Source organism: Iodobacter arcticus (assembly GCF_042664895.1).
Taxonomy (GTDB): Bacteria; Pseudomonadota; Gammaproteobacteria; order Burkholderiales; family Chitinibacteraceae; genus Iodobacter; species Iodobacter arcticus.
Map to the genome: position 1 here is coordinate 57,672 of NZ_JBHTBQ010000002.1, position 57,671 is coordinate 115,342.

The 57,671-nt window shown below is 49.1% G+C and carries 55 protein-coding genes (2 of these 55 cut by a window edge); 35 read left to right on the forward strand and 20 right to left on the reverse strand.

The genetic code is table 11. The annotated features are described in order from the left end of the window. The 13 genes from cysE to ACFQNF_RS01115 all read left to right on the forward strand — a co-directional run. A protein-coding gene (gene cysE / locus ACFQNF_RS01055) for a serine O-acetyltransferase (RefSeq protein ID WP_380185476.1) crosses the window boundary here: on the forward strand, positions 1-204 show its final stretch. Its footprint begins 747 nt before the window's first position; 204 of the gene's 951 nt are visible here — the last part of the coding sequence; its start codon lies beyond the left edge, outside the window; the stop codon is at positions 202-204. Positions 205-347: 143 nt separating this feature from the next. Next, a complete protein-coding gene (gene iscR / locus ACFQNF_RS01060) occupies positions 348-833 on the forward strand; it encodes a Fe-S cluster assembly transcriptional regulator IscR (RefSeq protein ID WP_046350773.1) in 486 nt (161 codons plus the stop codon). After that, on the forward strand, positions 830-2,044 hold the full coding sequence (locus tag ACFQNF_RS01065; protein ID WP_380185478.1) for an IscS subfamily cysteine desulfurase: 1,215 nt from the start codon (positions 830-832) through the stop codon (positions 2,042-2,044). The genes iscR and ACFQNF_RS01065 overlap by 4 nt, the downstream gene beginning before the upstream one ends. 161 nt (positions 2,045-2,205) lie before the next feature. After that, positions 2,206-2,586: a Fe-S cluster assembly scaffold IscU gene (gene iscU, locus ACFQNF_RS01070; protein WP_380185480.1), complete on the forward strand. Its 381-nt coding sequence runs from the start codon at positions 2,206-2,208 to the stop codon at positions 2,584-2,586. An 86-nt stretch (positions 2,587-2,672) separates the two neighbouring features. Further along, positions 2,673-2,996, forward strand: coding sequence for an iron-sulfur cluster assembly protein IscA (iscA, locus tag ACFQNF_RS01075; protein WP_380185481.1), 324 nt, complete (start codon positions 2,673-2,675; stop codon positions 2,994-2,996). Between the two features lie 200 nt (positions 2,997-3,196). Further along, on the forward strand, positions 3,197-3,730 hold the full coding sequence (hscB, locus tag ACFQNF_RS01080) for a Fe-S protein assembly co-chaperone HscB (protein WP_380185483.1): 534 nt from the start codon (positions 3,197-3,199) through the stop codon (positions 3,728-3,730). 246 nt (positions 3,731-3,976) lie between these two features. Beyond that, complete coding sequence (gene hscA / locus ACFQNF_RS01085; RefSeq protein WP_380185485.1) at positions 3,977-5,833, forward strand: Fe-S protein assembly chaperone HscA; 1,857 nt, start codon at positions 3,977-3,979, stop codon at positions 5,831-5,833. Between the two features lie 133 nt (positions 5,834-5,966). Beyond that, entirely contained in the window at positions 5,967-6,305 is a 339-nt protein-coding gene (fdx, locus tag ACFQNF_RS01090) for an ISC system 2Fe-2S type ferredoxin (RefSeq protein ID WP_046350767.1), read from the forward strand. A gap of 79 nt (positions 6,306-6,384) precedes the next feature. Continuing rightward, the gene (gene iscX / locus ACFQNF_RS01095) at positions 6,385-6,579 is read left to right on the forward strand and encodes a Fe-S cluster assembly protein IscX (RefSeq protein ID WP_380185488.1); all 195 of its coding nucleotides are present in this window, start codon (positions 6,385-6,387) and stop codon (positions 6,577-6,579) included. Positions 6,580-6,829: 250 nt separating this feature from the next. Then, entirely contained in the window at positions 6,830-7,801 is a 972-nt protein-coding gene (locus ACFQNF_RS01100) for an HD-GYP domain-containing protein (protein WP_380185490.1), read from the forward strand. 195 nt (positions 7,802-7,996) lie between these two features. Then, positions 7,997-9,259, forward strand: a complete 1,263-nt coding sequence (locus tag ACFQNF_RS01105; protein WP_380185492.1) for an aspartate carbamoyltransferase — start codon at positions 7,997-7,999, stop codon at positions 9,257-9,259. Between the two features lie 222 nt (positions 9,260-9,481). Further along, the gene (locus tag ACFQNF_RS01110) at positions 9,482-9,796 is read left to right on the forward strand and encodes a DUF2322 family protein (protein ID WP_380185494.1); all 315 of its coding nucleotides are present in this window, start codon (positions 9,482-9,484) and stop codon (positions 9,794-9,796) included. 52 nt (positions 9,797-9,848) lie between these two features. Continuing rightward, a complete protein-coding gene (locus ACFQNF_RS01115; protein ID WP_380185496.1) occupies positions 9,849-10,460 on the forward strand; it encodes a lytic transglycosylase domain-containing protein in 612 nt (203 codons plus the stop codon). Between the two features lie 34 nt (positions 10,461-10,494). Here ACFQNF_RS01115 and ACFQNF_RS01120 read toward each other — a convergent pair whose 3' ends face one another. The 3 genes from ACFQNF_RS01120 to ACFQNF_RS01130 form a co-directional block, all read right to left on the reverse strand. Next, positions 10,495-11,181: a Crp/Fnr family transcriptional regulator gene (locus tag ACFQNF_RS01120; protein WP_380185498.1), complete on the reverse strand. Its 687-nt coding sequence runs from the start codon at positions 11,179-11,181 to the stop codon at positions 10,495-10,497. 36 nt (positions 11,182-11,217) lie between these two features. Next, positions 11,218-11,988, reverse strand: coding sequence for an exodeoxyribonuclease III (gene xth / locus ACFQNF_RS01125; RefSeq protein ID WP_380185500.1), 771 nt, complete (start codon positions 11,986-11,988; stop codon positions 11,218-11,220). Between the two features lie 305 nt (positions 11,989-12,293). After that, entirely contained in the window at positions 12,294-12,485 is a 192-nt protein-coding gene (locus ACFQNF_RS01130; RefSeq protein WP_046350761.1) for a hypothetical protein, read from the reverse strand. Between the two features lie 191 nt (positions 12,486-12,676). Between ACFQNF_RS01130 and ACFQNF_RS01135 the strand changes: the two genes are divergently transcribed. From ACFQNF_RS01135 to ACFQNF_RS01150, 4 genes are all read left to right on the forward strand, one after another. Then, the gene (locus ACFQNF_RS01135; protein ID WP_380185502.1) at positions 12,677-13,153 is read left to right on the forward strand and encodes a hypothetical protein; all 477 of its coding nucleotides are present in this window, start codon (positions 12,677-12,679) and stop codon (positions 13,151-13,153) included. Between the two features lie 215 nt (positions 13,154-13,368). Then, positions 13,369-16,497 carry a caspase family protein gene (locus ACFQNF_RS01140; protein ID WP_380185504.1) on the forward strand — a complete coding sequence of 1,043 codons (3,129 nt, stop codon included), beginning with the start codon at positions 13,369-13,371 and terminating at the stop codon, positions 16,495-16,497. After that, a complete protein-coding gene (locus tag ACFQNF_RS01145) occupies positions 16,494-17,984 on the forward strand; it encodes a caspase family protein (RefSeq protein ID WP_380185506.1) in 1,491 nt (496 codons plus the stop codon). Before ACFQNF_RS01140 ends, ACFQNF_RS01145 begins: the two co-directional genes overlap by 4 nt. A 4-nt stretch (positions 17,985-17,988) precedes the next feature. Continuing rightward, positions 17,989-18,531, forward strand: coding sequence for an OmpA family protein (locus tag ACFQNF_RS01150; protein WP_380185508.1), 543 nt, complete (start codon positions 17,989-17,991; stop codon positions 18,529-18,531). A 443-nt stretch (positions 18,532-18,974) separates the two neighbouring features. On the opposite strand, the gene gltS is transcribed toward ACFQNF_RS01150, so the two are convergent. Together gltS and ACFQNF_RS01160 are read right to left on the reverse strand one after the other, a co-directional pair. After that, on the reverse strand, positions 18,975-20,177 hold the full coding sequence (gltS, locus tag ACFQNF_RS01155; protein WP_380185510.1) for a sodium/glutamate symporter: 1,203 nt from the start codon (positions 20,175-20,177) through the stop codon (positions 18,975-18,977). 282 nt (positions 20,178-20,459) lie between these two features. Then, on the reverse strand, positions 20,460-20,828 hold the full coding sequence (locus ACFQNF_RS01160; protein ID WP_380185512.1) for an Mth938-like domain-containing protein: 369 nt from the start codon (positions 20,826-20,828) through the stop codon (positions 20,460-20,462). 150 nt (positions 20,829-20,978) lie between these two features. On the opposite strand from ACFQNF_RS01160, the gene ACFQNF_RS01165 reads away from it, so the two are divergent. The 3 genes from ACFQNF_RS01165 to thrC all read left to right on the forward strand — a co-directional run bounded on the left by ACFQNF_RS01165 (position 20,979) and on the right by thrC (position 25,412). Then, positions 20,979-22,217: a pyridoxal phosphate-dependent aminotransferase gene (locus ACFQNF_RS01165; RefSeq protein ID WP_380185514.1), complete on the forward strand. Its 1,239-nt coding sequence runs from the start codon at positions 20,979-20,981 to the stop codon at positions 22,215-22,217. Between the two features lie 14 nt (positions 22,218-22,231). Then, positions 22,232-23,542: a homoserine dehydrogenase gene (locus ACFQNF_RS01170; protein ID WP_380185516.1), complete on the forward strand. Its 1,311-nt coding sequence runs from the start codon at positions 22,232-22,234 to the stop codon at positions 23,540-23,542. A gap of 457 nt (positions 23,543-23,999) precedes the next feature. After that, positions 24,000-25,412 carry a threonine synthase gene (gene thrC, locus ACFQNF_RS01175; RefSeq protein WP_380185518.1) on the forward strand — a complete coding sequence of 471 codons (1,413 nt, stop codon included), beginning with the start codon at positions 24,000-24,002 and terminating at the stop codon, positions 25,410-25,412. Between the two features lie 459 nt (positions 25,413-25,871). On the opposite strand, the gene ACFQNF_RS01180 is transcribed toward thrC, so the two are convergent. From ACFQNF_RS01180 to ACFQNF_RS01240, 13 genes are all read right to left on the reverse strand, one after another. After that, positions 25,872-26,108 carry a hypothetical protein gene (locus ACFQNF_RS01180; protein WP_380185519.1) on the reverse strand — a complete coding sequence of 79 codons (237 nt, stop codon included), beginning with the start codon at positions 26,106-26,108 and terminating at the stop codon, positions 25,872-25,874. A 217-nt stretch (positions 26,109-26,325) separates the two neighbouring features. Beyond that, positions 26,326-26,835, reverse strand: coding sequence for a hypothetical protein (locus ACFQNF_RS01185; RefSeq protein ID WP_380185521.1), 510 nt, complete (start codon positions 26,833-26,835; stop codon positions 26,326-26,328). Positions 26,836-26,907: 72 nt separating this feature from the next. Next, entirely contained in the window at positions 26,908-27,309 is a 402-nt protein-coding gene (locus ACFQNF_RS01190; RefSeq protein WP_380185523.1) for a hypothetical protein, read from the reverse strand. A gap of 302 nt (positions 27,310-27,611) precedes the next feature. Further along, complete coding sequence (locus ACFQNF_RS01195) at positions 27,612-27,848, reverse strand: hypothetical protein (protein WP_380185525.1); 237 nt, start codon at positions 27,846-27,848, stop codon at positions 27,612-27,614. A 263-nt stretch (positions 27,849-28,111) separates the two neighbouring features. Continuing rightward, entirely contained in the window at positions 28,112-29,212 is a 1,101-nt protein-coding gene (locus tag ACFQNF_RS01200; RefSeq protein ID WP_380185527.1) for an ABC transporter ATP-binding protein, read from the reverse strand. An 81-nt stretch (positions 29,213-29,293) separates the two neighbouring features. After that, positions 29,294-30,133, reverse strand: coding sequence for a carbohydrate ABC transporter permease (locus ACFQNF_RS01205; RefSeq protein ID WP_380185528.1), 840 nt, complete (start codon positions 30,131-30,133; stop codon positions 29,294-29,296). An 18-nt stretch (positions 30,134-30,151) separates the two neighbouring features. After that, entirely contained in the window at positions 30,152-31,027 is an 876-nt protein-coding gene (locus tag ACFQNF_RS01210; protein WP_380185529.1) for a carbohydrate ABC transporter permease, read from the reverse strand. Positions 31,028-31,121: 94 nt separating this feature from the next. Continuing rightward, a complete protein-coding gene (locus tag ACFQNF_RS01215) occupies positions 31,122-32,363 on the reverse strand; it encodes an ABC transporter substrate-binding protein (protein WP_380185531.1) in 1,242 nt (413 codons plus the stop codon). A 178-nt stretch (positions 32,364-32,541) separates the two neighbouring features. Then, positions 32,542-33,804: an ABC transporter substrate-binding protein gene (locus ACFQNF_RS01220; protein ID WP_380185533.1), complete on the reverse strand. Its 1,263-nt coding sequence runs from the start codon at positions 33,802-33,804 to the stop codon at positions 32,542-32,544. A gap of 489 nt (positions 33,805-34,293) precedes the next feature. Beyond that, the gene (locus tag ACFQNF_RS01225; protein ID WP_046350745.1) at positions 34,294-35,034 is read right to left on the reverse strand and encodes a GntR family transcriptional regulator; all 741 of its coding nucleotides are present in this window, start codon (positions 35,032-35,034) and stop codon (positions 34,294-34,296) included. A gap of 21 nt (positions 35,035-35,055) precedes the next feature. Then, the gene (locus ACFQNF_RS01230; protein WP_380185536.1) at positions 35,056-35,934 is read right to left on the reverse strand and encodes a glucosamine kinase nucleotide-binding domain-containing protein; all 879 of its coding nucleotides are present in this window, start codon (positions 35,932-35,934) and stop codon (positions 35,056-35,058) included. 350 nt (positions 35,935-36,284) lie between these two features. Beyond that, positions 36,285-36,968 carry a phosphoadenylyl-sulfate reductase gene (locus tag ACFQNF_RS01235; RefSeq protein WP_380185538.1) on the reverse strand — a complete coding sequence of 228 codons (684 nt, stop codon included), beginning with the start codon at positions 36,966-36,968 and terminating at the stop codon, positions 36,285-36,287. A gap of 15 nt (positions 36,969-36,983) precedes the next feature. Next, positions 36,984-37,760, reverse strand: coding sequence for a sulfite exporter TauE/SafE family protein (locus ACFQNF_RS01240; RefSeq protein ID WP_380185539.1), 777 nt, complete (start codon positions 37,758-37,760; stop codon positions 36,984-36,986). 120 nt (positions 37,761-37,880) lie between these two features. On the opposite strand from ACFQNF_RS01240, the gene cysB reads away from it, so the two are divergent. The 9 genes from cysB (at position 37,881) to ACFQNF_RS01285 (ending at position 47,759) form a co-directional block, all read left to right on the forward strand. Next, positions 37,881-38,816, forward strand: a complete 936-nt coding sequence (gene cysB / locus ACFQNF_RS01245; protein WP_046350741.1) for an HTH-type transcriptional regulator CysB — start codon at positions 37,881-37,883, stop codon at positions 38,814-38,816. A gap of 85 nt (positions 38,817-38,901) precedes the next feature. Then, positions 38,902-39,720: a hypothetical protein gene (locus ACFQNF_RS01250; RefSeq protein WP_380185541.1), complete on the forward strand. Its 819-nt coding sequence runs from the start codon at positions 38,902-38,904 to the stop codon at positions 39,718-39,720. An 89-nt stretch (positions 39,721-39,809) separates the two neighbouring features. After that, complete coding sequence (locus tag ACFQNF_RS01255; RefSeq protein WP_046350739.1) at positions 39,810-40,355, forward strand: GbsR/MarR family transcriptional regulator; 546 nt, start codon at positions 39,810-39,812, stop codon at positions 40,353-40,355. 159 nt (positions 40,356-40,514) lie between these two features. Beyond that, positions 40,515-40,904 (forward strand): thiol-disulfide oxidoreductase DCC family protein, encoded by a 390-nt coding sequence (locus tag ACFQNF_RS01260; protein WP_380185543.1) that lies wholly within the window; start codon positions 40,515-40,517, stop codon positions 40,902-40,904. Positions 40,905-40,950: 46 nt separating this feature from the next. Further along, on the forward strand, positions 40,951-42,210 hold the full coding sequence (locus ACFQNF_RS01265) for an SDR family oxidoreductase (RefSeq protein WP_380185545.1): 1,260 nt from the start codon (positions 40,951-40,953) through the stop codon (positions 42,208-42,210). Between the two features lie 390 nt (positions 42,211-42,600). Further along, entirely contained in the window at positions 42,601-43,068 is a 468-nt protein-coding gene (locus tag ACFQNF_RS01270) for a DUF2269 family protein (protein ID WP_380185547.1), read from the forward strand. 22 nt (positions 43,069-43,090) lie between these two features. Further along, complete coding sequence (locus ACFQNF_RS01275; protein ID WP_380185548.1) at positions 43,091-44,533, forward strand: TIGR01777 family oxidoreductase; 1,443 nt, start codon at positions 43,091-43,093, stop codon at positions 44,531-44,533. Beyond that, positions 44,533-45,060: a DUF4166 domain-containing protein gene (locus ACFQNF_RS01280; RefSeq protein WP_380185550.1), complete on the forward strand. Its 528-nt coding sequence runs from the start codon at positions 44,533-44,535 to the stop codon at positions 45,058-45,060. The genes ACFQNF_RS01275 and ACFQNF_RS01280 overlap by 1 nt, the downstream gene beginning before the upstream one ends. Before the next feature lie 251 nt (positions 45,061-45,311). Further along, on the forward strand, positions 45,312-47,759 hold the full coding sequence (locus tag ACFQNF_RS01285; RefSeq protein ID WP_380185552.1) for a PEP-utilizing enzyme: 2,448 nt from the start codon (positions 45,312-45,314) through the stop codon (positions 47,757-47,759). 93 nt (positions 47,760-47,852) lie between these two features. On the opposite strand, the gene ACFQNF_RS01290 is transcribed toward ACFQNF_RS01285, so the two are convergent. Next, complete coding sequence (locus tag ACFQNF_RS01290; RefSeq protein WP_380185554.1) at positions 47,853-48,704, reverse strand: penicillin-binding transpeptidase domain-containing protein; 852 nt, start codon at positions 48,702-48,704, stop codon at positions 47,853-47,855. 389 nt (positions 48,705-49,093) lie between these two features. On the opposite strand from ACFQNF_RS01290, the gene ACFQNF_RS01295 reads away from it, so the two are divergent. The 6 genes from ACFQNF_RS01295 (at position 49,094) to ACFQNF_RS01320 (ending at position 57,195) form a co-directional block, all read left to right on the forward strand. Next, positions 49,094-50,668, forward strand: coding sequence for a hypothetical protein (locus ACFQNF_RS01295; RefSeq protein ID WP_380185556.1), 1,575 nt, complete (start codon positions 49,094-49,096; stop codon positions 50,666-50,668). Positions 50,669-50,983: 315 nt separating this feature from the next. After that, a complete protein-coding gene (locus tag ACFQNF_RS01300; protein WP_380185557.1) occupies positions 50,984-53,152 on the forward strand; it encodes a glycoside hydrolase in 2,169 nt (722 codons plus the stop codon). Between the two features lie 200 nt (positions 53,153-53,352). Next, the gene (locus ACFQNF_RS01305) at positions 53,353-53,904 is read left to right on the forward strand and encodes a cysteine hydrolase family protein (protein ID WP_380185559.1); all 552 of its coding nucleotides are present in this window, start codon (positions 53,353-53,355) and stop codon (positions 53,902-53,904) included. 146 nt (positions 53,905-54,050) lie between these two features. Then, the gene (locus ACFQNF_RS01310) at positions 54,051-54,947 is read left to right on the forward strand and encodes an EamA family transporter (protein WP_046350729.1); all 897 of its coding nucleotides are present in this window, start codon (positions 54,051-54,053) and stop codon (positions 54,945-54,947) included. A gap of 108 nt (positions 54,948-55,055) precedes the next feature. After that, positions 55,056-56,000 (forward strand): GlxA family transcriptional regulator, encoded by a 945-nt coding sequence (locus ACFQNF_RS01315; protein WP_380185560.1) that lies wholly within the window; start codon positions 55,056-55,058, stop codon positions 55,998-56,000. Between the two features lie 436 nt (positions 56,001-56,436). Beyond that, the gene (locus ACFQNF_RS01320; RefSeq protein ID WP_380185562.1) at positions 56,437-57,195 is read left to right on the forward strand and encodes a hypothetical protein; all 759 of its coding nucleotides are present in this window, start codon (positions 56,437-56,439) and stop codon (positions 57,193-57,195) included. On the opposite strand, the gene ACFQNF_RS01325 is transcribed toward ACFQNF_RS01320, so the two are convergent. Continuing rightward, a protein-coding gene (locus ACFQNF_RS01325; RefSeq protein ID WP_380185563.1) for a hypothetical protein crosses the window boundary here: on the reverse strand, positions 57,192-57,671 show its 3' portion. It continues 471 nt past the right edge of the window; only the last 480 of its 951 coding nucleotides appear in the window; the start codon falls outside the window, past its right edge — the gene reads right to left on this strand; the stop codon is at positions 57,192-57,194. The two genes, ACFQNF_RS01320 and ACFQNF_RS01325, sit on opposite strands and share 4 nt — an antisense overlap.

Here is a 57,671-nt window from a genome sequence, read left to right on the forward strand (position 1 = left end):
GGCTTTTCGGCTTATGGTATTTCTGCCGACATGAATGATCCCATCGTAAAAGCCATCCACGGCATGCTCGATCATTCGGTTTGCACCGATAAGCGCATCGAAGCCATTCTGGCCAAGCTTGAACAGCTTGGCCTCAATTGCGAGGCAGAACGCGCAGAGGGCGATCAGTTTGATCCAAGCTATCTCAACCGAATTGTGGATTAAATGTTTGAGAGAGGGGATTCGAAACAGATCACCACTCACCTCTTCCACATATAAGCCACCTTCTCCCAACTTACGCCCCCCTCATTAATACTTGACTAAATCACTCTGGTATTTTACGATTGGCGTGTAATGAGAGGAAAATCATGCGACTGACGACCAAAGGCCGTTTTGCTGTAACGGCAATGCTAGACCTTGCACTGCGAGAATCCGCAGGGCCGGTGACGCTATCCGGCATTAGTGAGCGCCAACATATTTCGCTCTCCTATCTAGAGCAACTGTTTGGCAAGCTGCGCCGCCGTGAGCTTGTAGACAGTGTACGTGGCCCCGGTGGCGGCTATTGCTTAGCTAAAGACGCCAGCCTGATTACGGTTGCCGATATTATTTTAGCCGTGGACGAACCACTGGACGCCACCCAATGTGGCGGCAAAGAAAACTGCCATGACGAAGGACGATGTATGACGCACGACCTTTGGGCAAGCCTGAACAGCACGATCTTTGATTATCTTGCCTCGATCAGTCTGGCGCAGTTGATAGACAAACATCAGGCCAAGCAAAAACGCTGCAATGACAGCATTTTACTCGGCAGTATCAAGCCTTCTCGTATTGAATCTGGAGCATCCGCAAAATGAGCGCGACCAAACCTATCTATCTTGACTACTCAGCCACCACACCGGTTGATCCGCGTGTAGCAGCCAAGATGATTCCCTGTTTAACCGAACACTTCGGCAACCCCGCTTCGCGCTCGCACGCCTTTGGCTGGGAAGCAGAAGCTGCGGTAGAAGAAGCACGTGAACAGGTTGCCGCGCTGGTTAATTGCGATCCAAAAGAAATCGTTTGGACATCCGGTGCCACCGAATCCAACAACTTGGCCTTAAAAGGTGCAGCGCACTTTTACCAAGCCAAGGGCAAGCATTTAATTACCGTTAAAACAGAACACAAAGCCATTCTGGACACCATGCGCGAGCTGGAACGCGAAGGCTTTGAAGTCACTTATTTAGATGTAAAAGACAACGGCCTGCTTGATTTGGATGTACTGAAAGCCGCCATTCGCCCAGACACCATCGTCATCTCGGTGATGTCGGTGAATAACGAAATTGGTGTGATTCAGGATATCGCCACCATTGGTGAAATCTGCCGCGAAAAAGGCATTATTTTCCATGTGGACAGCGCACAAGCCACTGGCAAAATCGCCATCGACTTAAGCGTATTAAAAGTTGATTTAATGAGCTTTTCGGCGCACAAGACTTACGGGCCTAAGGGCATCGGTGCGCTGTATATCCGCCGTAAACCCCGTATTCGCTTAGAAGCACAAATGCACGGCGGTGGCCATGAGCGTGGTTTCCGCTCTGGCACACTGGCAACGCACCAAATCGTGGGCATGGGCGAAGCATTCCGTATCGCCAAAGAAGATATGGGCACCGAGCTGGAACGCATGCGCATGCTGCGTGACCGCCTGTGGGCCGGATTATCCGACATCGAAGAAGTCCACCTGAATGGTGATATGGAACAACGTGTTCCACATAATCTGAATGTGAGCTTTAACTATGTAGAAGGCGAATCGCTGGTGATGGCGCTGAAAGAGCTGGCCGTATCAAGCGGCTCTGCGTGTACATCGGCATCTTTAGAGCCTTCCTATGTATTGCGCGCCCTTGGCCGCTCGGATGAGCTGGCGCATTCATCGATTCGCTTCACTATCGGCCGCTTTAATACCGTAGAAGAAATCGACTTTGCGATTACCCTGATCCGCAGCAAAATCGGCAAACTGCGCGAGCTGTCGCCGCTTTGGGATATGTATAAAGAAGGCATAGACATATCCACAATCGAATGGGCTGCTCACTAATCTGGCGCGCCTCGCCGTCCTGAGCTGCGTTGCAAAGTAGCTCGTTTACAATTGTAAACGTCGCCACTTTGCGCCTTGCTCAGAACAGCGATCCATCGCCAGAACAAAGTTGACTTAATAGCAAACCAGTACCGTAATAACCGAATCAAGAGGCACACAAAATGGCATACAGCGAACAAGTTCTGGATCACTATGAAAACCCACGTAATGTTGGCGCATTTGAAAAAGGCGACGATAGCGTAGGTACTGGCATGGTGGGCGCTCCGGCCTGTGGCGACGTGATGAAGCTGCAAATCAAGGTAGGCGCAGACGGCATTATTGAAGATGCTAAGTTTAAAACCTATGGTTGTGGCTCGGCGATTGCATCGTCGTCCCTCGTTACCGAATGGGTAAAGGGCAAGACACTCGATCAAGCTTTGAGCATTAAAAACACACATATTGCCGAGGAATTAGCGCTGCCACCGGTTAAGATCCACTGCTCTATCTTGGCAGAAGACGCCATTAAAGCAGCGGTAGCGGATTACAAAACTAAGCACGGTTAATACTGATGTGGTTCACCTTAAGGTGTAATACGCCTGAAAATCAACTCAGGTTCATTACACCTTAGGATATTATTGCGAGGCAAAAAATGGCTCTTACATTAAGCGAAAGTGCAGCAACCCATATTTCCAACTTTCTAGCAAAGCGTGGCAAAGGTCTTGGCGTGCGTTTGGCCGTTAAAACCTCGGGCTGTTCTGGCATGGCGTATAAGCTCGAATTTGTCGATGTGGCCAAAGAAGAAGATCTGGCTTTTGAAAGCTTCGGCGTAAAAATCTTCACCGACAGCAAATCACTCGCTTATCTAGACGGCACCGAGCTGGACTTCACCAAAGAAGGCCTGAACGAAGGGTTTAAATTTAATAATCCCAACGTAAAAAACGAGTGCGGCTGCGGCGAAAGCTTTAACGTTTAGCCACGACTTAAGTGATGCAAAACCCAAATCTTGAACCACGGAGCGCACAGAGAACACGGAGTTACACGGAGAACAGCACAGCCCCATAGACAACAAATCTAAAGTTCGGCTTTCTCCGTGAAACTCTTTTTCCTCCTTTTCCTCCGTGGTTTAAGATTTGGGTTTTAAAACAGCTCCCCTCCTTCCCCGCCAGAAACGCCATGAACTTCGACTTTACGCAAAACCACTTCGCCCTTTTCAGCCTTCCTGCCCAGTTTGCACTCGATCAGCGTAGCATCGACAGCAATTACCGCGCCTTACTTGCAACTTATCATCCCGATCGCTTTGCCAGCGAAAGCGATGCCGTGCGCCGTATGAGCTTGCAGATTGCCACTCAAGTCAATGAAGCCTATCAAACGCTCAAATCGCCGATCAACCGTGGCCGCTACCTATTAAAGCTGGCCGGTGTCGACACGCAGGAAGAAAGCAATACCGCCATGCCCATTGACTTTTTAATGAATCAAATGGAATGGCGTGAGGCGATTGGCGATGCAAAAGCCACGCAAAATATTGAAAGTCTGGAAAATATTGGTAGAGAGCTGGCCGCTGAAACCAGCGCGCTAGAGCAACACCTTGCCAGCCTACTGGACGAAACGCATGATTTAAGCGCGGCCACGGTTGCCGTGCGTAAACTTCGCTTTATGGAAAAACTAGAGCAGGAAATTGGCGACGCCATCGAAACCCTGCTGTTTTAATTGCACACTATGAGAGCGCTAAAACCCAAATCTTGAACCACGGAGAACACAGAGGACACGGAGTTTCACGGAGAAAATCCTAGGTACATACCCATGATTAATTCCCCACTTGCGAAGAAAAATCCTAAATGATGCTTTGCTCCGTGACCCTCTGTGTTCTCCTTTACTCCGTGGTTTAAGATTTGGGTTTTACCATGGGGCATTGACCTCTACCGACATGCACTCGCTCTACCTTACGGATGAAACATGGCCTTATTACAAATTTCTGAGCCTGGAATGTTTGCCGAGCCACATCAACATCGCCTTGCAGTGGGCATTGATCTTGGCACGACCAACTCCTTAGTTGCCTCGGTAAAAAGTGGCAGCGCCGTCTGTTTGCCGGATGAGCAAGGCCGCACGCTGCTCGCCTCCGTGGTGAATTACGGCAAAGATGGTGAAACCCGCGTGGGCTGTGGTGCACTGGCGCGCCAGAACGATGATCCCAGCAATACCATCAGCTCAGTCAAACGTTTTATGGGCCGTGGTATCAATGATATTGCCGATTTAGCCACGCCTTACCGTTTTGTGGACGAGCCGGGCATGCTTAAAATTGCCACCCGCGCTGGGATTAAAAGCCCTGTCGAAGTCTCGGCCGATATTTTACGTGCGCTCAAAACCCGCGCCGAGCAAAGCTTAGGCGGCGAGCTGGTTGGCGCAGTCATTACCGTACCGGCCTATTTCGACGATGCCCAGCGCCAAGCCACCAAAGATGCCGCACGCATCGCTGGCCTGAATGTATTGCGTTTACTCAATGAGCCCACCGCCGCCGCCATTGCCTATGGCTTAGATAATGGTAGCGAAGGCACCTATGTGATTTACGATTTAGGTGGCGGCACCTTTGATGTGTCCATCCTAGAGCTGACCCGTGGCTTATTTGAAGTACGTGCTACATCAGGAGACTCAAGGCTTGGCGGCGATGATTTTGATCACCGTATTTATTGCTGGATCTTGCAAGAAGCAGGCTTATCCGCACTGAACGCCCATGATGCCCGTGTACTACTGACTCGTGCCCGCGAAGCCAAGGAAGTGCTTTCAGATCACCCCACTACACGCATCACGGCAGTGCTAAGCGAGGGCGTAGTGGTTGATGTGGCTCTAAGCACAGAAACACTGCATAAAATTACCCATACCCTCGTCAGTAATACCATCACACCCGTGCGCAAAGCCTTACGTGATGCCAAACTGCAAGTTAGCGATATCAAAGGTGTTGTGATGGTGGGTGGAGCCACTCGCATGCCGCAAATCCGCCATGCCGTAGCTGATTTCTTTAAGCAAGAGCCGCTCACCAATTTAGACCCCGATAAAGTCGTTGCGATTGGTGCGGCGATTCAGGCCAATGTGCTGGCAGGTAATAAAGGGGAAGATGAATGGCTGCTGCTGGATGTGATTCCGCTTTCCCTTGGGCTGGAAACCATGGGCAATCTGGTCGAAAAAATCATCCCTAGAAACAGCACCATTCCTACCGCCAGAGCGCAAGAATTCACCACCTTTAAAGATGGCCAAACCGCCATGGCGATCCATGTATTGCAAGGCGAGCGCGAGCTGGTGAGCGATTGCCGCAGCTTGGCACGCTTTGAGCTGCGCGGCATTCCGCCCATGGTGGCAGGCGCTGCGCGAATTCGCGTTACCTTTCAGGTTGATGCCGATGGATTATTATCCGTTGCGGCAAAAGAACTTTCATCACAGGTTGAAGCCAGCATTATGGTGAAGCCTTCTTACGGCCTGTCTGACGATGAAATCGCCACCATGCTGACCGACTCCATGCAATATGCCAGTGCCGATGTACAAGCACGTAAGCTGGCCGAAGCACTGGTTGATGCCGAATCCATCCTCAATGCCAGCACAGCCGCGCTGGAGCAAGATGGTGATTTACTCAATCCAGAGGAGCGCACAGCCATTGAAGCCAGCCTGCAGCAGCTCGTTGCCAGCATGCAGGCAACAGACGCCAACGCCATCCATACCGCCACGGAAAAACTGAACGAAGTAACAGGCGACTTCGCAGCCAAACGCATGGATGCAGCCGTAAAACGTGGCTTAGCTGGCCAGAATATTGCTGAGATGTAACCCTAAAAACCAAAAATCTGTAGACACAGAGATCAGTGAGAACACAGAGCACACCGAGAAATTCATTAAGTGTTTTCTAGAAGGGTTCAAGATTGGGTTTTTGTGTAATAAGCCGCTATACCAAGGATGAATCATGATTCAAATTGTAGTTCTGCCCCACCCCCAGCTTTGCCCTGAAGGCGCAGTGCTGGAAGCCGAAGCAGGCACATCGATTTGCGATGTGCTGCTTGCCAACGATATTGAAATCGAACACGCTTGCGAAAAATCCTGTGCCTGCACCACCTGCCACGTGATTATTCGTGAAGGCTTTAAATCGCTTGCGCCATCCGATGAGCTGGAAGACGATATGCTGGATAAAGCTTGGGGCTTAGAATCCGAATCTCGTCTTTCCTGCCAATCGATTGTTGAAGATACAGATTTAGTGGTCGAGATTCCTAAATACACGGTCAACCACGCCCGCGAGCACCATTAATTCAACGACATGCCCGTGCAGCTTGATGAAATGACGCGTAAACCGCCATCTGATCGTAGTGACAAAAAAGGATTCAATCATGAAATGGACAGATTCCCGCGAAATTGCCATTCAACTGGCCGATAAATTTCCTGATCTAGACCCTAAAACCGTGCGTTTTACTGATTTAATGCAATGGGTTATGCAATTAGAAGGTTTTGATGACGATGCCAAGCACTGTGGCGAAAAAATATTAGAAGCCATCCAACTGATGTGGATGGATGAAGCAGACTAATAAAAATATAAAATGGCTGCAGCGGACCGCGCAGCCATTTTTGTATGCAGAAAAAGCAAAGTATATTGCGCTATGCTCATTGGCAGGCTAGCCATTAAAAGTGTGGAGCTTCAAGTCGTATTCAATTTCAGCCCATACTTGCAAAAATGCTTGAATATTAATTTTTAATAAACATGATTCAATTATCATGGCACTCCTTCTCCTTGCTATTTATTCAGCTAAAATGCCAAGGATATATACGGAGCTTTGCATGGCCACATCCCCCCGCCCAAGCGGACAGAAAGTATCGCGTCCCGCATCGGCACCCCGATTCGTATTTGAATCACGCGCCGCACTTGATCGAATCTTAAGTAAGTCAGAAACTTACTCAGGGGTATTCCCTAGCCATATCGGCACCATTGTGGATCACCTCGGCCGTGCTTGCGATCTGAATCGCAATGTAGTGATCGGCATGATTATGCTGCGCCAGGATGGCACATACGCAATCCGGCATGCCATCAATGTGGCTTGCGTGGTTGAGCTGGCGCTACGCGACTTGGGCCGCTCACCCACACAGCGGCGCTCTGTGGTCGCCGCAGCTCTGACCATGAATATCGGCATGTATGCTATTCAGGAAAAGCTATCCACCCAATCCGGCCCGCTCAGCGATGAACAAAGGCTGATGATGCAAGTGCACCCATTAGAAGGCCGCGATGTGCTGCGTAAATTAGGCGTAACCGACACGCTCTGGCTGGATTATGTATTGCAGCACCACGAAATTCCCGATGGCAGTGGCTACCCTCAGCAGCTCTCTGGCGACGCGATTCATTTTGAAGCCCGGCTGATAGGCATTGCCGACCGCTACTGCGCCATGCTCACCCGCAATGCTTGGCGACGCGGGCAGCTTTCCGATCTTGCCCTGCTGACCTCGCTTACCGGATCTGCCAATAGCATCGATGTAAAACTTGGCCGGCTGTTTACCCAGACCATGGGGCTTTATCCACCGGGTGCTGTAGTGCAATTACTCAATGGCGAAGTCGGCATTGTTAAACGCCCAGGCCGTAGCGAGCAAACACCCATTGTGGCCGCCATTTTTAATAAGCAATGGCACCCCCTGCTTGATATTGTTGAAAGAGACAGCGAAGACATTGACTACAGCATTATTGGCGTCATTGAAAGCCAGCGCGTAGCAGGCTTAATCCCAATGGAAGACGTCTGGGGTAGCGATGCAGCGGGTGCGTAAAGCACCTATCTTGCAAATAGATCAGTGCAGCTTAAAAGCCCGCTAATTTAATCAACTAAAATAAAAAACCCACTCCGCACAGCGCCGAAAAATCACTACTTTTTCTGTTTTCACTCACATCAACCAACACAAAGCGTATTGCACACATCCTAAAAAAAGCACACAATCCACACAATGTGTAGATAAGGTGCCACCATGCAATCCGCTCAACAAAGCATTCTTCGCGACGCCATGCGTCTGCTCAACCTCACCCGTGATGCGCTCACTGCGCGTTTAGGCGTGAGCCGCCGTGCTTTAGATAGCTGGTTACTTCCCGATCATTCCAACGAACACCGTAGTATGCCCGCCATTGTTGAGCGTTTCCTTGCGGAAATCCTCAGCCAGCACACTCCAGCCACACAAAGTGTAGATACGCCCCAAGCACACTGGGCCCCTCACCTCCTCTCTGTAGAACAATTTTCGCGCGAATCGGTGGAAGAGCTATTTCGTATCGCGGACATTATGCAGCCGATTGCCCGTCGGCAAAAAACCTGCCGCGTGCTTGAAGGAGCCGTGCTCGCCAATTTATTTTTTGAAGCCAGTACCCGCACCCGCATCAGCTTTGGCGCGGCTTTCTGCCGACTTGGTGGCTCGGTTTGCGATACCACCGGTTTTACTTTTTCATCAATGGCTAAGGGCGAATCAATCTACGACACCAGCCGTGTCGTCAGCGGCTACGCCGATGTGATTGTGGTGCGCCACCCTGAGCAAGGTGCAGTGGCCGAATTCGCACAGGCCAGTAATATCCCCATCATTAACGGCGGCGATGGCCCTGGCGAGCACCCCACTCAAGCACTGCTTGATCTTTACACGATGGAGCGCGAGTTTTCACGCCTCAATAAGCTGATTGATGGCAGCCATATTGCGCTGGTTGGCGATTTAAAACATGGCCGCGCAGCGCATTCATTAGCCAAATTACTAGGCCTCTACCAGGGGCTAAAAATCACCCTACTTGCCCCTGCTGGCCTCGAAATGCCCGGCAGCATTTTGGATGCAGCCAGCCGCAATGGAAATGTGATTGAATGCACCGATAATCTGGCAGCAGGCCTAGCAGGCGCAGACGTGATCTACGCAACCCGCGTGCAAAAAGAGCGTATGCAGGGTGAAGTGATGGAGGGCTACGGCGAAAACTTCCAGATTAATTTGCGTGCAGTTGATACTTTCTGCAAGCCCGATGTGATTGTGATGCACCCGCTACCCAGAGACAGCCGCTCCGGTGCCAATGATCTCTCCACCGATTTAAACCAAGACCCAAGGCTGGCGATTTTCCGCCAGACCGACAACGGCGTGCCCATCCGCATGGCCATTTTCGCCAAGCTATTAGGCGTAGACCAACTGGTGCAACACAGCTTGCGGGATATCAGCTGGCTACACCCGCAAAAGCTAGGGCCAAATGATGCCTCGTTTGATGAGCTATAGGCCTACTCAAAAAGCGTCATTCCCGAGTGCTTCTTTCAAGAATCCAATGCCTCTGCTGGATCCCCGATAAAACCATTCGGGGATGACGGATAGATTATTTTGAGAAATAAACATCGACCAAGTCATTTAGAGTGTGTAAGTCGTTTTTCTTGCGCACCGAGCCCCTCCGTGTTGTGTTTTTCCGTAACGTCATTTCATTCAGTCATAAACATAGGATTTCCCATGCTTTTTGCCGATGTACTTGCCAGCTTGCCTACTATTGATCATTTATCCGCGCTTGAATTACTCGATGGCGAAACAGTGGTTGCGCTCATTGAAAATAAACCCGGCCAAGCGGGTAGCGTGCGCGTTTATCATGCCCTGTACCAAGAATTTGGCGCCATCAACGCCATTGCAGCAGCAAAGGGCATCCGCCTTTACGCAGAGCATAGCCAAGATGCGCTGACCTTCCCCGGAAAGCACCCAAATATCGACCGTTTAATGGCATTAGCGAACGATGGCCAGCCCTTAGCCGTGCGATTAATTGCTGCTTGTTGACCAATTCAAGCGATAAAGCTACATTCCAAGCTGATTAATCAGAAAAAATCCCATGTTTAAGCGCTACTATTTTTTAATTAGCTTGGTTTTTTGCAGCTTTGCCTACGCGGGCGCGCAAAAAGAAGAGCAACTCTCCTCGAATGTGCAAACCTCGATGCAAAGATCGATTAATGACGGGCAATCGCCCAGATTAGTCTTTGCTACACCCGCCGAGGGGGAAGTCTGGCTTGCGGCCATGTCGGCCCGCTTAGCCAAGCGCATTCCCGATGAATTTATCCGTCGCACCCTGCTCACTGCCATTCATTACGAGGCCAGCCGCGCGGGTTTAGATCCGCAGCTCGTTTTAGGGCTTATTCATGTTGAAAGCGGCTTTAACCGCTATGCATTATCGGTAGTAGGCGCGAGGGGCTTAATGCAGGTCATGCCTTTCTGGCAAAGATCGATTGGCAGCGGCACGCATAATTTATTCGACATGAATACGAATTTGCGCTACGGCTGCACTATTTTGCGGCATTACCTTGATATGGAAAACGGCGATTACTTCCGTGCATTAGGCCGCTATAACGGCAGCCTTGGCCGTGCCGAATATCCTAATTTAGTCTATGGTGCGTGGAAGAATTACTACGCTTATGCGGATTCGGGCACTAAGCTGGCTGAGAAATAAAACAATGCCGAGCATAGGCTCGGCATTGTTTTATTTAAGCAGAATGAGGATGCCCCGGCAATTGATCCATCTTCACCAGGCGAATAAAACCCACATCCATCTGAACCCAACCGTATTCCATCCATACGCTCAGCTGTTTATTTACACTTTCACGGCTAGAGCCCACCATATTGGCCAGCTCTTGCTGTGTGAGTTTTAAATCAATCAGCACGCCATTTTCATCTTTAATACCGTGCTGCTTAGCCAACTGCTTGAGCGTTTTACCAAGGCGCTGAGGCAAATTCAAAAACAGCGTATCTTGCAAAAAATCATCTACATAACGCAGGCGCTGACAAAGCGCAGAAATCATCTGATGCATGACCTTAGGGTGCTGCTCCAGATGCTGCATTACACTATCGCGGCGTAAAACCAGCAGCTCACAAGGCTCTAACGTTTCTACCGTGGCCGTGCGCAGGCCGCCATCCAGCATGGCGATTTCGCCAAACATTTCTCCGGCTTCCAGAATGCAAATGGTTGCTTCTTTGCCTTCATCGCTGCTGCGTACCACTTTTAAACGACCATGCAAAACCGCAAACATCTCATCCCCCACCGAGCCCTGCACCACCACCATTTGCTTAGCGCGCAAGCTGCGTAACTCAGTCTGAGTGGCCAGCTCAGTTAATTCTGCGTAACTTAAATCGCAAAATAAACTGCTACCCGATAATAATTTAGCCTTATCCATACAGATTCTCTTTGGGGTTTATTTACTACATATAGCTTAAATCGACAGGCTGGCAATCACCGGCGTGTGATCAGACGGCCGCTCATTTTTTCTAGGCTCACGATCAATCACGCAAGCACTGCATAAAGGCACTAATTCTTTCGATAATAAAATATGATCTATTCGCATACCGGCGTTCTTTCTAAACCCAAAACCACGATAATCCCACCAAGAAAACGACTTCTCCGGCTGATCAAATAAGCGATATGAATCCGTTAAGCCTAAATCTAGCAAAGCCTGAAATGCATCGCGCTCTGGCTCTGAAACTAAAACCTGCCCTACCCATTTTGCCGGATCATGCACATCGATATCATGGGGAGCAATATTATAATCACCCAGCAAGGCTAATTTAGAATGTGCGGCCATTTCTGTTTTTAACCAAGCAGTAAGTGCTTCCAACCATGATAGTTTATAGGGGTATTTATCTGAATCTAATGACTGACCATTGGGAATATAAGCACAAACAAGCCGCACCCCTTTTACCGTAGCGACAATCAGGCGAACCTGATGATCGACAAAACCGGGGATATTCACCACTACATCGCTGATTGCTTCCCGTGCAATAATCGCCACGCCGTTATACGTTTTTTGTCCGGCAAACACCACATGAAAACCCGCAGCCTCTATCTCTGCCTGCGGGAAATTAACGTCTTCCATTTTTGTTTCTTGCAGGCAAAGCGCGGTGACTTCCGGATTAGCCGCCAACCACTCCAGCACCTGCGGCAGCCGCACTTTAAGACTATTCACGTTCCATGTAACAATTTGCATAATGCGCTGTATTCCTTTGATTCAATCAACTTATGCGGCCATTCTAGCTAAACAAGCCCAGCTATTTAACTTTATTCTTGCACAGAATCAAAATAGCCTCATTAAGCACATATTGTACTGAAGGTTTGCATCGGATAAATAGGGGCTCTAATGCCAACTATTACGCATTCATCATTAATGCCGCAGCCTCATCAAGACTAGCCAGTGTACGGGTCAAAAACGAAAAATAAATTAAAGCACCCAATACCATGGCGCTATTTAGCAAAAAACCACCGTTTAAGGTGGTTTTTAATACTGAGCAATCACTATCGATGAGATAAATCCAGCGCCTGAAAAATGGCTAGAAATTGATGCTGCCCCACATGAAACTTGCAAAGAACCGGGTTTTCCAGCTCGTCCGAGCTGCCTGGAAAGCCCTCAATCGTATAAGCGGTCTTGATGGTTCTGCCCTTGTCAGCGGCGTGGAATACTCTTTCCCCAATATTAAATGACTCCATCTCACACATTCCTTTCATTACAGTTTCAGGAGTAATCAGCTTATCCTTAATATATCTTTCTAGATAGCCTTATCCCCTTGACTGGAAACAAAGAAAGCGCAAACAGGCTCTGGCAAGATAAACCGTTACGCCACCAGCAAGACGTGATTTCACTGCTAAGATAACTTATCCTATTTTATGCTGGGGCTGTTATGTTGCGTAGCATCTTAAGTGGAGCACTCATGCTGCTGCTAGCCGCCTGTGCCTCTGGCCCCAACGAAGCGATTTCTAAACCACAGGCAGAAATTAAATTTGTGGATTACAAAGGTTTCGATCGGGATTTAATCAACTCACTGAATGCCCCCTTGCCTAAAATTCAGGTCGCATTTTATGAGCAAATCACCCCTAATGCCCTACCCGAACGCGTCCAGAAATGGATGGCCGCAGTAGAAGCCAACGGAGGTAAAGTAGATATCACCTTACCAAAATCTAATTCAACGATTTCTGCCAAAAGCCCTCTGCTTATTATTAGCTTGATTACCTCGCTTTGGTCTGCCAATAAAATGGTGCAAGAAATCAGTGGCGAGGCACAATTTAATGCCGCCAGCCTCTACAACGCGGAAGTCATTTTAAAATACGATGAAAGCAATAAAATGGTGATTGATAAAATCATTTTCCATAAAAAATAAACGACCCCGACAATTCAATCAGAGCCATGCCCACATCTGCATGGCCCGCAAAATAGCGCTGCCTGCCGTATATCAACGAAATCCCCGTCTGCTTTTAACAATATGATCCAGCCCGCCTTTTCATCGCCAAGCACTGCATAAATTACCCGCCAAATTTTGAGCACTTCTATAGTGAGGGGAGTCGTTTTTAACGGCATCAAAGGCAGAAGTGCAGTATGAAACGCTTTATTCTTCTCGCTCTTCTCTCCACATTCTCCGCATGGGCATGGGGTGAAAGTGTGCCGGTGCTGCGTTTAGATACGCCCCAGCACCACGCCCCTATACGCCGCATTGCCGTTGATGCCACAGAACAATGGCTGCTGACTGCGGGAGACGATAAAACAGCCCGCATCTGGCAGCTGCCTGCAGGGAACCCCGTTGGGGTATTGCGAGTGCCTGTTGGTACAGGCTTTGAAGGTCGGCTATATGCCTTAACAATCAGCCCGGATGGTAAAACAATCGCCATCGCCGGGGATACCGGCGCAGCCAATGGCCCGATGCGCGTGTGGTTTTTTGATCGCGCCAGCACCCGCCTGATCCGCACCACGCTACTGGGCCCCGGTGAAATCAAGCAATTGCGCTACTCACCTGACGGGCAAACGCTGGCCGCCTGCTCGGCGAGCACCCCCACTTTGTGGCTGATCTCTGCTCAAGGCAAAGTGCTGACTAATCAGCTACTGCAAGGCAATTGCTATGGAATGGATTTTTCGCCGCAAGGATGGCTGGCGATCAGCGAATTCAATCGCAAACTATCGATCTGGCACTGGCGCAATGGCGAGCTTAAGCCATTAGCCGAAACACGCGATTTAGCAGGCGATTTACCCGTGAGTGTGGCTTTCTCTCCCGACGGGCAAAAGCTAGCCTTAGGCTATGTGGATATCCAAGCCCCCGTGGACATCTGGGATAGCAGCCAGCTCAGCAATGGCCAACTCAAGCTGTTGCAACGCTTTAAAAATAACGATCTACCCTTTGGTGCACTCAGTAATGTTGCTTGGTCATCCAACGGGCAAAACCTTGCAGCAGCGGGCAGCGCTTATCGAAAAGAGCCTAATTACGTACTGCGCCGCTGGGATATCGCCAATGGCCGCGCCACCGACGTAGTCATCAATAGCAATACCGTGACGGCATTGCGTGCCTTGCCCGATGGCAGCCTGCTGTTTGCAGGATTTAATGGCCGCTGGGGCAGAGCTTTTAGCGATGAGCGCATAGAAACACAGCCATTGGCTATCGCTGATTTACGCGGCGCAGACAATCTACAAATAGCGAATGACGGCTTGGCGGTGCAATGGACTTACCAATACGGCGAGCAAACAGCTTGGTTTAATTTGCATGAGCGGATTATCCGCATGGGCCGCGCGCCCAAAAGCCTGCAAAGCGCCTCCACACGCGGCTTTAGCCAGTGGGAGAATCACCGCCAGCCCGAGTTTGCGGGTAAACCGATCGCACTGGCTCCTGGTGAATCTTCCCGCAGCGCAGCGCGGCTAGGGGAAGATGGCCTGCTTGGCGCTGATTTTTTTATTCGCAGGCTAGATACCAGCGGCAAAGTGAGCTGGCAGATTCCCAGCGGTGGCGAAGCAAGGGCGATTGTGCCCACTGCCGATAATAAACGTTTTGTCTCTGCGCATAGCGATGGCACATTGCGCTGGTATCAAGCTTCGAACGGCCAGCTTTTACTCTCGCTCTTTCTGCACCCCGACGGCATACGCTGGGTGATGTGGACACCCCAAGGCTATTACGATGCCAGCCCCGGCAGCGATCAACTATTGGGTTGGCAAATTAACCGGGGGCCAGACCGCCAGCCCGACTTCTTCCCGGTAGGGAAATTTCGTAAAACTTATCACCGCCCCGATGTGATTGATGAATATCTCAATGGCTGGGATATTGATCTAGCCATAAAGGCCGCCAACAGCGCCATTCTTGCCGAGCAGCTCAGCCCGCCCAAGCCTGCCCCTCTATCGATCAGCCAGATTTTACCGCCAGTGGTGGAGCTCATGTCCCCCGGAGAAATCACCACCGCCGCCGACCAGCTCGCCATTGAGGTGGTAGTACGCAGCCCGGCGGACGCTAAAGCACAGGTTTTAAAAGTGCGGGTAAATGGGGTTGAATCAGATATCAAAAATCAGATTGATGCCAGCAAGCTTGCCAACGGCCAGCCCATGCGAATTAGCTTTCCGCTACCTGCACAAGCCGCCAGCGTGACCATTGTATCTGGCAGCCCCAATGGCTTTTCGCCCGTAGCCTTGCTGAGGGTTAACCGGCCTCCGCTTCCGCAGCCAGCGCCCACGGTTAGCCTTACACCCGCCCCCGCAGCCACACCCATCCCAATGCCCAGCAAACTGCCTGTACCGCTAGCCGCAACGCCGGCCCCCACACCAAGCAAAATAATAAACCCGCCCACCATTACACCCGTCCCCAGCAAGGTGATCGCCCCTGCGCCCGCTATCCCTACTCCAACTAAAGTAGCGATCGCTATGCCAGCCCCTGTGCCAAGCAAGATCAGCACAGCAAGCCCTGCTCCCGTGGTATTGAAACCACCCCCACCCGGCAAACCCAAGCTTTTTGTACTGGCCGTGGGGGTCAGCAAATATGCAAATCCAGACTACGATTTAGGCTTGGCAGAAAAAGATGCCCGCGACTTTAGCCGCAGCATGGAAGCACAGCGTAAAGGATCGCTCTATGGTGAGGTGTCTACTTTATTACTCACCGATAGTAAGGCCACCCGTAGCCAAATACTGGAAGGGCTGAAATGGCTGCAAAGCAATGTCAGCAATAAAGATACTGCCGTGCTGTTTTTAGCCGGGCATGGCGTTACCCGCAAAGACCGGCGCTATTTCTTTTTACCGCACGATGTAGACACCAAGCGCCTTGATGAAACCGCCGTCGCCAACGAGCAATTTACCGAATTTATTGCCCAGACCAAGGGGCAGCGCATTTTCTTTATCGATACCTGCCATGCGGGGAACGCCTTGGGCGGGCGACGTTTTAGCCATGATATTGGCCAGATCGTGAATGACTTATCGTCAGATGAAAATGGCGTGGTGGTGTTTTCATCCAGCACCGGCAAGCAGCTTTCGCAAGAGAACCGGGACTGGGGCAATGGCGCTTTTACCAAAATTTTGGTGCAAGGCATCAATGGAGCGGCCGATTTTCGTAAAACCGGCTGGGTAACACAAAAAGGGCTGGATTTTTACTTATCGTCCGAAGTGCCCCAGCTCACCAAGGGCGAGCAAACGCCCTTTACCATTATTCCGTTTGGCATCCCGGATTTTCCGATTACGGAACGCATTAAAGGAGTATCAAAATGAATAAATGGCTCCCGCTACTGGGCCTGCTGCTGCTCGGCTTACAGCAAAATGCATGGGCTGAGAAAAAAGCACTGATTTTTACCGTTTCAGAATATCCCAAGCATATTGGCACACTGCGCGGCGTGCGCTACGACGCCGAAAATGCCCGTCAGCTCGCCAATGCCATGGGCATAAATGATAGCAATATCGTGCTTTATAAAGACGCCCAACTCGATTTAAAAGGCATGCGCAATGCGTTGGAGCAATTTGCCAATGGCGTAAACGAAGGCGATCAAGTGTTTTTTTATTACTCCGGCCACGGCGGGCAGCAAGTAGTGCAAGGCGGTACACGCTGTGCCGTAGGCTTAATCAGCGTAGATGGCAAGATTTTGCTAGATAGTGAGCTGCAACAGTTTTATCAAAAAATAGAAAATAAAACCTCACAACTACTCACCTTTGTGGACGCTTGTTTTTCCGGAGGTATTTTGAATAATGTGGTTACCCGCTCGCTGGATCAACCCAAAATCAGCCCCAAATTCTGGGGCGGCAGAGAAATCAGTAGCAAAAGCCAAGCGGTATGCGCCAAACCCATCAATGTATTAACCCGCGCCATTGACGAACACCAAGCCGACTCAGGCAGCATCAATCATGTGTATATCACCGCATCGCGCGAGAATGAGATTTCATTTGATGAAGAAAACAGCGGTGGCATGGTCACCGTGGCTTGGCGGCAATGCCTGAAATCAGCGCCTGATCTGGATCGCAGCGGCGCGCTATCTGTGGCCGAAATACAGCAATGCGCGCAAAAAAAACTAGAAGACCGGCTTGCTGGCACCAGTGATTTTAAAGCCAGCAATATCACAGTACGGGGCAAGCGCGAATCGGTCTTCCAACTGCTTGCAAGCCCCAATGCCCCAAAGCCGCAAACCCCAACCACGCTCAGCCCGCCGGTAGAAAAACCAATCGTTGTTGCCTCGCTGGCCCCTCAAGTACCGAGCACCATCAACCTGCAAGCCACGCTAAATGACCTTTACCAAAGCCGGGATGAACGGCGCACTGTAAAACTAAAAACCAGCAAGGAAGGAAACTACCACATTGGTGATGCGCTCAGCTTTGAAATACAAAGCAGCCATTCAGGCTATGTGTATGTGCTAATGGTGGGATCAGACAACAAAACCTTTGACATGCTCTACCCCAATCAACTGGCCATTAATAATTTCCTGACCAGATCCTTGCCGCTGCCTTTACCTGGCAAAGGCTGGAAAATGAGATTAGCCGAGCCTGCGGGCAGCAACCGCCTGTTAGTCATAGTCAGCGATGCACCCCGCGATTTTTCCCAATTAAGCTATCAAAAAATTGGGCCATTCTCTATTTTTAATGGCACAGCAAGCAGCCAATACGATTTACAAAGTGCCATGCAAGCGCTATCTCCCAAGCAAAAATGCGATAGCAGAGTCACGTGCACTTCATCCTACGGTGCAGCCTTGCTTGATATCACTGCGGAGTAACATCATGAACACCAGAATTTTGCTAGCCCCCCTCATCCTTATCCCGCTTTTATTCAACAGCTATGCCGCCGAGCCGAATAATAGCGAACAGATGATTGAATCGCTGCTACCTAAAACAATGACACGTAATATTGTGATCGAAGAAGACGGCGAAGTCGCCCCACCCAGCCAGCAAGCTGGCAACCCCAGTATTTCGATTCCCATCGTGTTTGAATATGGCTCCAGCCGCCTCACCCCCGGCAGCCGCAGCACACTAGACACCATCGCCCGAGCGCTGAATCACCCCAAACTGCAAGCCTATCAATTTTTAATTGAAGGCCACACCGACGGTAAAGGCAGCAGCGAAACCAATCAAACCCTATCAGAAAAACGCGCCGCCGCCGTGCGAGCCTACCTCAGCGGCCCCCGCCATGTAGAGCAAGTACGTTTACTTGTGATCGGCAAGGGAGCAAGCGAACTCCTCCTCCCCGACGAGCCCTATGCCGCCGCCAACCGCCGGGTGAAATTTGTAAATGTGGGGAAAATACAGGGGGGTAAAGTGGAGTAAATATCAAGATGGATGAATGATTAAAGCGCATAGGTACAAACCACGAAGTGTTTCGTACCTATCGCCATTCAAAGCGCATCACTATTCCAATTTAAGTGCATAGGGTAAATAGGGTTGGTTAATTATTCATTTCACCATGCAATTCAAATGCACTACTTATCATCTTCCCCCTCCTTTTAAGGCATAAAAAACCATCTACTAAGCAAAAACAGCCTCACCCAAAAGTGTAATGCCGTTCACTTAAGGTATTGGTTTTGCTTCCCCCTTAGAAAAAGGGGGATTGAGGGGGATTTGCCTTGAGTTTTTTGCTTATTATTAAGCCCAACATCAACTACAAATCCCCCCTAGCCCCCTTTACAAAGGGGGAACTCAAACAAAACCGCTTAAGTGAACGGCATTACACCCAAAGGCAAGACTTTAACGTTCATCCGCTTAACTATTAATCACCCATAAATCGGCAACAATAAAAACAGCTTAATCAAAATCGCATTGGCAATATCAATAAAGAAAGCGCCAACCATAGGGACGACCAAGAAAGCGATATGCGAAGGGCCGAAGCGCTCGGTAACGGCTTGCATATTGGCAATCGCGGTAGGCGTAGCGCCTAGGCCAAAGCCGCAGTTACCGGCAGCTAAAACCACGGCATCGTAATTCTTACCCATCACGCGGAAGGTGACAAAGATGGCGAAGAGCGCCATTACTGTGGCTTGCAACGCCAAAATGCCCAGCATAGGCAGAGCTAATGAGCCTAATTCCCATAAGCGTAGTGTCATCAAGGCCATGGCTAAAAACAGCGATAAGCTTACATTACCTAATACCGATACGCCACGATCAAAGACTTGGTAAATACCCAGAGCAGATAAGCCGTTTCTCAGCACCACACCAATAAATAACACGCACACAAAACCCGGCAATTCAAAGGCAGTGCCTTTTAATAGCGTGGCTAGCGCCGATCCCGCCATCAGGCTTACGGCAATCAGGGCCAGTGTTTCGATAAAGACTTGGGGAGTAATCAGACGCACAGCATGTGGCTGCTCAAAGGACGTGGGGCTATCGTCGCTATTACGTTCAGAGCCGGGGATTTGTACTTTTTTAACCAGATAACGCGCAACCGGCCCGCCAATTAAGCCGCCCATCACCAGACCAAATGTGGCACAAGCCATGGCGACTTCGGTGGCGGATGCTAAGCCGTATTTCTCGCCAAACACGGCACTCCACGCAGCGCCCGTACCGTGACCGCCCGACATAGTGATCGATCCGCCCAATAGGCCAAGCAGAGGGCTGATGCCCATGGCGCTGGCAGCGGCAATCCCGACGATGTTTTGCATCATCAGCATGGAAACCACCACACCAGTAAAGATAACGAGAGTACGGCCGCCCTTTTTCAGGCTGGCAAGATCTGCATTCAAGCCGATACTGGCAAAGAATGCGAGCATCAACGGCGTTTGCATACCGGTATCAAACTTTACTTCAGCCCCAAAACTCAGCCGTCCAAGCAGCAGTAAAACAGCGACCAATAAGCCTCCGACCACAGGCTCGGGGATGCTGTAATTACGCAGCGGCGGTGACCACTCAACAATTTTTCGCCCTAATAATAAAACCAGCGATGCTGCGACTAAAGTACCGTAAAAATCGAGTTGAAGCATATTCACCCTTATTGTCTTTATATAACCAATAACATTGAAATATTACATAAGAATATTTAGCTGCTTTATTCAGGCCGTGATTAAACAAGTCATTTATATTTAATACAAGCGAGGAAAACCCGACTCAAATCCCGTAATTCGTCATAAAGGTAAAAATAACCAAGGATAAATGACTATATCAATTTACTTTATGCCATGACCATCTACAGCGTAGGCTGTATTATTCCAAATAAATAATTATATGGTATTAAATATAACGATTCACCGCATTTACGCTGCAAATTAATTATGCACAATCAACGCCACTACCTTGCGATCTTCCGAAGTCAAAATATTAAAGGTGCGGCACAGTGCGCCGGTGTCCATCACATCCAGACCAATATGCGCGGCTGCTAGTGCACTATAGAGCCGCGGATGTGGAAAGCGAATGGTTTTTCCTGTGCCCAATAAAACCACTTCAGGCTTATACGCCAGCACCGCAGTAAAATCGACCTCAGTTAAATCATCAAAGCCCAAAGGCCGCCAAACATGGACCTCGCTAGCGGTAACCAGCACATTACCCTGATATTGCTCGGTATTCACCCGCACAAAATCGTCACCATAGCCTGAGAACTGATTCAGATTTTCGATGGCGGTATGTTGTAATTTCATGATGATTTCCCAATTAAAGACTCTGTATTTTAACTTAATCGCTGACGGATACGTTTTTGTATTCATTTTTTTGTTTTCGTCATCACGAATAAGTGCAGTGCAGCACAATCTTTCGTTAGAATATGAGGTCCTAGCCTATAAGCCGCTGCCATGACTACCATTCTTAAATCAAACAAATTACAAAATGTCTGTTACGAGATTCGTGGGCCAGTTCCTGAGCGAGCGCGTCAGATGGAAGAAGAAGGCCAGCGCATTATCAAGCTGAATATCGGCAATCTGGCGCCGTTTGGCTTTGATGCCCCCGAAGAAGTGGTGCAAGACATGATTCGCAACCTGCCCAATTCCGCAGGCTATGTCGACTCCAAAGGCCTGTTTCAGGCGCGTAAAGCCATTATGCATTACACGCAATCCAAAAATATTAGCGATGTGACGGTAGACGATATTTATATTGGCAATGGCGCATCCGAGCTAATCGTGATGGCTATGCAAGGCCTGCTTAACGATGGCGATGAAGTCTTGGTGCCGATGCCGGATTATCCGCTCTGGACGGCCGCAGTCAGCTTAGCAGGCGGCACGCCGCGCCACTACTTATGTGATGAAGCCAATGAATGGTATCCATCGCTGGATGATATTCGCAGCAAAATCAGCGCCAAAACCAAAGCCATTGTAATTATCAACCCGAATAATCCAACGGGCGCTTTATATCCTGATTCGCTGCTCAAAGACATTATTCAAATTGCGCGTGAACATAGCCTGATTATTTACGCCGATGAAATCTACGACAAAGTGCTTTACGACGGCGCAACGCATACCTCGATTGCTTCTTTAGAATCAAAAGAGAAGGATATTTTGTTTGTCACCTTTAACGGCTTATCCAAAAATTATCGCGCTTGTGGCTTTAGAGCGGGTTGGATGTTTGTCTCTGGCAATAAGAAAATAGCAAAAGATTATATCGAGGGACTGAATATCCTCGCTACCATGCGACTCTGCGCCAATGTGCCCGCCCAATACGCAATTCAAACCGCGCTGGGCGGATATCAGAGCATTAATGATTTAGTCAAACCCACAGGCAGACTCGCTAAGCAACGCGATCTGGCCTACAAGCTGCTCACGGAGATCCCGGGAGTAAGCTGTGTAAAACCAAGAGCAGCGCTCTATATGTTCCCCAAGCTTGACCCGGCCATTTACCCGATTGCCGACGATCAGCAATTTATTTTAGAGCTATTACAAGAAGAGAAAGTGCTGTTGGTACAAGGCACTGGCTTTAACTGGCAACAGCCTGATCATTTCCGCGTGGTGTTCTTACCCAATCTAGATGATCTAACTGACGCCATTGCCCGCATTGCCCGCTTCTTAGAAAACTATCGAAAACGTCACGGCACAGCTTAATTCAAGGAAAATAAATGAAACCCATCAATGTAGGTTTATGCGGTGTAGGCACCGTAGGCGGCGGAACGGTTACGGTTCTAAAACGCAATGCCATCGAAATCAGCCGCCGCGCAGGCAGGCCGATTGTGATTACCATGGCAGCCAACCGTGATCTGGTCCGTGCTCGTGAGCTATGTGGTGATGACATCACCCTGACTACCGACGCTATGGATGTAGTCAACAACCCAGAAATCGACATTGTGGTGGAACTCATTGGCGGCACCACCATCGCCAAAGACTTAGTCCTGGCTGCCATTGCCAATGGCAAGCATGTGGTGACCGCAAATAAAAAACTGATCGCCGAATACGGCAATGAGATTTTCGCCCGCGCCACAGAAAAAGGCGTGATGGTTTCATTTGAAGCCGCCGTAGCAGGCGGTATTCCGATTATTAAAGCGCTGCGTGAAGGCCTGACCGCCAATAAAATTGAATGGGTGGCCGGCATTATCAATGGCACATCTAACTTTATCCTGACAGAAATGCGCGATAAAGGCTTGGCCTTTGCCGATGTTTTAAAAGAAGCACAACGCCTTGGCTACGCCGAAGCGGATCCTACTTTTGATATCGAAGGCCACGATGCTGCACATAAGCTCACCATCATGAGCGCGATTGCCTTTGGTATTCCGGTGCAATTTGATAAGGCTTACCTGGAAGGCATTAGCAAGCTGGCCGCCATTGATATCCAGTACGCACAAGAGCTGGGCTATCGTATCAAGCTACTCGGCATGACTCGCCGCCGCGAGCAAGGCATTGAGCTGCGCGTTGCCCCTACGCTAATCCCTGCCAGCCGCCTAATCGCCAATGTAGATGGCGTGATGAATGCGATTTTAGTGAAGGGCGATGCCGTCGGTGCCACTATGTATTACGGCCCCGGTGCAGGTGCCGAGCCAACGGCGTCTTCCGTGATTGCCGATCTGGTGGATATCACCCGCCTGCATACCGCAGACCCAGAGCAACGCGTGCCGCATCTGGCTTTTCAGCCTTCGCAAATTGCAGATCTGCCGATTCTGCCGATCGAAGAAATCGAAACCTGCTACTACCTGCGTATCAATACCGAAGACAAGCCTGGCGTGCTGGCCGATATCACTCGCTTACTTGCCGACAACGATATTTCGGTAGATGCCATGTTGCAGCGCCCGATTGCAGGGGACGCGCGTGCCGATATCATCATCATCACGCATCTGGCCGTAGAAAAACACGTCAACACCGCCATCAAAGGCATCGAAGCCCTGCCAAGCATCACCGGCGCAATCGTGCGCTTACGCCTTGAGCATTTGAACGGCTAATACATATTAAAATCTAAAAGTTCTGTAGACACAGAGGACACGGAGAAAAGCAAAGGCGAGAAAAAGCTGAGAAAACTGTCGTTGATGAGGCTAGGTAGGGCGGGTGCAACCCGCCGCTTTTGCAATATATTTGTTGTATAGCGGCGGGTTGCACCCCAATCCTATTAACTCAATGTCAAAAACAGGACAAAGCTTGGTTTTGCGTAGGGTGTGCAAGTCGTTTTTCTTGCGCGCCGCTCTCGGTGCGCAACGACTGCGTCGTTGTACACCCTACGAAATGCCAATTCATCTAAAGACAAAAGCTTAAGTTGATAGGATTGGGTTGCACCCCAATTTAAGCCATGCAAGCGAGTATGCTGCCCTTGTCGCTTGAGTTTCCTTTGACTTTCCTCGCCCTTGCCTTGCTCCGTGTCCTCCGTGTCTACAGACTTTAGGGTTTATTAAAGGTCTAAAAATCATGCGCTATATCTCTACTCGCGGCGGTATGCCACCCCAGTCTTTTTCAGCCATTTTGCTCGGCGGTCTAGCGCCTGACGGCGGCTTGGTGATGCCAGAAGTTTGCCCGCGCCTCACGCAAGCCGATTTAGAACGTCTCGCCCCCCTGCCCTATGCCGAGCTGGCTTTTGAAGTGATTCGTCTGTTTGTCGACGATATTCCCGAAGCAGATTTAAAAGCGCTAGTCGCAAAAACTTACACCGCCGAAGTGTTTGGTTCCGCCGACATTACGCCGATCAAAACACTGGCTCCTAATCTGCATCTGCAACAGCTCTCTAATGGCCCAACGCTGGCTTTTAAAGATATGGCGATGCAGCTGCTCGGCAATCTATTTGAATATGTGCTGGCGCGTGACGATAAAGAAATCAATATCGTCGGCGCAACCTCAGGGGATACCGGCTCGGCGGCGGAATACGCCATGCGCGGCAAAAAGGGCGTGAATGTATTTATGCTCAGCCCAGCTGGCAAAATGAGCCCCTTCCAACGCGCGCAGATGTTTAGCCTGCAAGACGCCAACATCCACAATATCGCGGTCAAGAGCATGTTTGATGCCTGCCAAGATATGGTGAAAGCCATCAATAACGATGCCGCGTTTAAGCAGGATTACAAAATTGGCGCGGTGAATTCGATCAACTGGGGCCGCGTAGTGGCGCAGATTTGCTACTACTTCAAAGGCTATTTTGCCGTGGCAAAAACCGTCGGCGAGCCAGTCGATTTCTGCGTGCCTTCGGGCAACTTTGGCAATATCTGTGCGGGCCATATGGCACGCCAGATGGGCCTGCCGATTCGCCGTCTGATTGTAGCCACCAATGAAAACGATGTACTGGACGAGTTTTTCAGCAGCGGCGGCTATCACCCGCGCGGCCTTGATCGCACTTTCGAAACATCCAGCCCATCGATGGATATCACCAAAGCCTCTAATTTAGAGCGCTTTGTATTCGATCTGCTAGGCCGCGATGCAGGCAAATTATCGCTTCTATGGAAAGGCATCGATGCAGGCATCGGCTTTGATTTAAGCGCGGACGATTTTGCCAAAATGCGCGAGGTGTATGGCTTTAGATCCAGCCGCAGCACCCATCAGGATCGCCTCGATAATATCCGCAGCGTGTTTGAAACCTATGGCGTAGAAATCGACCCTCACACCGCCGACGGCTACAAAGCAGCCATTGAGCACAGAGATGCCAACGTCGCCATGGTCATCCTTGAAACCGCCCTGCCCGCCAAGTTTGAAGACACCATGCTGGAAGCCATCGGCCAAAAACCACAACGCCCGGCATCCTTGCAAAACTTAGAGGATTTACCGCAGCGTTTTGATGTACTGGAAGCAGACGTGGCGGCGCTTAAGGCTTATTTGGTGGAGCGGATTAAAGCCTAGAGCGCTGATGCCACGCACTTAAGCAATTTTGCTTGAGTTCCCCCTTTGTAAAAGGGGGGCTAGGGGGGATTTGCAGTTGATATTGGGCTTAAATATGCAAAAAACCAAAGGCAAATCCCCCTCAATCCCCCTTTTTCTAAGGGGGAAGCACAACCAACACCGTAAGTGAACGGCATTACCCCTAGTCCCCCTTTTTTACCAACTGCATTGCCATTAAGCAAAAAGACCTATAGCCCTGTAGGGCGGGTTGGCCGGAGGTGTAACCCGCGATTGGCTGAGTATTCAGCTGGGCAATATAGTAAATAAGCAAAGGGATCTGTACTTCTCAACCATCGTTCAGCGCGGGTGAATGAAGCCAACCCGCCCTACATGGCTTTTCGATTTAACTCATGCTGCGTAATGCGTCTGGAAAAACCACCAGACTTATTACGCCCTACAAATTCATTGCGACTTACGGCCTTAATCTTCGATAACCTTGTTACCACATTTTTCACAGATACGATGACGAGAAAATTCGTCCATTGAAGCGATAAACGCACCAAGAAACCAACTCTTTATTGCGCCATGTAAAAATTCTTTAAACTTACTGTTTTGCTCACCTTTGAATGGATTAGTTTTTCTAACCAAAACAACGATATGGTTCGTATCAACACCACAAATAGAACAATGATGGATTTCAGACGTATGTTGCGTCATTTTTTCTCCATTGAATGCTAACAAAATGTAAACACCATAAAATTGCAAAAAACAAAAGAGTAGCGAGAGTAGCGGGTCAGGTCTTGCGTTCTACATAAGAAAAAATTTACAGTGGCTTGAAAAACATCTTTAATTGATTAATTGATTAATTGATTAATTAATGTCAAATGTAAGAGCTGACCATATAGGTTCTATAGGTTCGTAGGTTCGTATAAACTCATAGGTTTTCTCGTGTAACCAAGCCATGCTCGTAGATGAGGTCGGTAGTAAGGATGACCAGTGCCTCCCGCAGCGGCGATACCACGCGACCCACAGTGATAGTGACCTTGGTGTACGTCTTGAGTGCGGGTTTGCCTTGGTAGTCTGTCAGGCGAATGCTGCGACTCGGATCAGGGACGAAGAGCACTGTTTCCTCGCCATCCTCGCGAGGAGTTACGTCTACGAGCTTGCCAGTCTCGGTTACCCAGATAGTGTGGAAGTGGGATTCAACCGTTCTCGTCGATTCGTGATGCCAAATCAGCCACCCAGAAATGGTGAAGCCTGACCGCTCGTATTTACATTGCAGCCAAGCATTGATATGACACTCGCGAGCCTCAGGTGGAAACTTGGTCGGTTCGGTGAAAGGCAGCCAAACGGCGGCTCCTCGATCAACCCCTAGAACAGCAAGCAGACTAACGATGTCTTCGTCCATTGCGAGCGGGGTACTGAGACGGTCTTCGGAGGGCATTTTCTTCGACCTAACGTTTGAATTAAGGGGCTGGCTTTAGCCAGCCCCGCTTGAATGATGGGGTGGGCAAGCTCACTTAATAGCTTGCCATTCTTTTAGAACTCTATTGCTAACGCCATTTGAGAAGCTATCGAGTTCGTCTCTGTACGTTTTTGTAACTCTACCTTCAGCTGCTTTCCGAAGGTTTTCTGAATTGGTTTTAAATATCTTCTTTTCTTCGTTGTCATGAGCGAATAATAATAAAAGTTTTTGTTCTTTAGCAATAAAACTGGCTTGTGCAGTTGAAAGCGATTTGTCATCTGCGGCAATTCCATAAATCAACTCGGCTGCACCAATTAGCTCAGCTCCAGCATCTCTTAGGCTGTTCATCCATTTTTCTCGAATAGTTTTTTTCCAAGAACGAACTGCCCAAGTTAAACCGATTATGTTTACGATTAAAATATACAAAACGGGGTTAGAAAAGATGGCGCACATTTTTAGTTCCTTATAATTACCCAACAAGATATAGACACCCTAAAATGGCAGAAAAACCACCACCTACAGTGCATAAAAATACCAAGCTCCTTGAAACACTTTACCGAGCTTAGCCTGAATTATTTTATGCCGTCATACTACACCAAATTGAACGAAGACTTACACCATGTCCGTACTGTCAATAACTAGAAAAACAACTGGGGTCAGGCCTTACATTTTACATAGGATAAAATTTAAAGTTGTTTCAAAGCAGCTTAAATTAATTCATTCATATCAAATGTAAAATCTGACCCTCTGAGTTTTTAATCTTCGATAACCTTGTTACCACATTTTTCACAGATACGATGACGAGAAAATTCATCCATTGATGCGATAAATGCACCCAGAAACCAACTCTTTATGGCGCCATGTAAAAACTCTTTAAATTTACTGTGTTGCTCACCTTTAAATGGATTCGTTTTCCTAACCAAAACAACGACATGGTTCGTATCAACACCACAAACAGAACAATGACGGATTTCGGAGATATGTTGCATCATTTTTTCTCAATTGAATGTTAACAAAATATAAACGCCCTGAAATGGCAAAAAAATCACCACCTTTGGCGTATAAAAATGCACTCTTTGAAACGCCTTAGCTGGCTTAGCATGAATTATTCCATAACGTAATACTACTCCAAATTGAACAAAGACTTACACCATATCTCTACTGCAAATAAGAAAAATAAAGTTAAATCCAATTACTTCAGCGCAAAAAGCCCGGCAATTACTTGCCGGGCTTTTTGCGTATCCAATTTAAAGGATTAAACGCGCTTTAATGCAAGACCTTGAGCATCAAACAACAGGCAATTCTTTTCCGGGAATACCACATGAATTGAATCACCAAATTTAATCACATCGGTTTCTGCTGCAATTTTCATACACAGAATTTCACTGATGCCTTTCACCTGGATATACGCCAATACGATATCCCCCAAGTGCTCAACTAGATCAACACGGGCAGGTACAGAGTTCACTGCATCGGCGCTCGCCAATTGCATATGTTCTGGGCGAATGCCAATAGTGACTTTGTCCCCTACTTTGCAAGAAGAAGCATCTACTGCAGCACGGATCTGAATGCCATCTGGCAAGCGAACGTGGGCAGAGCCGTTTTCAATGGCTACCAAGTCGGCTTCCAGCAAGTTCATTTTAGGCGAGCCTAAGAAGCCTGCTACAAAGAGGTTCGATGGGTTTTCGTACATTTCTAGCGGCGAGCCAACCTGCTGAATCACACCCGCGTTAAACACCACGATACGATCAGCCAGTGTCATCGCTTCTACCTGATCGTGTGTTACATAGATCATGGTGGTTTTAAGCTCTTGGTGCAGCTTGGATAGCTCAACGCGCATTTGCAGGCGCAGGGAAGCATCTAGGTTAGACAAAGGCTCGTCAAACAAGAAAACCTTTGGATTACGCACAATCGAGCGGCCAATGGCCACACGCTGACGCTGGCCGCCAGACAAGGCTTTTGGCTTGCGATCTAATAAATGGGTCATTTGCAAGACTTCGGCAGCGCCTTTTACACGCTGATCGATTTCTGCTTTAGATGTACCGGCCAGCTTCAGTGCAAATGCCATATTGTCGTACACGCTCATATGCGGGTAGAGGGCGTAAGACTGAAACACCATGGCAATACCGCGTTTAGATGCGTGCAAATCATTGGCAACCACATTGCCAATTCTGAGCTCACCTTCGGTGATGTCTTCCAGGCCTGCAATCATGCGTAGCAAGGTAGATTTACCACAGCCTGAAGGGCCAACGAAAACTACAAACTCGCCATCTTTGATTTCTAGATCCACACCCTTAATCACACAAACATCTTTGGTGTAGTTTTTCTTAATTTTACTTAGCGTAACCGAAGCCATATCTCGATTCCTTGCAAACTTATCTAAATGGGGTAGCAAATACCCGCCGAAAATACCCCAAGGGGGCAACAGGCCTATCGATTACTTCACCGCGCCATCCATGCCGCCGATAAAGAAACGCTGGGTAAAGGCAAAGAAGATCAATACGGGAATAACAGTCATCACAATCGCCGCCATCACCATGCTGTATGAGGTTGCAAATGGCCCGGTCAGGTCATTAAACACCCCTACTGCCAGCGGCAATTTATCGCGTGTTGAAATCACAATTGAAGGCCAAAGGTAATCATTCCAGGCATTCACCAGCGAGAAAATCCCCAGTGCCGCAATGGATGGGCCAGATACCGGCACCATCACACGCCATAGAATTTGCATCTCGGTTGCGCCATCAACCCGTGCAGCATCGACCAAATCTTGTGGCACAGCTTCAAACGCCTGCTTCATCAGGAAGATACCAAAGGCAGCAGCAAAGTTAGGCACAATCACGCCCAGATGCGTATCCAGCAGCCCCAAGTGCTTCAGGGTAATAAAGTTAGGAATAATGGCCACTTCAGAGGGCAACATCATTGTGGCAAGAATCGCCACGAAAATAAAATTACGCCCCGGAAAACGCAAACGCGCCAATGGGTAGCCTGCCAAAATAGAAATAAACACCACGCCAATAATGCTTTCAATGGTAATCAGCGTTGAGTTTTTCATGTAAACCATAAATGGCATTTCATCAAATACACGCTTAAACCACATCAAGCTCAGATCTGTAGGCCAGAAAGAGCGAGGGAAAAGCCAGGTATTTGACGGATCAGCCGATAAGGCTACCGACAATGCCCATAAAAAAGGGAAGGTAGTGAAAATCGCAAAGACGACCAGACCCGCATACTGCCCGGTCATCGTCAAAGCGGTTTGTAGTTGTTTACCCATAGCCATGATTTCTTAATCCTCGTGTTATTTCTTTTCGCCCAGGAAGCGAAATTGAATGGCCGCAAGAATCATGCAGAAGAAGGTTACAACAAGACCAGCCGCCGCAGCACGACCGAAGTTGTAATTGCGAAATGCCTGATCGTAAACGTAGAACAGGGAGGTATACGTATCAGCTTGGCCCTTGGTTAAGATAATCACTTCCTGGAAAGTCTTTAAGGCGGCAATGGTCGACATCAGCGTACAGAGCAGGATCGTCGGCTTAACCATCGGCACAGTGATTTTCCAGAAACGCTGGAATACATTGGCACCATCTAAAATAGCGGCTTCTTCAACTTCTTTTGGAATCGCTTGCAGGCCAGCAAGGTATAAAACCATAAACCAGCCAATCCCTTTCCAGAAGGTAAACAGCATCACACCATAAAGGGCGATATCAGGATTACCCAGCCAATCAACTTGGCCTTCAGATCCCTGAGGGATCACATGAATCATTTGCAAAAACCACGTCAGAATACCGTCGTATTTATATACGTTAATCCAGACTACACCGGCAATAGAAACAGCGGTAATCACGGGGATATAAAACGCGGCACGAAAGAATGTCATCCCTGGCAATTTGTTATTCACCAGTTTTGCAACTAACAGTGCTGCAACCTGAATCACCGGCACAATCAAAAGATAAAGTAATGAATTTTTGAGGGCTTGGCGAAAAAGTTCTTCTTCATAAATATATTTAAAATGCGCAAAGTTATTCCAGGTAGCAACACCATCTGAAATACTGTAGTCATTAAACGCTAAATACGCGTTATAACCTACAGGCCAAAAGGTAAATATACCCATCAGAATAAGGGCAGGCGCCAAAAATAAATAGGCAATGCCTGTATAGCTGCTGGAGTTTTTCACGGCGCTACTCGACTGTAATGATAATATTCGGGAAAAAACGGAATTACCAATTAGGTAACTCCGTTCATTAGAACATAAAACGGCTAATTATTTTTTACTTCTTTAGCTTTTCGTTCCATGCTGCTGCTGCTGTATTCAATGCATCTTTTACAGATTTACGACCTTCAACTGCGCTTTGAATTTCTTCTTGCAGTTTCTTAATCATCACTGTTTCGTCTGGCAATGTACCTGGAGTTAATGTCAGGGTACGTGCATTGTCCATCGATTTAGCCGCTACAGCGCGAGCGCGGTCCACTACGTCTGCGCTCTTAGCACCAGACTGGAAGTATGGATCCAGATTGGCTTTCTTAGTCGAAGGCATGGTTGATTCAGTTGTTTTAGAGAACGCAAGTTGTTGTTCGTCGTTCGTCAGAAAAACACCCAGCTTGGCTGCAGCTGCAGGATCTTTTGTGCCCTTAGGAATTACAAAATCCATCATCCATGAGCCTAGGTTCAGCTTACCTGCATCTAATGGGAATGGCGCAACTTCAGTCTTGTCGTAGATGGCTTTAGCATCAGCTTCAGTGCGTTTCAGACTTTGAGCAGCGGTCGTCATCATCGCAATCTTGCCGCTGTTATAGGCAGCGATTTCTTGCTCAAATGCCATTTTGAATACATCTTTAGGCATAACACCGGCTTTGTACAGATCAGCAAAAGTCTGAACAAAAGCAATGTGCTTAGGCGAGTTAAATACAGCCTTGCCATCAGTTACAACTGGCAAGCCAGCGTAATAGAAGAAGCCAACCATATCGCTCATTTTAGGAGCGAAAGCAGCCTGGCCTGTTTTTGCTTTAATTTGCTTACCCATTGCTACAAATTCAGCAAAAGTCTTAGGCGCTGCTTTAATACCGGCTTTAGCAAAGATGTCTTTGTTATAAGCAATGATTTGTGTGGAGTTGTACCAAGGGAAGGCATACATCTGACCTTTCACTTGTACATCTTTCACTGCATTAGTCGAATAAGCGGCTTTAGCAGCACCCAAGTATTGATCGATAGGCAAGATGAGGCCTTGCGCAGCAAACTCATGCACCCAAGGCACATTAAAGTTAACCAGTGCAGGTGGATTGCCAGCAGCAATCGAAGCAGTCAGCTTAGGCTGAATCTGATCCCAGTTCATATCAACCCATTTAGCCTTCATGCCTGGATTAGCTTCATTGAACTTAGCTGTTGATTGTTCAAAATAGCTACTGAACTTTTGCAGATTCATTGTCCAGAATTCTAATTCTGTATCAGCAGCTTGTGCGTTAACGCCAGCAAACAACGCGGCACCAACGATTAACATTTTTTTCAGCTTCATCTTGTCTTTCCTCTTGGGTTTTTCGACAAATATTATATGGATTTAAATCCACACTTTTATATTACCGCATTAACTAAATTGCTATTCCAATCCAGCTTGCGGTTTTTTTATTCTTCCGGGTAATCCTATCAGAGATTACTCGGAAGAATTTGATTCAAAACAGAATAAAATTAAATCATTATTTCTTTGCAGCAGTAAATTTCTCATTCCAGAATTTAGCTGCGTCATCCAATGCGGCTTTCACTGGTTTACGGCCAGTAATTGCTTCTTGAATGGCTTCATTTAATTTCTTATTCATTGCTACATCATCAGGCAAGCCCGTTACAGTCAGCGTGCGTGAAGCCTTAATATGTGTTGCAGCCACTGCCGTGCCTTTCTCTACCGGGTCTGCTGATTTAGCACCGGCCTGGAAAAAAGCATCGTCCAGCGATTTATTAGTCGAAGGGAAAGTAGAAGACGCTTTAGCAAAGGCCAGCTGCGCATCATCATTGGTCAGGAATTTACCCAATTTAACTGCGGCATCTACATTCTTAAAGCCTGTTGGTACCGACCACATAAACAAGAAACCACCTAGAGGTGTTTTGCCGCCAGCAATCGGGAAGCCCGCTACGCCAGTGCCTTCATAAACCTTTGGTGCATCTGTTTTGGTCCGCTTGATGGCGTGTGCGCCATCGGTAAACATGGCTAGTTTTTGTGCGCCATAAGCTGCAATGCGCTCTTCAAATTGCATTTTAAAAACATCTTTCGGAAAAGCACCCGCAGCATATGCGGTTTTAAATTGCTCAATATATTTCACATGCGCCGGGCTATTAAATACAGCCTTATTATCTTTTACAACGTCTAAACCTTCGTACAAGAACCAACCGGAAGTATCTTCATCCAGCTTAGGTGCAAAACCGCTCACACCTGTTTTTGCTTTAATTTGAGTGGCTACTTTCAATAAATCGCCAAATGTTTTTGGCTCTTCTTTAATGCCCGCTTTAGCAAATAAATCTTTGTTATAAAACAGCACGCCTGTCACTTGGTACCAAGGCATGCCGTAAATTTGCTTATCGCCCACATAGGTTGCATCTTGCATCGCACCAGCGGTGTAAACATTCTTAAAGCCAGCAACTTGCTTAGTAATCGGCTGAATCATTTTTGACTGTGCAAATTGATCCATCCAAGGCTTAGGCAAGTTCACAAGGCCTGGCACATTGCCGCTGGCTACCGCAGTAATCACTTTTTGCTGGAAAGCATCCCAACCCACATCAACCCACACCGCTTCTACTTCGCTTTGCGAAGCATTGAACTTGGTGGTGAGCTCTTTCATGGTGGCATCGTACTTTGGCGAAAGGCTGTTAGACCAATATTCCACCTTTACTTTTTCTGCAGCTAAAGCACTCATGGTTGTTGCAGAAAAAACTGCAGCAGATACGGCCAAAATGAATTTCAATTTCATTACTGCATCTCCAAAGTAGATCGTTTCGCTAGCTCAAAAAGCGGGCGCGGTAACCATCGTTAAAAATGACGCTATGCGTCAATTTCATCCCTAAAAAAGCCAATACCATTTGAAAGTACGCCTCTTGAAAGAGGCCAATCCTTTTGGCCTACGCCCTCTCTGCATTTGCCCACCTGATCGCTAAAGTGGTATCAACGAGTGCATGAGCAAATCACTCAAAAGTGGCTTTAAACAAGGATTTTGCGAAGTTTATCATCTATAAATCGCTTCAAACTGGACTTAGCGTTTTTACTTACGCGGACTCAGATTACAACAAATTAACAAGATGGTGAATAGCCAAAGCAAAGGGTAGATGACATAAGGAGCAGACAGACGGGGGATAGGGGAAATGGCCCACAAAAACAAAATGTAGGCAACAACAAACAATTTATAATTTCGACTACAAAAAAAAGTAAGCATTGTGAAAATTTACCAATATTTAACAACAACTTACTTATTAAGCTCCACTACAAAATCGTAGTAATCATTGCGAAAATACGAATGAGTGAGCTCAATTGCCGTGCCGTTTTCCAAATATCCAACTCGCGTTAAATGCAGCATAGCGTCCCCTGGAGCCACATCAACTAAATCAGAAATGGCTTGAGTGGCATTGATTGCGGCAATGTTTTGTATCGCACGTACAACAGACAAGCGAGCATTACGCATATATTCATACAAGGAATCGCCCACTGCATTGGGATCGGGCACAAAGGTAAATGGCAGAGTGGTTTCTTCTAATGCCATCACCACATCATTAGCCATTCGCACGCGTTGTAAGCGGCTGACACGGCTGCTTGATGCCAGATTTAACTTAAGCTGCTCTTCTGCATTAGGCAGCACCACTTCACGCTTTAACCAGCGCGAACCGGGTGTAAAGCCGCGTTGCTTGAGCATTTCAGACAAATTAGTCAGCTTATTCAGCGGCTGCTCTAATTTAGGGGTGATATAAGTGCCCGCTCCGTGCCGCCTCACAATCAAGCCGTCAGCCAGCAGAATATCCAGCGCTTTTCTTGCTGTAACCCGTGAAACCCCAAGGATTTCGCACAAATTGCGCTCTGAGGGCAAAGGCTCATCAGCCAGCCAAAAGCCGGCATGAATCGCAGCGGCCAGCTTATGACCCAGCTGTAAATAAAGAGGCGTAGCGCTATCTGCATCAGGCCGTAGTACGAGTAGTTTTTGTTGCGGCAGCATTATCGCCTCTTATTAGTTAGATCAAACCACAGTTTGGTAAATCAAAATTAAAGCACCTGCACACGAATCTTTTTGCGGGCGCACCGTGCTGGCTAAAAAAGCAGCGGGAATAAACGGGCGTAATGCTTCAGATAAACCGCCACCACAAATGGCTAGCGGCAGATCAGGGCTGTACTGACGTAAAGCACGGCCAATCTGCTCGATTTCCCCACCTGCTTCTTGTAAAAAGGCACGAGCATACTCATCACTCGCTCCAAACTCCACCACTACGGGCGATAAAGAAGCACACTCGCCCTGCTTCATCTGCCCCATCCAGCTAAATACTTCAGCCTTGGTCTGGCCGGTAATGGTGAGCAATTTACGGCCAAAATCCGTCACCGGGCGACGGCCATCTATCATGCGTTGTACATGATTAATCGCTTTAAGACCCAAAAATGCACCGCTGCCTTCATCTGAAGTTGGAAACCCCCAGCCGCCCACTTCAAGCCGCTGACCATCAGGCAACCATGCCTCACCAATCGAGCCAGTACCAATAGCAATAATCCCGCCATGCTGGCCATTCGTTGCGCCCAGCAAAGTAGAAAAGCCGTCTGTTTCTACCACGATTCTGGCAAAGCCCGGATTCTTTTGCTTAAATTCTTCAGCCCAAATGGGGTTATGCACACCCGACATACCCAAACCCAATGCACACTTCGCAAAATCCGGCTCAGCAATACCCAGCTTGGCAAAGCCTGCTTTAATGGCCTGCGTAATATGCAGCCAAGCTTTATCCACGCCCTGCCCCAGCGCGGATGCGGCCCCGTCACTACGAACCATTTCTATGCCATCCAAGCCTGCAATACAAATACGCGTCCCTGTGCCGCCACCATCTACACCGATTAAATATTGAATCTTGCTCATCTGGAGTCTCTTCATCTTGTTATGGTTTAATTTTAATACCAATGAAAACAATCTGGTAATACCAATTCAACATCCATAAACGGTGAAATCCGCTTAATTTTTACAGAAAACACGCAAAACAACGCTCTGCATGCCGTACCAATCTAGACAGAGCACTAAACCATGTCAATGGCTTAAGCACGGTTTACTCTCGCTTTATACTGCTAAGCTTGTCATTTTTTAAATGAATCAATGCCTTATGGGCGCTATATGGCAATGTGAGTGAATAACAACGCACCATTGCCAGCGTACAGAGCCTTTGCAGCAAAAACAGTAGCCAAAAAAAATGCCCGCTGATGCGGACATTTAATTTATTTTTTTACATGCAAACCACATTCTTTATTTTCCGGGTCTTCCCACCACCAGCGCCCTGCCCGCACATCCTCGCCCATAGAAATAGCGCGCGTACAGGGCTCACAGCCAATCGATGGGTAATGCTGATCATGCAAGGCGTTATACGGCACATTATTGTCACGCAAATACGCCCAGACTTCTTTTTCTGTCCACTCGATCAGCGGATTAAATTTTTCTAAGCCATTCCCACTATCAAATTCCTGATTACCCAAATCAGTGCGCGTAGGCGATTGCTCACGGCGTAAACCAGTGACCCATGCTTTTTTACCTGCCAAAGCACGCTTTAAAGGCTCCATTTTACGAATCTGGCAACAGGCTTTACGCAGCTCAATTGATTCATAAAAGGCGTTAATACCGTGTTGGTTTACAAAACTTTCAGTGGCGCTTGTTTGCGGAAAAAACACCTGAATCGGGTGGCTTGGGTATTGCTCTGCAGATTTTTGCATTAAGGCATAGGTTTGGGTGGGCAAGCGGCCTGTATCCAGACTAAAAATCTGAACCCCTACCTGATGCTTAGCGATTAAATCGGTGATCACCATATCTTCTGCACCCAATGAATTAGCAAATACGGCAGGGCTATATTCATCGGCGATTTTGTGCAGCAATGCAATCGTCTCGGTTAGTTTCTCTTCAAAGCTCATCTCTTGCTCCTTCACTCAAAATACCAGCTTACCGCCAATCATCAGCAACATCATCGCCAGACAGGGGCGCAGTACTGATTCCGGAATCCGGCCAGTTAAATGGCTACCAAAGTAAATGCCCGGTAAAGAGCCTATTAATAAATACATCAGCAGATGCCAATCAATATTGCCAAGACCCGCATGACCCAGCCCAGCCACGAGGGTAAGCGGAACGGCGTGGGCAATCTCTGTACCCACCAGACGCGAAGTTGAAATCAAGGGGTAAAGCAGAAATAAAGCCACCGTACCTAAAGCCCCTGCACCAATCGATGTGAGCGTCACAATCACGCCCAGAAACAAACCGACCAGCACGGTCACAGCATTAAGCTTACGAGGCGGTAAATGAAACCACGATGAGGCGTGGCGATGCCCCCATTTTAAGAGCTGAGGCTTAAAAATAATGGCAACCGCAGTTAAAAGTAGTGCTACGCCCAAGCCCTGTTTAATCAGTGAATTAACTACGCTTAAATCAGAATGCAGATTACGCAACACGAGCAAGGTAAGCAGCGCTGCGGGCACGCTGCCTGCGGCCAGCCAGCCAGTAATCTTCCAATCAATATTTTTCTTTTTATGATGAACAAAAATACCGCTGCCCTTGGTAATAGCGGCGTAGAGCAAATCCGTGCCTACCGCCGTGGCCGGGCTAATCCCGAACCAGAGCAAAATGGGCGTCATTAATGAGCCGCCCCCTACTCCTGTCATGCCGACGATAAAGCCCACCAACAGCCCAGCGACGATATATCCGAATTCCATGATGTCGCCCAATATCTAAATAGTTCGCCAGCATAGCAACTCGTTTTATAATTCCATAGACGAATATGTTAAGATTTTATACGAATGGGTTATTAGATAATTTTTGCGAAAGGATTTGCCATGAAGTTGCAACAGCTGCGCTATCTAGTGGAAGTGGCTAAACAAGGCCTGAATGTCTCTGAAGCCGCCGAGAAACTCCACACCTCTCAACCTGGCATTTCCAAGCAAATCCGCCTATTAGAAGACGAGCTGGGTGTGCAAATTTTCATCCGCAACGGCAAGCGTGTTGTGGATGTAACCGCACCGGGCAAAGAAATCTTGCGTATTTCTGAGCGCATGCTGATGCAGGCACAAAACTTAAAACGCATCGGTGAAGACTTTGTGAATGTGGAAGGCGGCAGCCTCACCATCGCCACCACGCACACTCAGGCACGCTATGCCCTGCCCGCTACCATTCATAATTTTATGCTGCGCTACCCCAAGGTACGCTTATCCATTAAGCAAGGCAGCCCAACCCAGATCAGTGAAATGGTCGTAGAAGGCGCGGCCGATATCGCGATTGCCACCGAAGGGATCGATCATTACTCCGAGCTGGCGATGCTTGATTGCTACAACTGGAACCGCAGCATTGTGGTGCCTGTGGGCCATCCGCTCACCCAGCTTGATCGCCCAATTACCCTAGAAGATGTGGCGGCTTGGCCGCTAATTACTTACGATTTTGCCTTTGCAGGGCGCAATAAAATCAATCAGGCTTTTGAATCGCGTGGCCTCACTCCCAATGTAGTGTTGACCGCCATTGATTCAGACGTCATCAAAACCTATGTAGCTCTTGAGCTGGGTATCGGCATTCTGGCCACCATGGCATTTGAAGCAGATCGTGATCAGCAGCTTGTTGCCATCGACGCCTCACACTTATTTAATGAATCCACCACCCGCATCGGGATTCGTAAAGACGCCTATTTACGCGGCTATGCCTACGACTTTATCGAACTATTCGCCCCACATCTCAGCCGCAAAGTAGTCCAAGCTGCCTTGATGTGTGATAGCGAAGAGTAATTGATATAGGGCGGGTAAACCCCGCCCTATAAACAGCATTTTTAATAAAGCCCGTCTCTTATTCGCTAGCCCATCGTCTCCTCTCATGCAGCCATTCAGCTCCCCCGAAAAATACGCACTGTTAAGCGCGCTCTCTGATCTGGAATCTGGCTCGGTGCGGCAATGGTTTTTTCTGGAGCTGGCCGCACTAGAGACCAAAGGGCAACGCTCTAAACGTGCCCGGTGCTGGATTTTTTTATTGCCAAAGCTCGGGCCTGCACTACTTGCCCCACTCCTTATCAAGCGTGGCATACAAGGTGCGGCGCTTTACCTGCCTGCGGCCCGGCACCGGTTTGATCTCATCCGTCAAAGCTTAAATGATGCGCTGCTACTAGCCATTAGCCTGCTCGCTCTGCTGGCAGGCTTTGATCGCCTCACAGCCTCTTTGCAATTTGCGCTCTGGCTGCTGGCCATCTGTGGCGCAGCCTGGCAAATCTGGCGCACTCGCAGCACACTGGCTGTTAACACTGCCGATAACACCCTGCCCGGTGCAGAAGCCAGCCTTGGCCTTTACGGCATTTTAATAGCAAAAGAAATCGACCCGCCTCTTGCCCAGCGCCTCATTAAGGACTTGCGCCAGGACATCAGCAGCCATTTGGCCGCACTACAAAACCAGCTACCGGAGCTGGCCCCTGCCACGGGCACACCTTATGCACAGGCATTTAAAGCCATCAGCTGGTTTATCCCCCTGCTGCCCTCTGCATGGCTACTGGGCTTTATGCCCGCTGCTTGGGGATGGATCATTTGCTGCCTGCTGCTGATCGCCCTGTCCTACCTCATCAATCGTCAATGGCAAACCCCGGCCCTGCTCGCACTCAGCGGCCTTTGCGTTTATGCACTAGCCAAACTGGCGCATTGGTTATAAGCAGCTAATCCACATTCTTCTACATTTCACTTGCATTCCATCTCCATTCGGCGTCTAATTTCTCTCAATACAGAAATAAAGGAAACAGCATGAAGCTCAGTCCAACTATGGAGAAATACATCGTTCACTGGGGCGAGATGGGGACAAAATGGGGCGTAAACCGCAGCGTAGCCCAAATTCATGCTCTGCTGTTTCTGGTAAACAAACCGCTGAATGCGGAAGAAATTGTTGAAACACTCGGGGTGGCCAGATCCAATGTCAGCAATAGCCTGAAAGAATTGCAAAGCTGGGGGCTGATTAAAGTGCAGCAGGAAATGGGCGATCGGCGAGATCATTTTGTCGCCCTGCAAGATGTGTGGGAAATCTTCCGTGTGATCACCGAAGAGCGCAAAAAGCGCGAGCTGGATCCCACGCTAATCGTGCTGCGCCAATGTGCCATTGAAGCCGAAACCGACACCGAAATCGAAGCCGCCACCCGGGTCAAAATGGATCAGGTGCTGGAATTTTTAGAAGTACTGCTACATGGATACGACGACTTTAAAAACCTGCCACCCAGCGTATTGATCAAGCTATTAAAAATGGGCGGAAAAATAGGCCAGCTGGCGGCAATGTTTGGTAAAGATGAAGAAAAGTGATGGGCTTGCAGATCAATCAAAGCGCCCTCTTTTAAGAAGCAAAATGTAGGGGGGGGTACAGTACCCACGCAGCTAGCCGGAGTACGCGTGGGCATAAGAACTTGCCCATCCTACAACACCCTACAAGCAACATATCATCAATGAATAAGGAGCAGCACCATGCCACGCTACGAGTTATTTTATGATCACGCCTGCCCAATGTGCCGCTTTGAAATGCTTAGGCTTAAGCAACGCGATATCCATCAGTGCTTTACCCTGATTGATATCAGCGCTGCTAATTTTGATGCCAGTAGTGCAGCGGCCAGCTTGCTAGAAATGCAAACTTTATTGCATATCCGCCGGGATGACGGTCAGATTTTAGTCGGCATCGATGCCATTGCCGCGCTCTATCAAGCCATAGGCCGCGATTGGTGGATAGGGCCTTTAAAATGGCAGGCAACACGCGGCATATCTGCCTGGATTTACTCACGCATCGCCCGCCATCGTTACCGTATCAGCGTTTGGCTAGGTTTTACTGCGAAGTGCGATAGCAAATCTTGCCGGATTTAAACATTTACCCATTTATTTCTCTTGTTACAGAAATAAAGGAAATACAATGAACATCTTACTACTCGGCAATGGGCTTATTGGCAGCCACTTGAGAGATGCGCTACTGATGAGGGGGCATCAAGTGCGCTTACTCAGCCGCCATGCAAAGGCTCATCCTGAATGCGAAGTGATACAGGGTGATTTTGCGGCGCTGCAAAACGCGGCAGACTGGCTACCGCTCTTAGATGACATCGATATCGTGATCAATACGGTGGGGGTTTTTGCTGAGTCGGCGGGGCAATCTTTTACGGCCTTGCATCTTGCAGCACCACAGGCGCTGTTTGCCGCCTGTGAGGCCAGCAAGGTCAAAAAAGTGATTCATCTATCCGCACTAGGTGCCGCAGCGGATTCGCCGACGGCCTACTGGCGCAGCAAAGGGTTAGGGGATGCGGCTTTGATGCAATCAAAACTGAACTGGAGCATCGTTCGCCCCTCGCTGATTTATGCACCGGATGGGCTTAGCAGCCGCGCTTTTTGCAGCTTAGCCAGCCTGCCCCTGCTGCCCGATTTACAAGGCGTAAGGGACGTACAGCCGGTGCATCTACATGATGTATTAGCGCTACTGATCAAGCTGATCGAGCAGCCCATAGCGCAACAGCAAATCATCAATGCCGTTGGCCCACAAGCCATGCCGCTCACAACTTGGTGGCAGCAGCTCAGGCAAGGCATGGGGTTGGGCCGCGCGATCACGCTGCCTGTTGCTGCATGCTTACAGAATATTGCGGCTAAATCGGCTTTGTTACCCCTGTTTCAGCCCGATAGCCTGACGATGCTGCGGGCCGGTAATTGCAGCGATGCCGCCCCTTTTTCGGCGATCTTAGGCCGTGCCCCGCAAGCCGCCGCGCCGGTAAACGGCATAGCACGGGATGCCTTGCTCGGCTGGCTGCTACCGCTGCTTAAATTATCCATGGCCCTAGTTTGGCTTGGCACAGCGGCAGTCTGCTTATGGGCCTGGCCACGGGCAGATAGCTACCAGCTGCTTGCTGGAGTGGGCATTCCTGAGGTATGGCAGCCGCTGCTTTTTTACGGCTCAGTGGCGATGGATAGCTTGTTTGGGCTGCTGTGCTTGCTGGATTTGCTGGGCGTACAAACACGCAGCTGGCGCTTGCAATGGCTGATGGTATTGGCTTACAGCATCATTATCGCCATCAAGCTGCCCCAGTTTTTATGGCACCCCTTTGGCCCACTGCTTAAAAACATCCCCATCATGGCGCTGCTGCTGATGCTGGATCTGCTTTCAGTCAGTGAGCAAAAACCCAAGTCTTGAACCACGGAGGCCCCAGAGAACACGGAGTTTCACGGAGAAAACCAAGGGTTTAGGATTTGGCTCTGATTAATTTCCCTGAATGCAACGAATAGGGTAGTAGGGCGCACTCGAAGCGAAGCGCAGTGCGCCATGAACAGGGCGGATTTTAAAACTGATTTTTCGCATCCTGTGGCGTACTGCGCTTCGCTGAGCGACTACACACTGTCGCACAGCGAAGCTTCGAGTACGCCCTACAAGTAAGGGTTGGCTTAATTCGGAGAGTTCTTTCGAGCCAAAACCTTAATCCAAAATACCCCATGCCTTGGCTGCATCAGTCAATGCCTTTTTCTAATTAATTTTACAAGTATTCTTAGTCAATTCTTACAAAAAATCTTAATAAGGCAAAGCAAAATGGACTACTACCTGGCTTTCAAACTGCTACATATTTTGTCCGCCACGCTGATGTTTGGCACGGGCCTTGGCACGGCGTTTTATATGTTTGTGACTAATCGCAGTGGCAATGTGCAAGCCATTGCCGTGGTTTCCCGCTGGGTAGTGCGGGCGGATTGGTTATTTACCACGCCTGCCGTGATTTTCCAGCCCATCTCAGGATTGCTGATGGCGCAGTGGCTGGGCTATCCGCTGACCGCAAACTGGCTATGGATTTCGATGGCGCTTTACGCCCTCACCGGCGCTTGCTGGCTGCCGGTGGTATGGATTCAACTCAAAATGCGCGATATGGCGCAAATCGCCGCCAAAGAAAATACCGAGCTGCCCGCAAGCTACTGGCGCTATGAGCGGATCTGGACAGCGCTTGGTTTCCCCGCCTTTATCAGCCTGATCGTGGTGTATTGGCTAATGGTAAATAAACCTTTTTGATCGCGGCTTATAGGGGTAAATCATGCAAATCATTCTGTATTTATTGGTACTGCAAGGGCTAATGGGCGCTTTTGACACGATTTACCATCACGAGCTCACCGTTGCCCTGCCCCACAAAAAAGCAGCTCAGCGCGAGCTACGCCTGCACGCCATTCGCTCCAGCCTATACGCGGTGGTGTTTGCCGGGCTGGCTTGGTTTGAATGGCGCGGCCTGTGGCTGTGGGGCTTATCTGCGCTGATTCTGATCGAAATAGTACTCACGCTCTGCGATTTTGTGGAAGAAGACAAAAACCGCCTGCTGCCTGCCACCGAGCGCGTCACCCACACCATTCTGGCCATGAACGGCGGCGCACTCTTTGGGCATTGGGCCATCAGCGTAGCCCCACTCTGGGCCAGCCAGAGCACAAGCTTACATTTAGTCAATTACGGTCTGTGGAGCTGGGTATTAAGCCTGTTTGCACTCGGCGTGGGTTTGTCAGGGATTCGGGATGGATTCGCCAGCTTAAAACTTTATAAAGAGGCCAAAATCATGACAAGCAACCCCTTTCTTAGTCTGCCGCAGCAACGCATTTTAATCACAGGTGGTACTGGATTCATTGGCGGAGCGCTTTGCGAGCAACTACTCGCCGCCGGACATAGCCTCTGCCTGCTTAGCCGCAATCCACAAGCCACCAACATCCGGTTTCAAAGCAAAGTACGCGCTTTTTCCAGCTGGGAGGATCTTTCTTCCAAAGAAGAATTTGATGTGATCATCAATTTAGCCGGTAGCCCAGTCGCCGGCCCACGCTGGAGCGATGAGCGCAAAAAAGTATTACTGGTTAGCCGGATTGGCACAACAGAAGGCTTGCTCGGCTGGCTAACAAGGGCCAATCACAAGCCCAAGGTATTAATTAATGGCTCGGCCATTGGTTATTACGGCTGCCGTGGCGATGAGCCGCTCGATGAAAGCGCCAGCACGCAAAACGAATTTATGTCGCAGCTTTGCAGCGAATGGGAAGCCGCAGCATGCAAAGCAGAAGCCTTTGGTCTACGGGTTGTTCGCTTGCGCCTTGGCCTTGTATTTGGCCCCGGCGGTGCACTACCCAAGCTGCTGCTGCCCTTTTATTTGGGCCTTGGTGGGCGTATGGGCGATGGGCTACAAGTTGTAAGCTGGATACACAGAGACGATGTTTTAGCCGTGATTGCACAGGCTATCGGCGATACGCAATTTAGCGGCGCTTACAACCTCAGCGCGCCCGAAGCGGTAAGCCAGGCGCAATTTGCCCAAACAGCCGCACGCCTCTTGCACCGCCCCAGCTTTTTTACTACCCCAGCCTGGCTGATTAACACACTCGCCGGAGAAATGGGTGCGCTCTTTACCAAAGGCCAGCGGGTAATTCCCAAACGCTTACTTGATGCGGGCTATCGCTTTAAATACCCTGATCTACAGAGTGCATTACAAGCCCAGATCAAGGGAGGCCACTGATGCCACTCCTTTATCAGCAAGTGCTCGGCAAAGACTTTGCCCTACTTAACCCCCTGCTACAAACCCTTCATGGAGCTGAGCAGCTGCCTTGGCAGGGGCAGGCCGATGTAAAGTGGGGCAAGCCAAGATTTATCCGCAGCCTGCTTTACCTTGCGATGCGCTTAGGTATTTTGCCAGCCGAAGGGCAGAATGTGCCCTGCCAAGTTAAAATCCAGCAAGATGCAAAAGGTGAAATCTGGCAACGCCGCTTTGCACACAGCCCCATGCAATCCCGCCAGCGCTGGCGTAATGGCGAGCTTTGGGAGCAAATGGGCCCCTTGGCGCTGCAATTGCATAGCCAAGTCAGCGAAGGCCAGCTACTGCAAAGCAGCCAAACAGCCCGCTACTTCGGCCTGCCACTACCCTTGCAAGTTAAAGCCAAAGAATGGGCCATAGCCGAGGTAATGCATTTTGACGTTGAAATTGGCTTTAAAAAAGGCGGCATGATTTTGCATTACACCGGAGCGTTAAGACAGGAAAAAAATTAAGCCGCTAACTTACCACTCTCTTGGCCTTTTTATGCACTTGTTCCCCCCTTTGAAAAAGGGGGGCTAGGGGGGATTTGCAGTTGATGTTGGGCTTAAAATAAGCAAAAAACTCAAGACAAATCCCCCTCAATCCCCCTTTTTCTAAGGGGGAAGCAAAACCAATACCTTAAGTGAACGGCATTACTCTGTGGCCTCTGTGTTTCAAAATCTGGGCTTTGCTCTGCAACTTCAGTTATCCAACAAAGAACACCATGAAAAAACTCTACCTACTGGCCGGCAATGGCAGTGCAAGCGACTGGTGGGACGATGTCTTGCCGCATTTCACGCAATATCAGCCAGCCCCCATTGAGCTGCCCGGCTTTGGCAATAATCGCGATCCACTCCCCGATTCCTTACACGGCTTGTCGCTGGCACTGGAACAACAGCTGGAGCCGGGACACGCCATTTTGGCGACGGGGATCAATGCCCTGCCGGTATTGCATTTGCTAGTACGACGCCCCGGCTTTTTTTCACGCGTGGTTTTACTCTCCCCGGTGGGCGTTTTGCTCTGGAAGCGCCGCTTGCCACGGCTGATGGCCCTGCCCGGCTTATTAACGCTGGTGCAAACCCTGCTATCCCATGCTCCCAAGCTATTTTCAGGGCAATTTTCTGCCGCAGGCTTTACGCCAGATTACGCAAGAATTGCCAATGGCTATTACCGCTGCCGCTCTTTCAAGCCTTATTTTCGCTGGGTGCAGCCCGATTCTGCCCTCACCCTCTTTGATCAAATCACCGATCGCATCGAGCTGATCTGGGGAGAGGCAGACAAAATAGTCAGCCCCGCTCACGCCGCCGCATGGGAAGCCGTGCTCTGCCGCGCCGAGCTATCCGTCACCCTTCAGGCCGGCTGGGGGCATTATCCTTTTTGGCAGCATCCGGCCGACTTTGCTCAGTGGCTAGAGGCTGGCCCCGCTGGCTTTGCCGCGCATACCAAGGCTGGGCGTTTGCTGCTGGCCAGCCACGCCGCTTTGCCGGTGCCCGCGCTGATCAGCATTGAAAGCAGTGATGACCCACGCCTTGCGCCCTTTTTGCAGCGAGGCGCACCGCACGGCTGGGCAGTGCGCTCATCCGGGGATGATGAAGACGGTATTGATGCCGCCAATGCCGGCCGCCACCAAACCTTTTTGCGCGTCGCCTCCGCCGATGTAGCCCCGCGCAGCGCGGATATTTTTGCCAGCGGGGTGCGATGCGTTGCGGTGCAGCGCATGATTCACCCCACCTTATCCGGCGTCGCCTTTGTACGCCCGCTTTCAGCCCAAATCGAATGGGTAGAGGGCCACTTAGAGGGATTAGTTGATGGCACCGCTCATCCATCGCAGCTGCAACTCTCCCGCATGGGCGGCGGCTGGGGCGCACAGCCTAAGCCCATTAAGCTTAGCCCTGATGCCAGTAGCCCCAGCCAAACCCAGCTATGGGATTTTCTGCAAGCTATCGTTGCGGCGTTTCATCAAGCCCATCTGGATATCGAATGGGCTTGGGATGGTGAGCAGTTCTGGATGCTGCAAGCACGGCCAGTGACCGTCTACCCTTGGCAGCGCTGGCTGACTTCAGCCAATATCGACGAGATTCTGCCAGAATCCCCCAGCCGCTGGATGGAAATGGCCCAGCGTGGCGCAGCCAGTAGCATTCCCCATATCTATGCCCACTGGGATACGCGGGTGCTGGACGATAATGAGAAATTTAGCGCGCTCTACCAAGATGCCAGCTATATCAATAGCGACCTGTTTTTGGCTCGCATGTTCGACTGGGGGATGAATGGCGCGCAATACGCACATGAAGTGGGCGGCAGTACGCCCGCCATGCCGATACGCCCCCTGCGTTGGCTGATCTCTTTACCTGTATTTATCCGCATGCTGTTTGCCAGCAGGCAAGCCATTAATCAACTTGATAAAGGCCTAGCACAGTGGCAGGCCGAGCTGCACACGCTTTGCGAAAATCCACAAAGCGATCAAGCCGAGCAACTGGCCCGCTGGTGGCTGCGCTTTTATTGTTGGCTGGTGCAGCAAAATCTTTGTATTGCTGCAGCACTGGCCAGCAGCGGCGGCAATTTCTTAGGCCGCCCAGCAACCGTCTACCAAGCCCTTACAGCCAGCACACACCGCCTGCCTTGGGAAACAGACCCCGCCACACCACGCCCACAAGGCATGTCCCCCGCTTTGCAAACTTTAGAGCGCTGGCCTGCCGCTATCCGCATCGCGCATCGCCTTGGCCTGCCCGGCATGCGCGGCTACTACAGCCAGGTGCGCGAGCATTTTCGCGATCAGTTGATGCGCTTGTTTTTTCAAATGCACCACGCGATGCCAGCAGAGCAAGCTACCTACTGGTTCAGCCCCGTAGAGAGCCCCAGAAGCCGGCGCGGCAGCTTCTGGCAAACCGGCTCGGCCGAGCTGGGCCAAAGCACAACACTGCTCATTTACCCCGGTAAAGTCAGCGGCATACTGGGCAGCGATATTTTGCTGGTCGATACGCTAGACCCCGGCCAGCACGCCCATTACCGCCAAGCCAGCGCCATCATCGCGCGCTCCGGCGGCATCTTATCGCACGGCTCCACCCTGCTACGCGAACTAAAAATCCCCTCCGCCATCCTGCCGGATATTCCCTCGGAGTGGCTGGGGAAAAGGGTGTGTTTGAATAATGGGCAGCTTAGTTTAATTGAGTAATTTATGGATACAATCATCAGAGCATGCAATGGTTATTGCTCGCTCTGATGATTGAGCTTACTTCAAACAATTCGCCCATTTATTAAAATATATTCATTTAGTAGAAAAATAACTATTTAATAATTTAAGCGAGATTTCTTTAGCAATAGGGCCGCCTGCTTTATTTTCGCTCGCTTTAGGCTGGGTTTTATCCGTGATATTACTCACAAACAAATATTCTTTACCGGCATTTTCAACCATGCCAATATACCAGCCGTCACGCATTTTTCCGTTATTCTGGCCATTATCACTTCTATTTTTCCAGCCGCTACCCGTTTTTCCGTAATAATCTGCGCCTTGGTCTAATTTTCCGGCATAAATAATTTTCTTTGTTTCTTCCATCGCCTCATGGCTAATAGGCAAAGTGCCATTTGCAAATCTTTGCAATAAGCTCATTTGCTCTTGCGCTGATATTTTTAAACTACTACTCAGCCAAGCATGCGTTAAGCCATTATTTTTTCCTTTATCGCCTGAAAAATTTTGATTACCATAATTAAATTGAGCAAGGTATTGCTTTATTTTATCCATGCCCAGCTCGGGTAAAATTTGCTGCGAAACCCACACCACTGAGTATTTTTCCCAGCTGGCTGGCGTTTGATCTTGGCTCCAGCCGGGTAAATCATAGGGCTGGCCATCCCATTTAAATACTGTATTTTTATTTATTACCCCCGAATCAAAAGCCATTAAGGCAAGGGGAACTTTAAATGTAGAATTAGGTGGGATGCGCTGAGCACAACGATTATCTGGATTATATTCAGCTACCATTTTCTTACTGCTATTATCGTAAAGCATAAAACAGCCATTATAGCCACTAAAGGCTTTTTTATAATCAGGCTGAAACGCTTGGGCAGGTTGAATTAAAGAAAACATCACCCCTGCCAAGAGCAAACTATTTTTTAATAACATATTGAATTCCTTATTGATAAATGTGCTTATTAATCGTGATGAGCATAGTAATCAATGTGGCATCCTTTGGTAAATATGCTATTTTGTAACCTATGTAACCTGGCAATAAATTAATCAATATAGAATAATTGTATTTTTACTGTGATATTGTATTAACACTAAAAGCAGAATTTACACACTCTGCATGCAGGATGTTAAATCCCAAGTCTATCCACTTAGCCAGAAGCCATAATTAGACCGCACAATAACAAACATTGAATCATCGTAGGGCGGGTGCAACCCGCGTACTTTTCAACATTGCTCGCGGCTTGCACCCGCCCTACGAAATATTTCGCTTAAGTTGATAGGATTGGCATCGAATCCCCCCCCCGTTAAATTGCTTTATTTAAATGACTGATACAACCGTGACTCATTCCCTAACACCCACCGTAATTGAACTATCGACACCTTACCTAGTAAAGGGAATCCCGATACGCTATCAATCGCTGTGGTTGTTGGTGCGCATGGCGTACGCCCAGCAAGTAGAACAACGCCCCTTAACTGCCGCCGCTATCCGGGCCAACTTCCCGAAAGCGCAAGCCATCCGAATGCTAATTTCGCGTGCGTTTGCTGAATTTTCGCGCATGCAGATCACGGTAGGCTGGGGCCATGATCTGCAGGCAGATACCTTGCTATTAAACCCTGCACAGCGTAGCCGCGGGCCATTCTGGCTAACGATAGCAAGCTTAGAATGCTTAGAATTTACCCAGCAGGGTGTAAAACTTGCACCTGTCACACTGGCATCTTTTCTAGGCTTACCCGCCTCTGCACTACCAAGAATGGGGATGATAGGAGAGCGTAAAGGGGCGGATTATGTGATGCAGGATATGCGCTTTTGGCAGCATCTTACCCAAGGCATGCGTGAAGGTCATGATGGCTTTGCCCGGCCGGCCAGATCCCGTGATAGCGAGCCATTTTTCCTTGCACAACAATGTGCCCACGATGATTTTCAACAGGCGCTGGCCTTGATGAAAGCCAGTCTGGCATGGCGACGAAGCGATTTAGTATCAGAGAGCAAACAGGCCCTAAGCCGCTTTGAACATATTATTGCAGTGGGGCAATTAGCCAGTGCCCGGCCCACCTTTGCAGCAATGGCGCAAATTGTGCACGCATGGGATCGCTATACCCATAGTGATATTGAAGCGGCACGGGTGTTGCTATTGCAGCTGGAAGCATCGACCACGCTCGGCCCCGTGGTGCGCTACAACCCGCGTGTGCGTTTTGAGTACCTTAATTTAAGTGCCTTGCTGTACAAATATGATGCAATGAGCGAAGGCAGAGCACTGCGACAAGAATCCGCCGATGCGGCCTTGCAAGCGCTCAGCTACGCATTAGAAGCCGCCTGCGAGGCTGATTCTATCGACGCCGTGCAGCATGTAGCCGCAAATATCGGCTGGTGCTTATGGCTGTTTCGCCAGCTCAATCTGCTTGATCAGCCTCTGGCAGCAGTACAAACCCAAGCGATGCGCTGGCTTGGGCTATCAGAATGGATTTGTGATCGTTTTGGCGTGGGCAGCGCCTCGGCCTGGAATACCATTTTTATCTTGCGTATTGCACGCGGCAATTGTCCGCCTGAAGGAGCGGCCTCCTTAGAAGTATTTCGTTTACAGCAGCCTCTGCCCTTAGCAGCAGCGGCTGCAGCTTTACAACCTTTCTCTGCCCCTTTTTCGCCCAGCAAGGGCTTTAGCAATTGGTTCTCCTGGGCTCAATTTAGCTTAGAAGAATACGATAGTGGCCGCGTCAACTTCCCGCCTTTGCAGTTGGCCAATCTCTTACTGGAAGCCGCATGGTTTTGCGTATTTGAACAAGGGGCCAGCCTTAGCGCGTATCAAATTGTCGAGCGATTACGCGCCTTGCTGCTTGAATTACGCCCTAGCGAGCGAATATTTTTTCGCGATGCTTTAGCGAGTGTGCCCTTGCCGTAATACGCACGTTTAACAATAAATCAGCGATCATATTGATTTGTCTTACAAGCAATTTATTTAAAATATTTTATTTACCATGCGATGATGATAATTAATTTTAAAAAGATGAAAAATCATATTCCCCTTTATAGGCAAAACACCTTAATAAAAAAGAGAATATCCATCTTATGAATAAAACCAACATTCAATTACGTTTTATTAAAAATAAAAATGTAAATAGAATTTTCTATTTATTTCCATAGTAAATTAACACATTGCCAATTGAGCTTATATTTCTACAATGGGGTACAGTCAACCAAAGCAAACAGATTCCCTATGCGCACTTCCATTATTGCCCTGCTTGCGCTCAGCCCCCTCGCCCAAGCGCTTACCTTAGAAAACCACGATTGGAAAATTGATATCAACCCAGCCACGCTGGCCACCACAGCCAAGCTAGCCAACGGGGTGCTGCTGCCGCTTTCATTGTCTAATCAAGCCGCCGCAGTAAGCCAACTTAAACAAGATCTATCACAAGCCAGCTGGCAATGGGGCGATGGCGTAAAAATCGATGCCACCTTAAAAGGATCGGTGCTGGCACTCAAGTTTAGCCGCAGTAGCAGCGGCCAAATCAGCTGGCCCATCATCCCATCGGGCGCTAAAGGCCTGCTGCTACCACTATCTGAAGGCAGCTATATTCCTAGCCAAGATGCCGCATGGCGTAAGGCTTTAAGCGATGAATATGCAGGCATCAATACCACGGAAGGCCTTAGCTTGCCAGTGCTGGGGCTGGATTATGGCAAGCAGGTGGTCTCGGTTTTATTTGCTAATCCATTTAATAATGAGCTGAATTTCCAGCCCGACGCCAAGGGCATTGCGATTAAGGCCAGCCATGATTTCACTAAGCTCGATTTTCAACGCCCCTATGAAGTGCAAATCGCCTTAAATAATAGCGACTGGCTTTCCCCCGCCAAACGCTACCGGCAGTGGGCTAAAGACAATGGCAAGTTTGTGCCACTCAAAGACAAGTTAGTCGCAACACCTGATGGTGAAAAACTCATCGGTGCTAGCCATATTTATGTCTGGGGCCAGCGCCAGCTTAACCCGAGCGATGTCAAGGATTGGGCGAGTTTAAACGCGGCGATTCTGGCAGCAACGGAGATCAAGCTTGATGCCGTGGGCCAAAAATTGCTCTTGGCGAAAGAAATTAAACCCAATCGTTACGAGCAGGACGTTTTGCTCAATAGCTTGGATGAAGCGCTTAAAAACCATATTAAAGGCAGGGATGCCGCCGCATTTAAGGCACGTAAAGCATGGCTGGTTCAACACTTGGGCAAGGCGCTAACAGATCCACAAACATGGGGTGAAGGCACATCGAGCAAGATGGTGGCCGCGCTAGAAAAAGCAGGCTTGCCTAGGCTTTGGATCGGCTTGCCGCAATGGGAAACAGGCTTTGCCAACCCAGAAGCCATCGCTGCTGCGCGTAAGGCGGGCTATCTGATTGGCCCCTATGATTCTTACGATACCGCCCTGCCCGATGGCAATAGTAATCCAGACTGGAACTCGGCTCAGCTTGGGCAAGATGCCTTTTTGCGCTGCGGCATTATGCTTAAAAATGGCAAGCGCAAAACCGGCTTTCAGGGTGAAGGGGTGTATGTTAATCAGCAATGCGTTCGCCCTCTACTCGAAAAACGTGTTCCTGCCCTTCAAGCTGCCAGCCCTTATAACAGCTGGTTTCTAGACGTAGCTGCCACCGGCATGATTTTTGACGATTACGATCCAGCCAAGCCCACCTCAGAAGCACAAGACGCCCAAAACCGTGAAGACGGCATGGCGTGGATAGGCAAAAAACTGGGGGTGATTGTAGGCTCAGAAGACGGCCACGCGGTAGCTAATAGCCAGGTCGCCTTTGCCCACGGCATGCAAACACGCGGCTTTGGCTGGGGTGACGCGGACATGCGCAAAAACGCCGCCTCCCCCTTTTATCTGGGCCGCTGGTGGCCAAATAATCAACCCGAAACCTTTTTTAAAATGGTATCGATCAAGCCTGAATACCAAGCGCTATTTTTTAACCCTGCCACTCGCGTGCCGCTGTTTCAGGCTGCGTTTCACGACAGCATCGTCACCACGCATCACTGGACGCTCGATCCGCTCAAGTTTAAGCAAACCCGCGCCAGCACCGAGCTGATGGAGCAGCTTTACAATGTGCCGCCGCTGCTGAACCTTAGCTTGGAAACCAATGCCAAACGCCTGCCTTACCTGAAGCAACTCGACGCCTTTTTCCGCCCCTTGCATCAGCGCTTGGCCTATCAGGCCTTGACGAATTTTAGCTGGAAAAACAATGACGGCAGCGTGCAGGAAACCCAATTTAGCGACGGCACCCGCCTGATCGCCAACTTTGGCAGCACCCCGTTTAAAGAAGGAACACACAGCATTGCAGCGCTCAGTGTATTAGCCATCTTGCCCGATGGTAAAACGCTGACGTTTCAATCGCCGAAATGGCCATAAGGGATAATTAAATCTTCAGGTGAGTGCTTAACTGCCGATTTCAGTGTTTCAAACTGCAAGTCAGCGGATAAGCTTCACCCAAAGTTTATAAAATATATTTGGCGTAATCCGTCCTTATCTTGGCCGATCAGCCCATTACCGCAAGGTATGGGCTGCATTAATCTCTGTCTTATCCCAACACCACAGATAGAGAGAAAACCATGTCAAACACCGCCCTGATCAGCATCGATGTACAGCAATCCTTTTTATCTCGCCCATTTTGGGTAGAAGACGATGTGCCTGCTTTTCAGCAAAACATCAGCCAGCTGATCGAAACCTGCGTGGCAAAAAATGTCCCGATCGTGCGTATTTTTCATGTTTCCAGCGGCCCGTTTGCACTGGAATCAGGTTTAGTCACGCCACTGGACTGGATGCCGCCGCAACATGATGTGGTGTTTCATAAGCATGTACACAATGCTTTTAGCGATACCGGCCTAGATTACTGGCTGCGTAAACGCAAGATCAGTAAACTACTGATTACCGGCATACGCACCGAGCAGTGCTGCGAAACCACGGCAAGGATTGGCAGTGATATCGGCTATGAAATCGACTTTGTAACCGACGCCACCCTCACCTTCGCCATGACTCACCCCACCACAGGCCGTACCCTGAGTGCCCGCGACATTAAAGAAAGAACAGAGACTGTGCTGGCAGGGCGCTTTGCTAATATTGTGAGTACAGCAGATTGTGTAGCGGCTTTGTCAGCAATGTGACGTGTAGCGCGGGTGCTTACCCGCGAGCAATGCTGAAAAGTACGCGGGTTTCATCGCCCTACCACGCTGTTTAAGGAATCATCCCCACATCTGTGCCTACTTAAAGCAGCAATTCCTTGCCACAATTAAGGAAACAAGGATTCCAGATGAAACCCAAAGACCTATTGCTGGCCCTATTGATTGTATTGATCTGGGGGATTAATTTTGTTGCCATAAAAGTGGGCTTAAATGGCACTCCTCCGCTTTTATTAGGGGCGATGCGCTTTGTCTTAGCCGCCCTGCCAGTGCTCTTTATCGCCTGCCCCAAAGTGCCACTCAGGCTTTTTTTGGCTTATGGGCTAACGATTTCTGTAGGGCAATTTGCCTTTTTATTCTGTGCCATTCATTTGGGCATGCCTGCTGGCCTTGCCTCGGTGGTTTTGCAGGCACAGGCTTTTTTTACGCTGGTTTTTTCTGCACTATTACTTAATGAGCGCTGGAAAAAAGCGCAGCTGGCTGGGCTGATTTTAGCCAGCTTGGGGCTTGCTTTTATTGGCGCAGCCCATGGGCAGAATATGACGCTGCTGGGCTTTATTCTTACTCTGAGTGCATCAGCCATGTGGGCCACTGGCAATATTGTGACACGCAAAGTAGCGGCTACAGGCCCGGTCAATATGTTTGCCTTTGTGGTGTGGGCCAGCCTTGTGCCGCCACTGCCCTTTTTGGCACTCTCCTACCTCATCGAAGGGCCTGCGGCCATTTTTAATGCGCTAAACCACTTCAACTGGACATCGCTCGCAGCCGTTGCCTACCTTGCTTGGGCAGCCACCCTGCTCGGCTACGGCTTATGGGCACGCCTGTTTAGCCTTTACCCTGCCAATCAGGTTGCGCCCTTTAGCTTGCTCGTACCGGTGGTTGGCCTCATCACCGCCTACCTTGTGTTTGGAGAAACACTCAACACCCAGCAATGGGCAGGCTCACTCTTACTGATGTCGGGCCTCTTGATTAATCTATTTGGCGGGCGAATTAAAGGGATGATTTTGTTAAAGCTAAAACGAGCCTGAGCACGTATTCCATCACTCGTAGGGCGGGTGAAACCCGCCGATTTTCCTTGCCTTTCAAACCAGAATTGCCGGGTTGCACCCGCCCTACATAGGCACGATCAATCCCCCATGAACCACTACCCCATTTACTTTGTTCTTACCCCGCAATTTTTATTACTTGATTACGCGGGCCCTGCCGAGGCATTCCGGATTGCGGCAACGCTTGGCGCTCCTTTTGATTTGCATACAATATCCCCGACACCGACGCTCACCAGCTCGCTCGGTTTAGAAATTGCCAACTTAGCCCCCTTGCCCGAAAGCATCCCGGCTGGGGCCTTGGTGGTTTTATGCGGCGTGATTAAATCAGCCGAGCATTACCAACTGCCCGAAGCGCAAACCGTGGTGGATTGGCTCAAAGCGATCTCTGGCCCCGATCTGCGTATCGCCTGCATTTGCTCCGCAGCCCAGCTTGCCGCCCGTGCCGGTTTACTGGATGGCAGGCGCTGCACCACTCACCACACCTTAATCGAACGTCTACGCCAGCAAGCGCCTTTGGCCCGTGTGGAAGACGACCGGATATTTATCGAAGATGGACCTATTTTTAGCAGCGCTGGCATTACCGCAGGCATTGATCTGGCGCTGTATTTAATCGAAAAATTAGCCGGCGCACCGATTGCGCAAGAAGTAGCACGGCATATGGTGATTTATCTGCGCCGCAACGGCCAAGATGCCCAGCTCTCACCATGGCTGGCGCACCGCAGCCACCTGCATCCCAATATCCACCGCGTGCAGGATGCCATTAGCCGCGCCCCAGAAAAGCACTGGAGCGTCGCCGATCTGGCCGCCATCGCCCTGATGAGCGAGCGCAACCTTAGCCGCCTGTTTCGCCAGCATGCAGGTGTGGGCATGGTGGAATACCAGCAAAGCCTGCGCATCGCCCATGCCAAGAAACTGTTGGGTAATCCCAACCATAGCCTAGAGAAAATTGCCGAATTAGCGGGGTTTAATTCAATCAGAGATTTTCGCCGCGTATGGGCGAAGTTTGAAACGGGTTTGCCAAGAGCACAGCTATAAATAAGCTATAAAAAAACATCCTTACTGATTTAATTAAAATTAAAAAATCAGTACAAGCATCCCCTTTCTATTCAGCACACCCAAACCCGCAACACAGCTCCTCTATACGCTTGCCATAGCGACCCAGCACTTCAATAAATCATCCTCATTTTTTAAAAACAATAAGCTAATCCATTTACAAAACCCGATTAAAAACCCGAACAATTCATTATTTAAAACATAAAAAATAAATAAAAACCCCAACATTTAACAGCAGATAAAAAACAAACAACTCCTGACTTAAAGAATTAAATATTAATTTGTAAGAAAAATATTTAAATAGCTATTTACCCACAAATAAAATATAAGGCATGATGAATGCTTAAAGCAGATATCTGCTATCGCACTAGCCGCTTTATATCGTTTTAAAACTAACTTAGATAACGAGAAATACGCTATGCACTACCTATTAAATTCGAATACCAAAAAACCTTGGGCAAAAATCCTCAGCAGCCTTTGCTTACTCAGCTTACTTGCCGCCTGCTCCAGCATGCCAGCCCCAAAACAAAGTGAGACTTCAAGCGCTCGGCTAGGTACGCAGTGGGGTGAGGGGCTGGAATCAAGCGTTCAGCAGGTGCAAGCCAGCCGCATCACCCCGCTTCAAGCAGAGCAAGTAGCCTCCATCGCTTATCGCGAAGCCAGAGCCCTGAATCAATCGCTGCCCAACGCAGCACGCCAGCTCAACTTGCCTTTACTGCAAGGCGCTATTGAATGGTCGGTACTGGATGAAAATGATCGCCCTATTCCGCTCCTGCGCACCGCACAAGGCCAGATCTTGCTAGGTGGAACAAATGGCGCACGCTACACGCTTAAATTTCAAAACCTGAGCAACCGCGATTTTGAAATTGTGACCACCGTAGATGGGCTTGATGTGCTCAATGGCCAAGCAGGCAGCCTGAACAATACGGGCTATCTGCTTAATGCACACCGCGCGCTCTCTATTCAAGGGTTTCGTAAAAGCCAGGAAGAAGTCGCCGCTTTTCGCTTTGCAGCGCCTGATCAGGCCTACGCCGCCAATACCCAAGCAGGCGACACGCGCAATATTGGCGTGATTGGGGTAGCGATATTCCGGGTGGCTTTAAAAGACCGCTCCAAATCGCCGCAGCCCAATCCATTTCCGGCAGATAGCACTTACGCAGCACCACCAAGCTACTAAAACTCAGGCGTCGGATTTTTACCGCTCACTAACTGGTACTTGCCTTCACGATAGCGAAACAGCTGCTGCTGTTTAATGGGCGATAAAATGGAATCCACTACGATAGTGGATTCCTCCTCCCCTGCATCAGCCGCTATTTTTTCAATGGTCTTTTGCTCTTCAATAAAGCCAGAAAAACGAATCAGCAAATCCCCCGGAGTTTTACCATTGGCCTTAATCGCCCACTCGCTTTTTACATCAACACAATTACTCGATGATTGAGCACTTTCAGCATGATGATAGCGAATCACTTTATTTACAGGCTGCTTTAAAATTTGCTCGCAATCAGCCCGCACGCCTATTGTATCGGCGGCGATACGAATCGAATGCTTCAATAGGCTTTTAACTTTTTCCCCGCCTAATTCATACAGCATTAAATCTGTAAAACACTCACCATCAAAGCAATCGCTCGATTCCACCCCAAGCGCAAATTGATT

Bases quoted from the DNA above. Each gene is read 5' to 3' on its own strand.
- iscR (WP_046350773.1), top strand. From the start codon at position 348: ATGCGACTGACGACCAAAGGCCGTTTTGCTGTAACGGCAATGCTAGAC.
- ACFQNF_RS01065 (WP_380185478.1), top strand. From the start codon at position 830: ATGAGCGCGACCAAACCTATCTATCTTGACTACTCAGCCACCACACCG.
- iscU (WP_380185480.1), top strand. From the start codon at position 2,206: ATGGCATACAGCGAACAAGTTCTGGATCACTATGAAAACCCACGTAAT.
- iscA (WP_380185481.1), top strand. From the start codon at position 2,673: ATGGCTCTTACATTAAGCGAAAGTGCAGCAACCCATATTTCCAACTTT.
- hscB (WP_380185483.1), top strand. From the start codon at position 3,197: ATGAACTTCGACTTTACGCAAAACCACTTCGCCCTTTTCAGCCTTCCT.
- hscA (WP_380185485.1), top strand. From the start codon at position 3,977: ATGGCCTTATTACAAATTTCTGAGCCTGGAATGTTTGCCGAGCCACAT.
- fdx (WP_046350767.1), top strand. From the start codon at position 5,967: ATGATTCAAATTGTAGTTCTGCCCCACCCCCAGCTTTGCCCTGAAGGC.
- iscX (WP_380185488.1), top strand. From the start codon at position 6,385: ATGAAATGGACAGATTCCCGCGAAATTGCCATTCAACTGGCCGATAAA.
- ACFQNF_RS01100 (WP_380185490.1), top strand. From the start codon at position 6,830: ATGGCCACATCCCCCCGCCCAAGCGGACAGAAAGTATCGCGTCCCGCA.
- ACFQNF_RS01105 (WP_380185492.1), top strand. From the start codon at position 7,997: ATGCAATCCGCTCAACAAAGCATTCTTCGCGACGCCATGCGTCTGCTC.
- ACFQNF_RS01110 (WP_380185494.1), top strand. From the start codon at position 9,482: ATGCTTTTTGCCGATGTACTTGCCAGCTTGCCTACTATTGATCATTTA.
- ACFQNF_RS01115 (WP_380185496.1), top strand. From the start codon at position 9,849: ATGTTTAAGCGCTACTATTTTTTAATTAGCTTGGTTTTTTGCAGCTTT.
- ACFQNF_RS01120 (WP_380185498.1), bottom strand. From the start codon at position 11,181: ATGGATAAGGCTAAATTATTATCGGGTAGCAGTTTATTTTGCGATTTA.
- xth (WP_380185500.1), bottom strand. From the start codon at position 11,988: ATGCAAATTGTTACATGGAACGTGAATAGTCTTAAAGTGCGGCTGCCG.
- ACFQNF_RS01130 (WP_046350761.1), bottom strand. From the start codon at position 12,485: ATGGAGTCATTTAATATTGGGGAAAGAGTATTCCACGCCGCTGACAAG.
- ACFQNF_RS01135 (WP_380185502.1), top strand. From the start codon at position 12,677: ATGTTGCGTAGCATCTTAAGTGGAGCACTCATGCTGCTGCTAGCCGCC.
- ACFQNF_RS01140 (WP_380185504.1), top strand. From the start codon at position 13,369: ATGAAACGCTTTATTCTTCTCGCTCTTCTCTCCACATTCTCCGCATGG.
- ACFQNF_RS01145 (WP_380185506.1), top strand. From the start codon at position 16,494: ATGAATAAATGGCTCCCGCTACTGGGCCTGCTGCTGCTCGGCTTACAG.
- ACFQNF_RS01150 (WP_380185508.1), top strand. From the start codon at position 17,989: ATGAACACCAGAATTTTGCTAGCCCCCCTCATCCTTATCCCGCTTTTA.
- gltS (WP_380185510.1), bottom strand. From the start codon at position 20,177: ATGCTTCAACTCGATTTTTACGGTACTTTAGTCGCAGCATCGCTGGTT.
- ACFQNF_RS01160 (WP_380185512.1), bottom strand. From the start codon at position 20,828: ATGAAATTACAACATACCGCCATCGAAAATCTGAATCAGTTCTCAGGC.
- ACFQNF_RS01165 (WP_380185514.1), top strand. From the start codon at position 20,979: ATGACTACCATTCTTAAATCAAACAAATTACAAAATGTCTGTTACGAG.
- ACFQNF_RS01170 (WP_380185516.1), top strand. From the start codon at position 22,232: ATGAAACCCATCAATGTAGGTTTATGCGGTGTAGGCACCGTAGGCGGC.
- thrC (WP_380185518.1), top strand. From the start codon at position 24,000: ATGCGCTATATCTCTACTCGCGGCGGTATGCCACCCCAGTCTTTTTCA.
- ACFQNF_RS01180 (WP_380185519.1), bottom strand. From the start codon at position 26,108: ATGACGCAACATACGTCTGAAATCCATCATTGTTCTATTTGTGGTGTT.
- ACFQNF_RS01185 (WP_380185521.1), bottom strand. From the start codon at position 26,835: ATGCCCTCCGAAGACCGTCTCAGTACCCCGCTCGCAATGGACGAAGAC.
- ACFQNF_RS01190 (WP_380185523.1), bottom strand. From the start codon at position 27,309: ATGTGCGCCATCTTTTCTAACCCCGTTTTGTATATTTTAATCGTAAAC.
- ACFQNF_RS01195 (WP_380185525.1), bottom strand. From the start codon at position 27,848: ATGATGCAACATATCTCCGAAATCCGTCATTGTTCTGTTTGTGGTGTT.
- ACFQNF_RS01200 (WP_380185527.1), bottom strand. From the start codon at position 29,212: ATGGCTTCGGTTACGCTAAGTAAAATTAAGAAAAACTACACCAAAGAT.
- ACFQNF_RS01205 (WP_380185528.1), bottom strand. From the start codon at position 30,133: ATGGCTATGGGTAAACAACTACAAACCGCTTTGACGATGACCGGGCAG.
- ACFQNF_RS01215 (WP_380185531.1), bottom strand. From the start codon at position 32,363: ATGAAGCTGAAAAAAATGTTAATCGTTGGTGCCGCGTTGTTTGCTGGC.
- ACFQNF_RS01220 (WP_380185533.1), bottom strand. From the start codon at position 33,804: ATGAAATTGAAATTCATTTTGGCCGTATCTGCTGCAGTTTTTTCTGCA.
- ACFQNF_RS01225 (WP_046350745.1), bottom strand. From the start codon at position 35,034: ATGCTGCCGCAACAAAAACTACTCGTACTACGGCCTGATGCAGATAGC.
- ACFQNF_RS01230 (WP_380185536.1), bottom strand. From the start codon at position 35,934: ATGAGCAAGATTCAATATTTAATCGGTGTAGATGGTGGCGGCACAGGG.
- ACFQNF_RS01235 (WP_380185538.1), bottom strand. From the start codon at position 36,968: ATGAGCTTTGAAGAGAAACTAACCGAGACGATTGCATTGCTGCACAAA.
- ACFQNF_RS01240 (WP_380185539.1), bottom strand. From the start codon at position 37,760: ATGGAATTCGGATATATCGTCGCTGGGCTGTTGGTGGGCTTTATCGTC.
- cysB (WP_046350741.1), top strand. From the start codon at position 37,881: ATGAAGTTGCAACAGCTGCGCTATCTAGTGGAAGTGGCTAAACAAGGC.
- ACFQNF_RS01250 (WP_380185541.1), top strand. From the start codon at position 38,902: ATGCAGCCATTCAGCTCCCCCGAAAAATACGCACTGTTAAGCGCGCTC.
- ACFQNF_RS01255 (WP_046350739.1), top strand. From the start codon at position 39,810: ATGAAGCTCAGTCCAACTATGGAGAAATACATCGTTCACTGGGGCGAG.
- ACFQNF_RS01260 (WP_380185543.1), top strand. From the start codon at position 40,515: ATGCCACGCTACGAGTTATTTTATGATCACGCCTGCCCAATGTGCCGC.
- ACFQNF_RS01265 (WP_380185545.1), top strand. From the start codon at position 40,951: ATGAACATCTTACTACTCGGCAATGGGCTTATTGGCAGCCACTTGAGA.
- ACFQNF_RS01270 (WP_380185547.1), top strand. From the start codon at position 42,601: ATGGACTACTACCTGGCTTTCAAACTGCTACATATTTTGTCCGCCACG.
- ACFQNF_RS01275 (WP_380185548.1), top strand. From the start codon at position 43,091: ATGCAAATCATTCTGTATTTATTGGTACTGCAAGGGCTAATGGGCGCT.
- ACFQNF_RS01280 (WP_380185550.1), top strand. From the start codon at position 44,533: ATGCCACTCCTTTATCAGCAAGTGCTCGGCAAAGACTTTGCCCTACTT.
- ACFQNF_RS01285 (WP_380185552.1), top strand. From the start codon at position 45,312: ATGAAAAAACTCTACCTACTGGCCGGCAATGGCAGTGCAAGCGACTGG.
- ACFQNF_RS01290 (WP_380185554.1), bottom strand. From the start codon at position 48,704: ATGTTATTAAAAAATAGTTTGCTCTTGGCAGGGGTGATGTTTTCTTTA.
- ACFQNF_RS01295 (WP_380185556.1), top strand. From the start codon at position 49,094: ATGACTGATACAACCGTGACTCATTCCCTAACACCCACCGTAATTGAA.
- ACFQNF_RS01300 (WP_380185557.1), top strand. From the start codon at position 50,984: ATGCGCACTTCCATTATTGCCCTGCTTGCGCTCAGCCCCCTCGCCCAA.
- ACFQNF_RS01305 (WP_380185559.1), top strand. From the start codon at position 53,353: ATGTCAAACACCGCCCTGATCAGCATCGATGTACAGCAATCCTTTTTA.
- ACFQNF_RS01310 (WP_046350729.1), top strand. From the start codon at position 54,051: ATGAAACCCAAAGACCTATTGCTGGCCCTATTGATTGTATTGATCTGG.
- ACFQNF_RS01315 (WP_380185560.1), top strand. From the start codon at position 55,056: ATGAACCACTACCCCATTTACTTTGTTCTTACCCCGCAATTTTTATTA.
- ACFQNF_RS01320 (WP_380185562.1), top strand. From the start codon at position 56,437: ATGCACTACCTATTAAATTCGAATACCAAAAAACCTTGGGCAAAAATC.